The following is a 55,313-nucleotide window of genomic DNA, read 5'->3' as shown; positions in this document are numbered from 1 at the left end:
GTTCGCCGTCGTCGCCGACGTGGACGAGCCGCCCGTCGCCGCCGGAAAACCGACCGGAGACGGTGCGCCGCTCGCCGGGGAAGCGCGTCCCGTCGCCGGCGTGGCGCTTGTAGTCATCGAGCGCGTCGCGAAGCTGCATTACGCGGTTACACGCGGCCACCGCGTATGAAGCTTTGGTGTAATTATTTTTCATTCGTTACGGAGACGGAAACCCTCATACGCCGGCGCGACGAGAGACCGGGCGTGTACGAACCCGGCCCCCCGCGAACGACGAGCGTCGGCGAGTCGGTGGAACTGGCGCCGCGAGCCCCGGACCCCGAGGGAACGTACCGCTGGCGCGTCCGCGACGCCCCCGCCGAAAGCGCCCTGTCGGCCGGCGACGGTCCGGACCGGACCGCGAGCGGCCCGCCGAGTCCGGCGGTCGCGAGCGGCGCGGACGGGGCGATGGATGGCGTCGGAGCCGACGCGTCCGCGGACGCGACGGCCGCGTCGGCGGTGTTGCGGGCGAGCGAGACGAGCCGCGAGGACGACCCGGTCGTCCACCTCGTCCCCGACGTCCCCGGCACCTACGTCCTCGCGCTCGACGCCCCGGACGGCGGCCACCGCCAGCGCGTGCTGGCCTTCCCGGACGAGCGGCGCGAGGCCGAGATCCGCGTCCCGGCCGCCGACCTCGCCGTCGACGAGGACGTCGACCGCGTCTCCCTCCTGTGGGCGCACGGCGAGAACCGACTGGCGCGCCACCGACCCGAGCGCGACGGCGACGAGTGGGTCGCCTCGGTGCGCGTTCCACCCGGGAGGCACGGGTACGGCTTCGTCCCGAACGACGACCGATCGGCGGCGTCTCACGGCGTCTGCGAGGTGCCCGGTCCGGGCCGGCCGCGAGTCTCGCTCGACGCGACGGTCGTCGAGGCCGACGAGACGGACGCGGCCGACCGACTCCGGCTGACCGCCGCGGCCGAGCCGGCTCCCGCCATCGACGGCGTCGAGCGCGGCGGCGACCCGGACGCGATCGACGTGACGTTCCTCGTCGACGACCGCGACGCCGACCCCGAGACGGTCGCGGCGATCGAGTCCCTGGCGGACGGGCGGACGCTCTCGGTCCCGCTCGAGGACCTCCGGGGCGACGGCGTCGCCGACGCGGTTCGAGTACACGCGGTGCCCCGCGGAGAGCGCTACGGCGCCGCGGAGACGGTTCGGATCGAGCCGGGGCCCGACGCGGGCGGCGCGGACGCGGAGGCCGTCGCCGTCGACGACCCGCACGCGACGCCCGAGTGGGCCGCGTCGCCGACGATCTACGAGGTCTTCGTCCGATCGTTCGCGGGCGACACCCTGCCGACGACGTTCCGCGAGATCGAGCGACGGGTCGAGTACCTCGATTACCTCGGGGTCGACGCGCTCTGGCTCACGCCGGTCCTCGCCTCGCCGACGGACCACGGCTACCACGTCACCGACTACTACGACACCGCGAGCGACCTCGGCTCCCGCGAGTCGTTCGAGTCGCTCGTCGACGCGTGTCACGAGGCCGGGATCCGCGTCGTCTTCGACCTGGTGATCAACCACACCTCCCGCGACCACCCGGCGTTCCAACTCCACTCCGCGGGGGTCGACGCGTACGCCGACCACTACCGCCGGACCGACGGCGCGGCGGACGTGACCGGGATCGACTGGGCGGAACTCGGCGACGGCGACATGCCGGACTACTACTTCGAGTGGGGCCGGATCCCGAACCTCAACTACGACAGCCCGGCGGTGCGCGCGTGGCTGCTCGACGTGATAGACGAGTGGGCCGCCGTCGTCGACGGGTTCCGCGCCGACGTGGCGTGGGGGGTCCCCCACGGCTTCTGGAAGGAGGTCGCAGACCGCGTCCCCGAGGACGTGCTCCTCTTAGACGAGACCCTGCCCCACGACCCGTTCTACGGCGAGGGCGAGTTCCACCGCCACTACGACACCTCCCTGTACGAGACGCTCCGCGCTATCGGCGCCGGCGACGAACCGGCGGACGCGGTCGAGACCGCGCTCGCGCGCGGCGAGTGGCTCGGGTTCGGCGACGGGCGCTCGCAGATGCGGTACGTCGAGAACCACGACGAGGACCGCTACCTCGCGGAGTACGGTCGAGACGCGCTCCGGGCGGCCGCGGCGGTGACGTTCACGCTGCCGGGCGCGCCCATGATCTACGCCGGGCAGGAGCGCGGCAACGAGACGTACCGCGGCCCCGTTCGGTGGCACGACGGGGACAACGACCTCACCGGCTTCCACCGCGAGTTGGCCGCGTTACGCGAGGCCGAGCCGCTGCTCCGCGACGGGGCGGTCGAGTTCGGCGGGCGGGCGGCCGACGTGCGGGTGATCGAGGGCGACGCCGAGCGCGTCACCGCCTACGAGCGAACCGCGACCGAGCGCGCGGAGGCCGGTGACCCCGAGGAGGACGCGCTCCTCGTCGTCGTCAACTTCGCCGCCGAACCGGCGACCGTCGCGGTTCCGGACTCGGTCGACGCCGACCTGTTCGGCGACGGCTCGCTTCGGGGCGCGACCGAGGGAGCCGACGACGGCGAGACGCGGGTCGCGGTCGACGCGGTGGCGGTCCTCCGGTAGGTCGGGCGGAGCGGTGTCACGGGTCGATACGCGCGGCAGATTCGACGGACGCCGCCCCGGACCGACCCTTATAAGTGTCGCTCGGACGGGGCGTTCGTATGGACGACCGGACGCTGACCGACCTCCTCCGCCGCTTCGGACTCTCGGACAAGGAGGTCGACACCTATCTCAGTCTGCTCGAACACGGCGAGGCGAAGGCGAGTACCGTCGCCGACGCGGCGGGGGTCTCGAAGCGGTACGTCTACAGCGTGAGCGAGTCGCTGGCGGAGCGCGGCTTCGTCGAGGTGAACGACCACGTCGTGCCGACGACCATCCGCGCGAACCCGCCGGACGAGGTGATCGACCGACTCCGGTCCGACGTGGACGCGATGCGGCCCGGGCTCGCGGAGCGGTACTCGCGCGTGGAGCGGCAGGCCGAGCAGTTCGAGGTGATCAAGTCGCGCGTCACCGTCCTCAAGCGGATGCGCTCGCTGCTCGAGGACGCCGACTCCGAGGTGACGCTGTCGCTCACCGCCGGACAGCTCCCCGAGATCAGGGACGCGCTCGTCGACGCGGTCGACCGCGGCGTCTTAGTCCTGCTCGTCGTCTCCGACGCGGCGGCCGACCTCGGCGCGGACGACCCGGCGCTGTCGGGCGTCGCGAACGTCGTCCGGACCTGGAGCGAGGCGATGCCGACGCTGCTCACCGTCGACTCCGCGGCGGGCGTCGTCGCCCCGCCCGAACTGCTCCGCCGGTCGACGACCGACCGGCAGGCCATCGCCTTCGCGCAGGAACAGCTCGCGCCGGTGATCGTCGGCTCGTTCCTCGGGAACTACTGGCCCGCCGCGACCGAGGTCCTCGTCGCCGACCCGGCGCCGCTCCCGGCCGAGTACACGGACTTCAGACACACCGTCCTCCAGGCGACCTTACGGCTCCGCGCCGGCGACCCGCCGCGGGTGACCGTCGCCGGCAGGTGGACCGACGACGACGAGCCGGCCGAGGTCGTCGGGCGCGTCGTCGAGGCGAAACAGGGGATGGTGGAGCCGACGAACAACGAGTTCCCGGTCGAACACTCCCTCGTCGTCGAGACGGACGACGGCGAGGTCACAGTGGGGGGCCAGGGCGCGTTCGTCGAGGACGTCGAGGCCGACCTCGTGCGGATCGAGCCGGACGAGGAGTAGGGCGGCGACGCGGGCGCCGGTGTACGAGAGGCCGGCGCGCGGGGGACCGGACGCGGAGGGCCGAAGCGCGGAGAGCCGGAGCGGCGGCGGTCGGCGCGTCGCCACGGCGGCGGTCAGTTCCTCCCGGGAACCGACGCGGTCGACGGGCCGCCGTCGAGGGAGGGAGCTTGCGGGTCGACCCTGACCCACCAGTCCGAGCCGGTCGGGTCGCCGGCGGCTGCGAGGAGGGCGGTCCCGGCGATGCGTCCCCGCGGGTCCCGACGGCACACCTCCAAGGCGGCCGGGAGCGTCGCGACCCGTCCGTCCGTAGGCGACAGCGCGTACCCGCTGATCCGGACCGTCGCGTGGTCGGGGGCCCCGGCTTCCGGGGCCGGTCCCGCGTCGCCGGCGCGCTCGTAGCCCTCAACGAGGCCGACGGCCGCGAGGCGGTCGAACGCCGCGCTGACCGGATCGGCGGCGGACGGCTCCGGCGGGTCGGGGAGGCGCTCGGCGGCGTCGGCCACCACCGCCGCCTGCGCCGTCGGACCGAGGTGTCGGTTGAGGGCGGCCCCCATCGCTTCGAGCAGGCAGAGACAGAGCTCGTCGGGGTCGGAGACGCGCTCGGCAAGCGAGAAGTACGCGTCCATCACCGCCGACTCGGCGCGCTCGTGTCCGCCCGCGGAGAGCGCCTCGAACGTCGCCGCCGCCGCGGCGTGACAGAACTCGACGCGGTCGCGGCGCCGCCCCCGCTCGAGCGACTCGCGCGGTCGGGGGCGGTCCGCACGGTCCCCGTCGCGTTCGCCGTCGTCGCCCGCGCGCCGGCGATGGGCGGCGTCGTCCACGATCCGCTCCCGCAGCCGGTCCGGTACCGGCTCGGCTTCGTCGGGCGCGAACAGCGGTCCGCCGTCCTCGGGCACTGCCGGCGGGGATCCGTCGTCTCGCCCCGTCGGACGCGACTGGGGTTCGGCGAACTCCTGTCTGACGACGACGTCGTAGAAGGGGAGCTCCGGGTCGTACCGCCGGAGCGCGTCGCGGTACTGTTCCGTCGCGCGGGCGGCCGCACGGGCCGTCTCGCGGCTGTCGAACCGCAGCCCCGCGGCCGGAACCGGGCGGTCACCGTACCGGGCGCAGACGAGCGAGAACTCGCCGTCCGCGGCCGCGAGCGATTCGATGTGGTCCGCGATCTCGCGGAGAGTGGTTCCGATCACGGGTCGATTTCTGTCGTCGGGTCGGTCATTCCTCGAGGCTCGGGTGCGTCTCCTGCGGGTCCGGGTGCGGCTCGGCGAATCGGTCGCGGGTCGCGTCGAGCGCGGTCGACTCGCGCTCGCGGCGCTCGTCGGCGTCGATCTCCTCGCAGCCGGGCGGCACCTCGCGGCCGCGGTCGGTGAAGTACCCCTCCGGCGCCACCCAGTCGTGGTAGAAGGCGGCGTCGTCGTCCTCCAACAGCGTGACCGCGACCTCGGCGCCGTGGCCGGCGCACACCGCGGCCTGGTGGGGCTTCTCCGCGAGCCGCCCCGCCGCGTACAGGCCGTCGACGCCGGTCCGGCCGCGCTCGTCGACGTCGACGTACGACTTCCCGCGGTCGACGACCCCGACGCCGTCGATCCCCTCCAGGTAGCCGACCTCGTTCTTCGTGGCCGCGACGACGTACCGCGCCCGCACCGGGTCGGCGGTGTCGGTCTCGACGACGAACCGCGCGCCGTCGGCGGCGGCGTCGGACCGCGCGCTCGCCGCCGGGTCGGGGTCGGCCGCCGCGGGGTCGTCGACCGCGCCGACCGTCCCGACCCGGGTGGCCCGCGCGTCGAGTCGGTCCGCGCCGGCGGTCTCGGCCTGTTCGCCGAGGAGGTCGAGGAGCCGGCGCGGGTTCACCCCGAGCGGGAACCCGGGGAAGTTCTCGAGGCGCGCGTTGCGCCGGAGGATCGACTCGCCCGGGTCGACGACGAGGGTGTCGAGCCCCTGTCGGGCCGTGAAGACGGCCGCGGAGAGCCCGGCGACGCCCCCGCCGACGACGGCCACGTCGCGCGCTGCGGTCGCGTCGTCGGTCATCGGCCGAACACCCGGTGTGGGCGGCTGTCGACCGCCCGAATTTCGGTCTGGTCCATACCCGTCGGCACGGGCGCGCCGAAGTAGTGACTTCGGTCGCGGGAGGCGCTCGACCGCGGCGTCCGAACGGCCCGTCCCGCGCCGGTCACCGGCGCACCCGAACCGGTCGCTCGGCCGCGATGAACGGCTCGTCGCGGTCGGTCGCCGCGAACGCGAGGTCGCCGTTCCCGCCGCGCTCGACGCGCCACGTCGGCAGCGCGGGCACGTCGTAGTCGGTCGGGTCGCCGTACGTCGCCGCGACGGTCCACTCGCGGGCGCGCATCTACGGGCCCCCGTTGATGACGTCCGCGACCCGCTCGCGGTCGAACAGTTGCTCGTCCTCCGGGATCTCCGGGTACGGACCCTCCTCGTAGCGGGGCCACGCGCCGAACTCCTCGGGATACAGCTGCTTCGCCGTCATCTCCAGCTGAAAGAGGTTGAGGATCGGTCCCTGATATCGGGCGCCCTGCGGGTGGATGCGGTCGTTTTTCACCGCGGTGACCTCCGAGCCGACCGGGTCCTCCTCGAAGGCGGCCCGCCGGCCGGCCATGTCCGTTCCCGGTTCGAAGCCGCCGAGGTAGAGGATGACGTCGGGGTCGGCCTCGAGTATCGTCTCGAAGTCGACGACCGTGCCGGAGTCGACGCTCCCCTCGAAGGCGTCGCGCGGCCCGAGCGGACGCGTGTGCGACGTGAGGAATCCGGGGTTGCTCAGCGTGTACGCGTAGATCTGCTCGATGTCGGCGGCGGCGACCATGATCGCGGTCGGGCGCTCCGACTCCGGCGGGAGGCCGTCCTCGATAGTCGAGAGGAGTCCGTCTCGGACCTCGGCGAGCGCCTCGTAGCGCTCGCGCTCCCGGAACGCCTCGGCGACGATCTCGAACTGCTCCCACAGGCCGTAGTACTGGTAGCCGTCGGCCCACTCGCCCGTCGGCTCCTGACGGCGGTCGGACAGCGAGTTGCCGAACCACGGCGAGACGCGCTCGGCGATCTCGTCGATGTCCTCTCGGCTCCACGCGTCCTGCCGGGTGATCCACGCCGGGTCCGCGAGGTGGAGGTCGCTGTCGAGTTCGTACAGCTTCTCTTTGTCCGGCTGCCACGAGGAGTACAGGCCCGACCAGTCGAGCGAGACGCCCGGGAGCCGCTCGACGAACTGGTTCCAGAGCCCGTCGTAGTAGTCCGGCGCGTGGAGCGCGGTGACGTCGTCTCCCCGCCCCAGCGCGAACGCCATGCCCGCGTGGTGGGTGAGCCGCGTGAACACCGTCTCCGGCGGCGACTCGAACGTCACCTCGCCCGTCGGCGAGATGGACGCCGTGTAGCTCCCGTCGTCGGCGTCGTCCGACTCGTCCGACGATCCGGCCGAGCCGTCGTCGGTCGATCCGGAGCCGTCCGCGTCGCCGGCGGGCGAGTCGGACTCGGCGCCGCCGGTACAACCGGCGAGGAGGCCGCCGAGGGCGACCGCGCCGCCGTACTTCGCGAACGCTCTGCGAGTCGACTCCGGGGATGCTTCGTCGTTGGGCATATTTTTTGGCTAGCCTAAAACAACTTAACCGCTCCGATCTTTAGGCCCACCTAAAACAGTGGGCGGCGACCCGAGGCGCTCCGGGACGACGAGTCGGCTCACTCCTCGTGTCTGGCTCGCAGCGGCGTGACCCGGGGACCGCGGTCGGTGTCGACGACGTCGGCGTCGACGCGGAACACCTCCGAGAGCAGGTCCTCCGTGACGACCTCCTCCGGGGGGCCGCGCGCTCGGATCTCGCCGTCCTTGAGCGCGACCATCCGGTCGGCGAGGCGGGCGGCCTGTTCGATGTCGTGGAGCACGACGACGACGGTGACCTCGCTCTCCGAACGCAGCGTCTCGATTATCTCCATCACCTCCATCTGGTGGTGTAAATCGAGGAACGTCGTCGGCTCGTCGAGCAGGAGCACGTCGGTGTCCTGTGCCAACACCAGCGCGATCCAGGCCAACTGCTTTTGCCCGCCGCTCAGGCTCCCGACCTCGCGGTCCCGGAGGTGGCCACAGCCCGCCAGTTCGATCGCGCGCTCGACCGCGCGGGCGTCCGCCTCCGTCGTCCGCTCGAAGAACCCGCGGTGCGGGTAGCGCCCGTGGTACACCAGGTCCTCGACGGTGATGCTGTCCGGCGACGTGCTCTCCTGTGAGAGCAGCCCGAGCTTCCGGGCGAGCGCCTTCGTCTCCATCGAGTGAACGTCTCGGCCGTCGAGCAGCACGGAGCCGTCCTCCGGCGCGAGCTGGTTCGCGAGCCCCTTCAGGAGGGTGCTCTTGCCCGAGCCGTTCGGACCGACGAGCGCCGTCACCGCGCCGGGTTCGGCCGCGATCGACTCGCCGTCGATCACGGGTTCGGGGGCCGTCGGATAGCCCAGCACGAGGTCCTCGCCGTCGAGGTCGCTCGCGTCGGAGTCCGCGGCGTCGGTTCCGTGCCGTCCCTCGGTCTCGTTCGGGTCGCCCGATTCGTCCCGCTCCGTCGCGTTCGCGCGTTCGATGGACATTCAGAGGTCACCCACGTTCTGTCGTCGCCGCATCAGGTACAGGAAGTACGGCCCGCCGACCAGTCCGGTGACGATCCCCACCGGGATCTGCGAGTCCGCACCGGTCAGCACGCTCATCCCGAGCCGCGCCCCCACGTCGGCGCCGACCATCAGCGCCGGGCCGACGAACAGGCAGCCGACGATCACGCGCTTGTAGTCGCTGCCGACGAGGTTCCGGACCACGTGGGGGACGATGAGCCCGACGAAGCTGACGATGCCCGCCACCGCGATGCTGGCGGCCGCCGCCAGCACGGCGACGCCGGAGAGTCCGAACCGCACTCGCTCGATCGACATCCCCAGCGACTTCGCCGTCTGTTCGCCGAGGAGGAGGAGGTTCAGCTGCCGCGAGCCCGCGAGCGACAGCGTGAGCGCGACGAGCGTCCACGGGAGGGCCATCCGCACCTGCTCCCAGTCGGTCCCCGTCAGCGATCCGGTCGTCCACTGGATCGCCGACTGGACGACGCCGATGTCGTCGGCGAAGAAGAACAGCCCCGTCTGGAGGCTGCTGAAGACGGTGCCGACGATGACGCCAGCGAGGACGAGTCGGACCGGACTCGTCCCGTTCTTCCACGCGATGGCGTACACGATCAGGAACGCGACCGCGCCGCCCAGCGCCGCGATGACCGGGAGGAACGCCGAGAGCCCGCCGAAGACGACGAGCGTGAGGAGGATCATCAGCCCCGCCCCGGAGGAGACGCCGAGGATGAACGGGCTCGCCAGTTCGTTCCGCGTCACCGCCTGGAGGATGGCTCCGGAGACGGCGAGGTTCATCCCGACGATGACGCCGACGAGGACCCGCGGCAGGCGGATGCTCCAGACGACGAGCGTCTCGCGCCCGAGCTCCGGCAGCTCGCCCCGGAACCCCGTGATCGCCCGCATGAGCTCCTCGCCGGCGAGGAAGTTGAGCAGCCACCGCGGGTCGAGCAGCACCGCGGGGTCGAGGACCGCTCGCCACGCCTGCCCCACCGTCATCGAGTACGCCCCGAAGCTCACCTGAACGAGCCCCGCGAGGACGACGAGGGCGAGGCTCCCGGCCGCGACCGTCAGGAGGCGGGGATCGAACAGCCACCCGAGCCGGCCGTCGGCCGCCGCTCGGCCGCCCGCGACCCCACCGCCGATCGTCCGTCCGTCGCCGCCGGCCGTCGGTCCGTCGCGGCTCATCGCGTTCCCTCCTCGACCGGCCCGGCGTTCGGTCCGTCGCCGGCCGCGTACGTCGCCACCGCCTCGTCGTCCATCGCGTCGAGCAGCGCGTCGGTCCCGTGCGCGTCGACGACCGCTTCCGGGTCGAGGTGGGCGGCGAGCGCGCGGTGTCCCGCCGCCGCGCGGGCCTCCTCCTCGTCGGCGTCGACGTACGCGGAGCGCGCGGCGTCGACGGCGGCCTCGCGGACCCGCGCGAACCGCTCCGAGTCCGGGTCGACCGGTCCGTCCGCGTGCTCGGCGTCGAACCACTCGGCCCAGCGGTCGCGGTCCGCCCACTCGTCGTCGAGTTCCGCGTCGCGGCGGACCCAGTCGACGCGCTCGGCCGCCGCCGGCCACCAGCCGTCGTCGACCCGCGCGTCCGCGACGACCCGTTTGCCGACTCGGGCCCCTCGCCCCGCCGCGGTTATCGCCTGTCGGTCGGCGTCGGACGGCGAGGCGACGTAGAGCCCGTCCACCGGGGTCGTCCCGTCGCGGTCGGCGTACTCGCGGTCGAAGTGTTCGTGGGTCTCGCCGGCGTGGTCGTGGACCTCGAACATCGCGTCGTCGTCGCCGAGCCCGCGCAGGTACTCGCCGTCGTAGCGGGTCGCCGCGATCACCCGGCGGGCGGTGACCGGAGCCCCCTCCTGCGGCGTGACGACGAACCCCTCGGCCTCGCGTCCGTCGGTGTCGACGCCCGACCGCTCGCCGTCGGCCTCCGACCGCTCGACGGACTCGACGAGGTCCACGACGACCGCGCAGCCCGCGCGCTCGGCCTGCGCGCGCATGAGGTCGGCGAGCGTCCCGACGTCGATGCCGGCCGGGAAGCCCGGGTAGTTCTCTAAGTGCGCACAGCGCGCGAGCGACGACCGACCGCGGTCGAAGACGGCGACGTCGAGGCCGTCGCGGGCGGCGAACACCGCGGCCGCACAGCCGGCGGGGCCGCCGCCGACCACGACCACGTCGCGATCGGCGGCGTCGCTCATTCCGCCCCTCCGGTGACGATCGAAGCGACCGCGTCGCGGTCGAACAGGCGCTCGTCGGCCGGTATCTCGGGGTAGTCGTCGCCGTGTTCGTAGCCCGGCCACGCGCCGAACCGGTCGGGGAACAGCTGCTTCGCGGTCATCTCCAGCTGGAACAGGTTCATGATCGGCCCCTGAACGGGGTCCCCGGAGGGGTAGAAACGGTCGTTCGCGACCGCCGAAAGCTCGCCCGCGACCGGGTGGTCGGCCAGATCCTCGCGGGTCGCGCCCACGTCGTAGTAGGAGGCGATCCCGTACTGGTGGAGTACGACGTCGGGGTCGACTTCCAGTAGCTGCTCGTGGTCGTAGGCCGTCTCGTAGGTGACGTCGTCGCCCGCGAACGCGTCCGGAACGTCGAACGGCCGCACGTGCGCGTTCGCGAACCCCGGCCCGTCGGTCCGGGAGGGGTAGTAGGTCCCGTCCATGTAGATGAGCGCGGCTACCGTCGGGCGCTCCGACTCCGGCGGAAGATCGCTCCGGATCGTCTCGATCAGGTCCCGCCGAACGGCGTCGAGCTGCGCGAAGCGTTCCGACTCGCGGAACGCGGCGGCGACGCGTTCGCCGATCTCCGGGAGGGTGTAGTACGCGTAGTCGTCGCGACAGGCCTCGGGCGGCTCGGAGTGACGGCGGCTGTAGACGTTCCCGAACCACGGCGCGACGCGGTCGCGGACGTCGGCCACCTCGTCCTCGCTCCACCCGTCGAACGACGCGAACAGGCAGGGGTCGGCGAGGTGGAGGTCGGAGTCGAGTTCGTACAGCAGTTCGCGGTCGACGGAGATGCCGCCGCCGGACCCGGAGTTGAGCTGCGTCAGTCCCTCGCGGTCGAAGGAGACGCCGTCGAGGTCCGCGTAGTAGGCGTCCAGCGTGTTCCCGCCCGCCTCGGCGTCGAACCCGAGCGAGTTGACCGCGTCGCCGTGCCCGAGCGCCACCGCCAGGTCGGCGTACAGCAGACTGTACACCATGACGTCCTCCGGGACCGAATCGAAGGTGACCTCGCCGACCGGCGCCATCTCGGCCGTGTACGAGTCCGCGTCGCTCTCGCTCGGCGAGTCGTCTCCGCCTGAGCCGTCGTCCACGGAGCCGTCTCCCTCCGCGGAGTCGGAGCCGTCCGGCGCCGACTCGGTGCCGCTACATCCGGCGAGCAGTCCGGCGCCGGCGACGGCGCCGCAATATCTAATCGCGTCGCGTCGCGTGCCGGCGGGTCGGTCCGCGTCTCGTTCCATACGATTTAGGCCTGCCTAAAGAATTAAGACGGTTTCGAATGTTAGGCGACCCTAAAACCTGAGGGGAGGCCCAGAGCGGAGCGCGCGGCGCAGGCGCACCGCGACGGCGGCGAGAACCCTTCGTGACCGCAGCGAGGGAGAACCGCGGATCACGCCCGAGACGAGATTTCGTATCGCGCCATGTGATTTATTCCGCGCCGAACGACCGAACGCTCTCGAACGAGCCGTCGGCGATAGCGGCCGCGATTCCGTCGGTATCGACGTCTCTCGGCACTTCGTGGGGGTATTTTCGGCCGAAGTAGCGGAGGAGGTTCTCGACGTCGCGTTCGAGGAACTCCCGAGCGTTCTCGTGGTCGACGGGCACCGCCTGGGGCCAGTCGAATATCGTCACGCCGCTCTCGGCGACGGCGACGTTGTGCTCGGAGACGTCCGCGTGGACCCAGCCGAGGTCGTGGGCGGTCGCCAGCTCCCGGAGGATCAGGTCGAGGACGCCGACCGCCTGCTCCGGGTCGAGCTTCGCGCGCGCGAGTTCCACGCCGGCGAACTTCTCCATCACGATGGCGTGCCGGTTGTGATCGACCGGTCGCGGCACGCTCACGTCGGGGTACATCGCCTCCATCGCCTCGTACTCGCGTTCGGCCGCCTTGCGCGCGGTGTACAGCCACGAGACGTGGTCCCGGTCGGCGGTGTACTCGCGTTCGCGGTTCACCTCGCGGAAGTTGGTGTACCCCTCGCGGTGGTACTTCAAGGCGAGCGGTCTGAACGACTGCGCCTCGTACACGTCGCCCTCCTTGCCGAGCCCCAGGGGCGACCCGACGCCGTCTATCGTCTCGCGCTCGGCGAAGGTCCGGAGCGCGAGGGCGTCGTATCCCTCGAATGTGAGCTGGTACCCCTCGTACTGGATCGTCTTCCGCTCGATCAGCTCGCGGTCGAGACAGCGGTCGATCCGATAGTCGACCTCCTCCCGCGTCAGGTCGGCGTAGTCCGGGATCTTGTCGCGGCGGACCCACTCCGAGAACCGCATCCCCTGCTCGACGCCCGAGAGGAGGTAGAAGTCCTCGGGCTCGAGCGCCGCCATGTCGCTCGCCACGTTTCGAACCATACGCGCCCCTACTCCGGCGATTCCTAAAAGGGACGCGCGTTCGACGGAGCGTGCGTATAGTGGATACCGCGATATCAAATCCGAAACGTGGCGGGGACCGACGCCGAGCGCAACCGCTTTCGGCGAAGCGCCCGACCTGCCGGTATGACCGCGCCCGCCGTCGACTGGCGGCTGATTCGCGAAGAGCAGCGACCGGGACCGACGCAGATGGCGTTAGACGAGGCGGCCGCCGAGACCGCCGCGGACGGGGGCCCCGCGACGCTCCGGACCTATCGCTGGGACCCGAGCTGTCTGACCCTCGGCCGCCATCAGGACCCGGAGACCGTCGGATGGGAGTTTTGCGATCGCGAGGAGATCGACGTCACGCGCCGACAGACCGGCGGCGGCGGGATCTATCACGACGCGCACGGCGACATCGCGTACTCGATCGCGGTCCCCGCGGAGACGGTGCCGGGCGAACTGCTCGACTGTTACCACCTGCTGTGTGAACCGATCCTCGACGCGTTCGACCGACTCGGCGTCGACGCGGACTACGTCGAGGAGTCGGTCCCGGAGCTGTACCACCCGGCCTGCTACCTCCGCGAACTCCACCCGGCACACGACGTGGTCGCCGCGGGCCCCGGCGGCGAAAAGCGGCGGAAGATCGCCGGCAACGCGCAGTACCGCAAACGCGACGCGGTCGTTCAACACGGCTCGCTGACCTTCGCGGTCGACGCGGTGCGCCACCTCGCGACCTTCGCGGACCCGCCGGTGACAGCCGAGGCGTTCGGCGAGCGCGTCGTGGGGATCGACGAGCTCACCGACGTCGACCGCGCGGACGCGGTGGCGGCGCTGGAGTCCGCGCTGGCCGACTGGGCGGGCACCGCACCCGACGCGACCGTGGACCTCGACGGGTCGTGGACGGACGCGGAGCTGGACCGGGCCGAGGAGTTGGTCGAGACGAAGTACCGCGACGACGGCTGGGTGCGGACGCGGCCCGGGGACTCCAGAGCGTAGCGGCGGAGGTCGTCGGTGACGCGCCACCGCCCGCTTCCGAAGGGGCTTTTTCGACCGCACGCGTGTGAAGGGTATGAGCCTCAAGGTCGGAGCGCACGTCTCCATCGCCGGCGGCGTCGACAACGCCGTGGCGAACCAGGTGGATGTCGGCGGCAACTGCGGACAGATATTCACCCATTCGCCGCAGGTGTGGCAGGACCCGAACATCGGCGACGAGGAGGCCGAGCGATTCCGCGACGGCACCGAACGCGACCTGGAGGGCCCGTGGGTGATCCACACCTCCTACCTCGTGAACCTCTGTACGCCGAAGGAGGGGCTCCGCGAGAAGTCGCTCGACGCGATGCAAAAGGAGGTCGACGCGGCCGCGAAGCTGAACATCCCCTACGTGAACGTCCACCTCGGAGCCCACACCGGCGCGGGCGTCGAGGGCGGTCTCGACAACGCCGCCTCGGTGATCGACGACGTCGACGTCCCGGACGGCGTCACGATCCTCGTCGAGAGCGACGCGGGCGCGGGGACGAAGCTCGGCGGCGAGTTCGAACACCTCGCGGGCGTCATCGACCGCACCGAGACCGACATCGACGTCTGTCTCGACACGGCCCACGCCTTCGCCGCGGGCTACGACCTCTCGACGCCGGAAGCGGTCGACGAGACGATCGCCGAGTTCGACGACGTGATCGGCCTCGAACACCTCCGGTACGTTCACCTCAACGACTCGAAACACGCCTGCGGCACCAATAAGGACGAACACGCCCACATCGGCGAGGGCCACATCGGCGAGGCGGGGATGGAGCGCTTCCTCAACCACCCCGGGCTGGCGGACGTGCCGCTCGCGTTAGAGACGCCGACGGAGGACGGCAAGAGCTTCGCGTGGAACATCGACCGAGTGCGCGACCTCCGTCAGGACTGAGACGATCGAGACGAGAGGTGTCGAGGCGTGAGACGGGCGAATCGGCCGACGACCGCGGCGGAACGGCTGTCGTGCGTCCGACGCGGATTTAAGTATCGCGCTGAGCGATCCACGGTCATGCCCACCACGAAGGCGCTGCTGGTCGGACGCCGACGCGGGCTCGGGGTCTGGCTGGTGATCGGGTTCGCCGCCGTCGTGGCGCTCGGCCACCTCGTCGCGTTCGCCGCCGAGTCGGCCGACGTGACGGCGGCGACCGCGCTCACCGACCGACTGCTGCCGCTGCTCGTGTTCTACGCGCCGGCGCCGCTGGCGGCCGCCGGGGCCTACGCCCGCTGCGGGGGACCGGCGTGTCTGGCCGTCGGCGTCGTGCCGGCGGTGGTCCTCGGCGGGCTCGTTCTCGTCGGGACGGCGGTCGGCGTCCCCGGCGTCAACGGCGGCGACCCGGCCATCGGCGACGTGACGCTGAGCTTCGCCGCGGTGGGACTGACGAGCGCGTTCCTCGGCTACTGCGCCGGCGTGACCGCCGTCCTCGCCGCCGACCTGCTCGGCTTCGGGAGCGGCGACGACGACTGAGCCGGTCGTGACCGTCGGCGACCGATCTCCGGACGTTTATTTTCGCCCCCCGCGAAGCGGGCCCGTGCGACGCTTCTCCGCCGAGTACCTCGAGCACACCCGCCGCGGGATGTGGGATGACGGTCGCGACGCCCTCGCCGACCTCCGGCTGCCGAGCCGCGAGCGCGTCCTCGACGTCGGCTGCGGGACGGGCGAGCTGACCCGCGTGCTGGCCGCGGAGGCGAGCGGAGGGGAAAGCGGCTCCGACGCGTCGGTCGTCGGCGTCGACGCGGACCGCGACCTGCTGGCGGTCGCCCGCGAGGAGAGCGACGACCGGATCGGCTACCTCGCGGGGGACGCGACGCGGCTCCCCGTCGCGGACGGGGCGGTCGATCTGGCCGTCTGTCAGGCCCTCCTCATCAACCTCCCCGACCCGACCGCGGCGGTCCGAGAGCTCGGCCGGGTCTCCTCGGACCTCGTCGCCGCGGTCGAACCGGACAACGCCGACGTGCGGGTGGCCTCGACGGTCGTCGCCGAGGAGCGGTTAGAGCGCGAGGCCCGCGAGGCGTACGTCGACGGCGTCGGCACGGACGTGGCGCTCGGCGACCGCGTCCGCGAGGCGTTCGAGGCGGCGGGGGTCACGGACCTCCGCACTCGGCGCTACGTCCACGAGAAGCGGACCGAACCCCCGTACGACGAGCCGGCGCTCCGATCCGCGGCCCGGAAGGCGTCCGGCGCGGGACTGGCCGACCACCGGGCGGAGCTGGTGGCCGCGACCTCCGAGGCGGCCTACGACGACCTCCGCGGGCGCTGGCGCGAGATGGGCCGGGAGGTGGTCGACGCCATCGACGCCGGCGAGTACGAGCGCGTCGAGTACGTCCCGTTCGACGTGACGGTGGGGCGAGTCAGGGACGCGAGCGAGCGTCGCTGAACGGCGTGGGGGCTGCCGTCGCCGGCTTACACCATGTCGCCGCGGACGGACGCGCCCTCCTGCTCGGCCCGCTGCCGTTTGAGCACGTCCGCGGCCTCGTTCGCCGCGTCCTCGTCGGCGCCGAGCATTCCGAGCGCGGCGGGCAGCGTCGGCATCGCGAGGGAGGCCTCGCGGAGGCGCTCGAACGCCTCGTCGTCGCGCGTGCCGTCGACCCACAGGCAGACGCCGCGGGGGTCGAGCACCTCCTCGTAGGCGTCGCGGGCGAGCGCGCCCTTCAGCCGCTGGCGGACGTTGTCCTCGAAGCTCGCGTTACACACTTCGAGGTGGATCGGCTCGTCGTCGGCGACGAGCTCGGCCGCGAGACACTTCTCGGGGGCGGCGTACCCGTTGTCGCTCGTCCGGACCTGGTCCGGGTTCGCCGCCGCCCACTCGGCGTCGACCGTGGTGCCGACGCCTTGGACGCCGTACTCGGCCGCGAACTCGGCGGCCGCGTCGGCGTCGCCGCCCATGATCACGTCTTTGGTGAGGTAGACGTCGAGGCGCTCGACCGGGTCCAGCCCGAGCGCCACGTCGCCGAACGCCCACACCTCGCGGACGGGCACCGGCATCGGCTCGCCCGCGACGCGGTCGACGAGCGACTCTAATCGGTCGACTGCCCGTTCGCGTTCCATTGGCGAGGCGTAGGCGGCGGGCGGGCAAACCGGTTACGCTCGGCCCGGTTCAGACGCGGTCCAGCCGGGCCGCCACGTCGTCCCAGTGGCCGCCCTTCCAGAACCACTGCCCGCAGTCCGTACAGCGCCACCCAGGCCGGGCCGCTCCCACCTCGTCGGGGACGTAGTCGGGGCGGTCGGCGGGAGCGACGGGGTCGTCGTCGCTCTCGTTCGCGGTCGACGCGACGCGCTCGACGGGCCCGTTACACGCCCCGCACCGGGTCGGCTCGTCGGCGAGTTCGGCGGGGAAGCCGGCCGCGTCGAGCTCGCGGAGCTGATCGAGCACGTCGCGTTCGGCGAGGAGGACCGAGTCGACCGCGGGGTCGGCGGCGGGAGCCCGAGCCGCGAGGTCGCGGTCGCGGGTGACGAGCACTCGTCCCTCGGCGGCCGCGAGCGAGAGGAGCCGGTCGTCGGCCTCGACCCCGCGGTCGAGCGCGTACGCGGCGTCGTACCCGCACAGCCGGAGGTAGGTGGCGAGCTTGCCGCACATGACGTCGATCAGGACCGGCGGCCGCTCCCCGACGGAGGGCCCCGAGCCGTCGAGCGAATCGCCGCCGTCCCCCTCCGTCATTCGAGCAGGAACGACCGGAGGCCGTTGAGCGAGCGCGCGTTGAGCACGTCTGCTGCCTCGGCCCAGCCGCGCCGCGCTGTGTGGACGCCGTACCGGGCGTTATCGAGTTCGCGGGGGGCGTGCGCGTCGGTGTTCACGGCGATCGTCGCGCCCGCCTCGACGGCGGCCCGGACGAACTCGCCGTCCGCGTCGAGCCGGGCGGGGTTCGCGTTCACCTCGATCGCGACGCCGTTCGCCGCGGCGGCCTCGACGACCGCCTCGACGTCCGGGTCGAGGCCGGGTCGCTCGTTGATCAGGCGACCGGTCGGGTGGCCGAGAATGTCGACGTGCGGGTGTTCGACCGCCCGGACCAGCCGCTCCGTGGCCGCGTCGGCGTCCTGTCCGAGCGCGGCGTGGGGCGACGCCACGACCAGATCGAGGGCCGCGAGCGTCTCGGGATCGGTCGAGAGCGCCCCGTCGGCGTCGATGTTGGCCTCGATCCCGTGGAAGATCGGGATGTCGACGTCCTCGGCCGCCGCCGCGATCGCCGCCGCCTGCTCCTCGATGTCGTCCTCGTCGAGGCCGACCCCGCCGACCATCCCCGGCCCGGTCGCGTGGTCGGTGACGACGTGGTAGTCGTAGCCGCGGTCGGCGGCCGCCGTCGCCATCTCCGCGATCGAGAAGCCGCCGTCCGACCAGTCGGTGTGGGTGTGGAGGTCGCCGCGCAGGTCGCCCGGTTCGACGAGGACCGGGAGGCGCCCCTCGGCGGCGGCGTGGACCTCGCCGCGGTCCTCGCGCAGTTCGGGCGGGATCGGGTCCAGATCGAGCGCGCGGTAGACCCCGTCCTCCGTCTCCCCGGCGACGCGGTCGCCCGCCCGCGTCGCGGTGGCGTCCTCGGCGTCCGCGGTCTCGTCCTCGGCGTCACCTCCGCCCTCGGCGTCGGCACCGTCGGCGTCGTCGGCCGCCTCCTCGACGTCGCTCACGTCGAAGAGCCCGTACTCGTTCAGCTTCAGCCCGCGGTCGATCGCCCGGTTTCGGACGGTCACGTTGTGGGCGCGCGAGCCGGTGAAGTACTGGAGCGCGGCGCCGAACTCGTCGGGGTCGACGATCCGGAGGTCGACGCGGGTGCCGTTCGCGCGGACGCTCGCCTTCCCGGTGCCGGCCTCGATCGTCGCGTCCGCGGCCGGCCATTCGGTGAACGCCTCGACGATCGGCTCGCGCTCGTCGCTGGCGACGAGGACGTCGACGTCGCCGATGGTGGCCTTCCAGCGGCGGATCGACCCGCACACCTCGACCGACTGGACGTCGTCGCGGTCGCCGAGGTACGCGAGCGCGTCGTCCGCGACCGGGCGGGCGTCGCCGAGGCGGGTCCGCTCGCGGGACTCGCGGGCGAACGGAATGTTGTCGAGGATGTTCTGTTCCGTCTTGGCGCCGAACCCGGACACCTCCCGTATCTCGCCCGCCTCCGCGCCGGCCTCCAGTTCGTCGAGGTCGGCGATCCCGAGCGCGTCGTACAGCGTCCCGACCGTCTTCGGACCGACGCCCTCGACCGCGGTCAGGCCGGCCATGTCGACCGGCAGCTCCTCGCGGAGCTCCTCCAGCTCCTCGATCGTCCCCGTCTCGACGTACTCGACGATCTTCGCGGCGATGGCGTCGCCGACGCGGTCGATCTCGGCGACCGCCTCCTCGCCGTCGGCCGCGAGCCCCTCGATCGGCGCGGGGTGGTCGCGGACGTTCTCGGCCGCTCGGCGGTAGGCGGTCGGCTTGTACTCGACATCGGTCGCCTCCAGCAGGTCGGCGAACTCCTCCAACCGGGTCGCGACCTCGTCGTTCCGGCTCATCTGTCCGGAGTTCGGTCGCCCGCCGCTTATATCGTCCGGCGGCGTCCCGGCGGGCGACGGCGGTCCGACTTCGCCCGCGTCTCGGGAGAGGAGGTCGCGACCGCCGTCAGCCACAAGTCGCCTGCGGCCCGACGGATCGACGTGTCTCCCGACGACCCGAACCGCGGTCCCGGCGACCGCGACGACCGCGACGACCGCAACGTCCTCGGCGGCGACCTCGAACCCTGCGGCCGAGATCCGACCACCGGCTACCTCCGCGACGGCCACTGCCGCGACGTCGACGGCGACGTGGGCGAGCACACGCTCTGTGCGGTCGTCACGGCCGAGTTCCTCCGGTACAGCCGCGACCGCGGCAACGACCTGATCACGCCGCGTCCCGAGTTCGACTTCCCCGGCCTGACGCCCGGCGACCGCTGGTGTCTCTGCGTCGGCCGGTGGATCGAGGCGGCCGAGGCGGGCGTCGCGCCGCCGGTCGTCCTCGAGGCTACGGACGAGTCCGTGCTGCGGGCGGTCGACGCCGACCGGCTCCGAGACCACGAGTTCGACGCCGAGGCGTTCGAGCCGGAACCGCTCGACTGACGCGAGCCCGGTCGGGGGCTCCAGAGGCTTTTTGATCCCGGGCCGGGAGTCGGAGGCATGACCGGGCAAAGCGGGGCGCCGGACGACGGACTTCGCGAGCGCGCCGACCGCAACCGAGCGGTCCTGTGGCTCCTGCTCGACGCCGACAGGCGACTCGTCACGGCCGTGATCCTGTCGGTCGTCTTCCTCGGACTGCTCGCGGCCGGCGCGCTCCTTCCGGGCGCCGCCGAGGCCGTCAGCGGCGGCGACTCCGTGGACACGCTGTTCCAGGGGCTCCTCACGGCCACGATCACCGGCGTCACGCTCGTCCTCACCCTGAACCAGCTGGTGCTCTCACAGGAGCTCGGCGCCGTCGGGGACCAGCGCGAGCGCATGGACGGCGCGATGGAGTTCCGGCGGGACGCGGCCGCGATCCTCGGCGAGCCCGTCAGTCCGACGGATCCGGCGACGTTCCTCGGCGCGCTCGTCGAGACGACGAGCGAGCGAGCGACCGCCCTCCGCCAGGCCGTCTCCGGGCCGGCCGACGGGGAACTGGACGGGGCGGTCGAGGATCTGACGACCGCCGTCGTCGAGAACGCCTCCCGGACGACGGCGGAGCTCGACGGGGCCAGGTTCGGCGCGTTCGAGGTGATCGGAGCCGTCCTCGATTTCAACTACTCGTGGAAGCTGTTCGCCGCCCGGCGGCTCCGCGAGCGCCACGGCGACGAGTTGAACGAGCCCGCGACGGCGGCGCTCGACGACCTGATCGAGGCGCTGCGGCTGTTCGGGCCCGCCCGCGAGCACTTCAAGACGCTGTACTTCCAGTGGGAGCTGATCGATCTCTCGCGGCGGATGCTCGCGGCCGCGGTCCCGGCGCTACTGGTGGCGGCGGGGATGGTCGCCTTCTTCGACGCCGCCGCGCCCGCGACGACGGCCTTCGGGGTCGAGGCCGTCGTCGTCTGGGTCGCGGCCGCCGCCGCGGCCTCGCTCGTCCCGTTCGCGCTGCTTTTGGCCTACATCCTCCGTATCGCGACGGTGACGAAGCGGACCCTCTCGATCGGCCCCTTCATCCTGCGAGAGACGGACGAAGAGACCTGATCGACGGCCGCTCGGCGGCGCGACCGCCCCGGTCACTCCGTGACCCAGAGCCCGGCGGCGACGACCGCCGCGAGCCCCATCGACCCCGCGAGCAGCGCGAACGCCGGCCGGAACCCGGCCGCGTCGGCGACGATTCCGACCGCAGCGGGCGCGAGCGCGCCGCCGCCCATGAGGAGCGTCCGGACGACGCCGAGCCCGCCGCCGGCGAGCCGGTCGGGGAGGGCCTCGACGAGGTAGGCGCCGCGGACCGGGCGGAAGCCGTGAGACCCGAGCCCCAGCGCCACGACGAGGGCGCCGAGCGGGACCGCGCCGGCCCCCGCGAGCGCGACGAGGCCGGCGAGCGCCGCCGTCGCGAGCCCGAGGGCGGCGACCATGACCGGGAAGCGGCCGAGGCGGTCGGAGAGGTCGCCGGAGACGAGCTGGACGAACGTGACCGCGAACAGCGCGGAGTACAGCAGGCTCGCGGTCGTCGCGGGGAGCGCGGCCGCCTCCGAGAGGTACAGCGGCAGGAACGCGACCGTCCCGTTGTACGCGAACGAGAAGGCGACGGTTACCAGGACGAACGCCGAGAACCGGCGGTCCGCGAACAGCCGGAGGTACTCGCGCGCGCCGGGCGAGTCGCCGCCGTCGGCGTCGCTCGCGCCGCCCAGGCGCGTATCGCCGCGAAGTCGGAGCCCTGTCACGACCGCGAGCGAGACGGCGAGAACGCCCGTGAGCAGGAACGGCGCGCGCCAGTCGGCGCCGGGGAGCCGGGGGAGGACCGCCGCCAGCGCGGGCGGCGCCGAGAGGACCGCGGCGACGACCGCCGGCGCTGCGACCCCGCCGAGCGCGCCGAGCGTGTCGTGCGCGCCGAGCATCCGTCCGGTCCGCGCGGGGTAGACGCGGGCGATCAGCCGCACCGAGACGGTCTTGTGGACCCCCGTGCCCGCCCCGATGACGACCATCGCGGCGACGAGGGCGGCGAAGGGAGCGTCGAAGACGAGCGCGAGCGACCCCGTCCCGGCGACGAGCGCGCCGGCGACGATCACTCGGACCGGGCCGACCCGGTCCGCGACCGCGCCGCTCGGGAACTGTAAGAGCGCGTACACGATCATGAAGCCGGTGAACGCGGTTCCGACGGTCGCGTTGCTCACGTCGTAGGCGAACTGGATCGACTCGAACAGCGGCGGGAAGAGGTAGCGGACGAACTTCCCGAGGAACCAGACGAGCGAGACGAGGACTAAGGCGTCGTACTCGCGGATCCGTCGGGAGCCCATCGGGCGTGCTTGCCCGGTGGCCAACATAAAAGGTCTGAACCGTCGTCCACCCGTACCGCGCTGTCCGTCACCGCTGCCGTACGGCCCCGCCTCGACCCTGGTTCCGGGTCGCGGCGGTCGGCGCGGAGAGTCGGCGCGGAGAGTCGGCGGGGGTCGTCAGGCCGGCCGGCGAGACGTTAGAACGGCCCCTTGCCGCCGCCCATCATGTCGCCGAGGCCGCCGCCGCCCTCGCCGCCCATCTTCTTCATCATGCGCTGCATGTCGCCGTCGCCCATCCCCTGGAACTGACCGATGGTCTGTTCCATCATCGAGTGCTGTTCGAGCAGCTGCTGGACCGTCTCCTCGTCGGTGCCGGAGCCGCGGGCGATGCGCTCGACGCGGGACTGGCCGACGACGCGGGGGTTCTCCAGTTCCTCCTCCGTCATCGAGTCCATGATGCGCTCGAAGCGGCGCATCCGGTCTTGGGTGACGTCCATCGCGTCGTCGGGCAGCTCGTCCATCATCCCGCCGCCGAGCCCGGGGATCATGTCCATCACCTGGTCGAGCGGGCCCATCTTGTTCATCGCGTCCATCTGCCGTTTCATGTCCTTCAGGGTGAACTCCCCTTTCAGCATGTCCTCGGGGTCCCAGTCGTCGTCCTCGTCTTGGGTCTCCTGCATCGCGCGCTCGACGCGCTCGGAGAGCTGTTTGAGGTCGCCCATCCCGAGCAGCCGCGAGATGAACCCGGAGGGCTCGAACCGCTCGATGTCCTGAACGGTCTCGCCGGTGCCGAGGAAGGCGATAGAGGAGTCGGTCTCGTTGACCGCCGTGAGCGCGCCCCCGCCCTTCGCGGTCCCGTCGAGCTTGGTGATCATCACGCCCTCGATGCCGATCGACTCCTCGAACTGGCGGGCCTGCTCTTTCGCGCCCTGCCCGATCGCGGCGTCTAAGACGAGCAGCGAGCGGTCGGGGTCGACGACGCCCTCGATCTCTTCGATCTCGTCGATGAGGTCGTCTTCGAGGGCGTGGCGACCGGCCGTGTCGACGATGTGAACGTCGGCGTCCGCGGTCTCTTCGAGGCCGGTGCGCGCGATGTCGACCGGGTCGTCGTTGTCGGGGTCGCCGTAGAAGTCGACCTCGGCGCGCTCGCACATCTGTTTCGCCTGGTCGTACGCGCCGGGCCGGAAGGTGTCGGTCTGGACGACCGCGGGCCGGAGGCCCTTCTTCGAGAACCACCACGCCATCTTCGCGGCCGAGGTGGTCTTCCCCGACCCCTGAAGCCCGGCGAGGAGGATGGTCTGGTTCTCTAAGGGGAGTTCGGTGGAGTCGCCGACGAGCTCGACCATCTCCTCGTAGACGATCCGGAGGACGTGGTCGCGGGCGGTCGTGCCGCCCGGCGGCTCCTCTTCGAGCGCGCGGGACTTGATCGAGTCCGACAGCTCCATGACGAGGGAGACGTCGACGTCGGCCGAGAGGAGCGATCGCTGGATCTCCTTGACGATCTCCTCGACGTCGCTCTCGGAGAGTGTGGTCTTCCCCTGGAGCTTGTCGAGGCTGCTCCGCAGGGACGTACCGAGGTCGTCGAGTACCATTTGCCGGAGCTAGGCGGGCGACGCGGTAAAGCTTTGTTCGTCGGCGGGCGCGGGATACGTCGCTGATCACGGACCCTCGGCAGATGCCGCTATAGCTCCAGCCGCTTGGCGAGACGTGGCTGTTGCCGGGGAGAACACCTCCAAAGCCCCGGTCGCGAGGACTCGCGCGCCTCGTTGCGCGCCTCGCTCGTTCGCTCCGCTCACTCGCTGCGGTGCTTTCGTCGGCGTGCTTCGCCCTCGCGACTGCCCCTTTGAGTCCCATCCCGCACAGCACCGCAACCGCAGCCTCACGCCTCCCCAGCCTCGTCAGTCGCCTCCGCTTCGCTCCGGCGACTGACTCCCTCGCGCGTGCTCCTCGCGGCCGGAGGCCGCTCGGAGGCACGCGCCACCGGCAGGAGAGTTGCCGGTCGCTTACTGCTCGACGAGCCGCGCGCCCGCGGCGTCGATCCGACAGACTTCGGGCTCGTAACCGGCGTCCGAGAGCCCGGAGCCGAGCGCGAAGACGGTGCGACCGAGCATCGCCATCGCGGCCTCGCCGCCCGCCTCGTCGACCGCGTCGAGCGCGTCGGCGACCTCGGACACGAGCAGGTCGGCCTCCCGGGCGAACCGCCGCGCGGCGGCCATCACGGTCGGGAGCCGCGGGTCGGCGCGGAGCCGGTCGAGCGCGTCCTCGCCGGCCGCGGAGAGCGCGGCCGTGTCGCCGCCGAGGACCGCCTCCGTGGACAGCTCACCGAACGTGACGTACTCGACGCGCGCCGCCGCGGGCACGGCGTCCAGCTCGCCGACCCCCGGTGCGCCCGGCTCGAGGCGGATCGGGGCCCCGCCGCGCGCCTGCGCGACCACGTCGCCGAGGCCGGTGCCGCGCCCGACCTCCGCGGCGTGTGCGATCCCGACGAGTTCGTTCTCCGACCGGCCGCGGTCGAGGGCGGCGTTCGCCGCGAGCGCGGCCCCGAGCGCCGCGGCGCCGGAGACGCCGAAGCCGGCGCCGATCGGGAGGTCGGTCTCGACCGCGACGTCGGCGGCGACCGCGTCGAGTTCGGCCAGGACGTCCTCGGCCGCGCCGACCGACCCGGTCCGGCCGTCGATCGTCCGGGAGCCCGTCTCGTCGCTCGCGGCGTCGCTCGCGTCGCCCGCCGAGACGGTGACGGTCACGCCGTCGGTCAGCGTCACGCCCGCGCCGCGGGAGCCGGCGACCGAGGGATCGTCGGCGGGGTGGGCGCTGAAGAAGGCGGTGACGTGACCCGGGACGAACGCGGTCGCCCGCTGGCTGCTCATGTGGCCGCGGACGGGGGGGCCGCGATTAACGGTTGTTATCCGAGACGAGTCAGCCCCGCCGACGGGGGCGGGCACAACGAGCGGGCCGGACGACGGGACTCCGTCGCGACACCGCAGGCCTAAGTACCGCCCGAGCGAAACGCGGCCGTATGCGAAACCAGTTGCGTCCCGTCCTCGCCGCCGTGCTCGCGCTGGCGTTCCCGGGGCTCGGCCACCTCTCCCTGCGCCGGTGGGGGCGGGCGCTGCTGTGGCACCTGACCATCGTCGGCGGCGCGGTCGCGCTGCTCGCGCTGTACGACGTCGAACCGGTCGACCCGCTCGCGGACCCCATGGCGGTGTCGGCCGCGATCCCGACTGACGTGGCCCTGCCGATCACGGTGTTGGCCGCGCTGTCCGCGCTCGACGCGTATCTCGTCGGGCGGGCGGACGTCGCCGAACGCGAGCGCGCCGCCGCCGCCGAGGCGATGCGCCGACGGGTCGCGAGCACGGACGCCGACGACGCGACGGCCGGCACCGGGCGATCGCCGACCGCGGCGGTCGCGGGCGAGGACGGCGAGCCGCCGGACGTGACGTGTCCCAACTGCGGCAAGGAGGCCGACGCCGACCTCGACTTCTGTCACTGGTGTACCGAGCCGCTCCCGTGGGCCGAACCGGAGTGACCCGCTGACCGTGGGATTCGTCGTGACCGCCGGCGCGGTCGCCGGGCCGGCGCTGGTCGCGTTCGCGCTCGTCCTCCTCTTTTGCGTCGGTCGCGACCGGATCGGGACCGTCGTCGCGGACCGCGGACTGCTCCGCGATCGCGCGGTCGGGATCGCGCCGTACGTCGGCTCGCTCGCGCTCATCCTCCTGATCAACAAGGGGCTGTTACGGCGGCTGGAGGCGTTCTCGTTCGAGTACGGCTACCGCGCGACGACGGCGATATACGCGATCGAGGGCGACTTCGTGGCCGCGGTACAGGACGCGATCCCGCGGGTCGCGGTGTACTACTTCGGGCCGGCGTACGTCGTCGGCTACGTCGTGTTGGTGGCCGCGCCGGTCGCGGTGTACGCGTTCGCCGACGACCTCCGTCCGCTGAAGCGGCTGGTCGCGGCGTACGCCGTCAACTACGCGGTCGCGATCGTCTGTTACGGGGGGATCGTCGCCTACGGGCCGCGAAACTACCCGCGGGTCCCGGGCGCGGACCCGGACGCGGCGACGGTCGAGCCGCTGCTCCTCGACTGGTTCGGCGGCGTGACGACGCTCACCTCGCAGGTGAACGCCGCGACCAACGTCTTCCCGTCGCTTCACACCGCGCTGTCGGTGACGGTCCTGCTCGCGGCCGTCTCGACGCGCGACGAGTTCCCGCGGTGGACGCCCGTGGCCGCGGTGCTAGCGGCGAGTATCGTCGTCGCGACCCTGTTCCTCGGCATCCACTGGGCCGCCGACGTGGTCGCCGGCGCGGTCCTCGCGGCGGGCAGCGTCGCGGCCGCGAACCGGATCGTCGGGTGAGCCGATGGAATTCGTCGGGTGGGCCGATGGAAGCGGGGCGTAGTTTCTCATCGGTGATAACTGAGGGCCAACTATCATATGATCCCGCCGTGACGGTGAGGGTACGGACGCGAACGACGGACGGAACATGAGTCTGAATCCACGACGATACGACGTACGAGAACTGCGCCGGATCGCGGACGCGCCGCGAACCGACGGAGCGGGAGCGCCTCGGGAGCGGGCGCTCCGGCAGCCTAACCGGAACCGAGCCGAGCAAGCGGCGCGCTCGGCCGCGTTCACGGAGCTGCTCCAGCGTCAGCGTGGGGTGCGGCTGAACGGCGGCGACGCGGTCGATCGACCGTATCTGACGGCGATCCCGGCGTCGCCCGCCGCGGAACGCGAGATCGGCGAGTGGCTCGGCTACCTCGTCGACGTCGGCGGCCACGTGCGGGCCCGAGACGTGCTGTCTTACTACGGCGAACTCGACTGGGTCGGCGACGACGCGGTCGCGGCGCTGACGCGCCGCCTCGAGGGGTTCGACACGCCGGCGCGTGACCGGCCGTTCATCCCCGCGGACCACCGGATCAGTCTCGTCTCCATCGTCCGGATCGCTTCGTGTGCGAGTGACCAATGAGCGACGACGAATCCACGGACATCAACGAAACGGACGAATCGGCAGCGGTCGGCGTGAAACTCGGTAGCACTCGAACGGTGCTCGACATCCCCGACGGACGGGGCGGCCGCGAGCGCCACTCGGTGTTGACCTGCCTGGCGACCTACGAGGACGCCATCACCGGCGAAGAGAAGGTGCTGTTCGGCGAGGAGGCCGCGGTGGAGTACCCGGACCGGGTGCGCTTCATGCTCCGGTCGGGACTCCCCGAGGACGACGACAGCGTCGCGGACGCCGAGCGCTTCTTCGAGGCGGTCGTGGACGCCCACGACGTGCCCGAGGACAGCGCGGTCGTCTACGCGGTACCGACCATCGACAACGAGGCGGGCGTCGAGAACCTCAAATCGGTGATCGAGGGCTCGTCGATCGGTCAGGTCGAGACGCGGAGCTACCCCGAGTCCCTGTGCGGGGCGATCCCCGCCTACGGCGACGGGCTCGACGCGATAGACGAGGTGTTCATCTCCGTGAACCTCGGCTCGACGACGATGGAGGCGTGCGCCTACCGGCGCGGCGAGCAGCTCTCGCCGTTCTCGACCGGCTCGGTGACGGGCAACGAGGTCGACCGCCGCATCGTCGCCGCCGTCGAGGAGGAGACCCAAGGGCGGGTCCACATCGACCGGACGACCGCGCGGGAGTACAAAGAGCAGCACGGCGACGTGTACGACTTCGAGCCGTTCACGGACGTGGTTCAACAGCCCGGCGGCGGGAGCCACGAGTTCACCGTCGACCGCGGCGTTCAGGAGCCGATCGACCGCTACATCGACGAGGCCGTCGACGTGGTCGCCAACGAGTTCCTCCCCGAGCTCGCGAACGATCACATGAAGCCGTACCAGCTGGCGCTCGGCCGCCCCCTCGCCGCCACCGGCGGGATGGCGTGTATTCCCGGCCTCACCGAGGAGTTCGAGAAGCGCCTGAGCGAGGAGCTCGACCGCGACGTCGAGGTCGTCTCCCCGGACGACCCCGCGACCGCGGCCGCGGACGGCGCGGCGCGGATCGCCCAGCGACTCGTCTGAGCGCGTCGACCACCCGTTTTTACCGCCCGCCTACACGCCGAAGAGCCGCTCGGCGTCCTCGGCCTGCCGACGGTAGATGCCTCGTCCCTTCAGCCGCGGCACGTCGTGGCGGTGGAGCCGCTCGGCCTCGCAGTCGTATACGAGCGGGAACACGTTCGTGCGTCGTCGCGCGACGGTGAACCCGGACATCGCGTCGAGCAGCGACGCGTCCGGGTCCGAGACCGCGAACGTCACGTACCCGATCGGCGTCGGGCTCTTGCCGCCGTCGGCCCGCTGCGGGCTGGCGTCCACCCGGTCGGCGAGCACGTCGCGGAACGACTCGGCGGTCGCGACGAGCGCCTCCGCGTCGACGTCCGGCTCCGCGACGAGGGTCGCGAACACCGCGACCGAGCCGATCGTGTCGTCTTCGTCCCGCGCTACCCACAGTTGCTCGAAGCCGTTTGCCCCCTCTTCGACCGTGTCGAAGCCGTGCTTACGTCCGTTGGCGGCGACCGCATCTCGGTATCGGGTCGGGTCCATACACCCCGTAACGAGGGACGTGATAAAAAATGACACACCCGGATCGTCGGCCACAGATCATGCTACCAATCAACAAGGATATCCGCCGCGGCGTCCTGGACGAGGCATGAGTCCGACGCGACGGCGCTATCTCCGCGGTGTGGGCGGGGTCAGCGGAGCGGCCTGTCTCGCCGGCTGTGCGTCCGACGATCCCGGAGAGGGCGACGACGACGCCGACGACGGCGACGACGACGCCGACGGCGACGACGAACTGCCGGGATCGGACGACGGCGGAGACGGCACCGGAGACGACGCCGGCGGCACCCGTCCCGAGGGCACCGGCGGCCCGGGCGTCAGCCTCGTCTCGACCGACGGCGACGTCGGGCTCCCGGTCGACCTCGACGTGGAGGTAGTCAGGGAGGCCGCGACGACCGACTACCCTCCCCGGCTCCGGACGACGGTCACGAACACGAGCGATGGGCAAGTCAGGGTCGGCGAGGGGCGGGCCGTCCACTTCGAGTACGTCAGCGACGGCTCGGGGGCGCTCACCTTCCTTCCACCCGAGGTCGAGGCGCCGGCCGAGCCCGACTGCTGGCGGCTCACCGACACCGTCGCCGTGACCGAGGAGTACCGGACCTTCGAACTCGGCCCCGGCGAGTCGCGGAGCCGACCGATCGACCTGTACGCGACGCACGACCAGACCGACGCCTGTCTCCCGGTCGGCGAGTACCGCTTCGAGACGACCGCCTCCGTCGTCTCCGACGACGCGGAGCCGCAGTCGTCGGCGCAGTGGGGGTTCGCCGTCACGTTGGAGTGATGTCGTGACGTTTCTCGTCGGCTACGTCTGAACTCCGGTTCCTGCGGCTCGGAAGGCTGGTTTCACAGAATAGTCCCGGGCGGATTCGAACCGCGAGGACTCGCTGTACTCGTCCTCTGGGTTCGAACCACTGAGGATATTTACGCCTCAAGAGATTGTTCGGCGCAAAATAGTCCCGGGCGGATTCGAACCGCGAGGACTCGCTGCACTCGTCCTCTGGGTTCGAACCACTGAGGATATTTACGCCTCACGAGATTGTTCGGCGCGAAATAGTCCCGGGCGGATTCGAACCGCCGTCAATGGCTCCAAAGGCCATTATGATTGGCCACTACACCACGGGACTGCGAGTTCGGCTAACCGGCGGGGACTCAAGTACGTTACTCTCTCCGACGCGCGGGGCGCCGCGTCGCAGCTAGGCACCCTCCTCGATCCGGTCGAACCGCGCCTCGAAGTTCTCCCGACAGGAGCCGCAACAGAAGTGGTACAGCGTCCCGTCGACGCGGGCGGACTCGCCCTCGGCGGTGACGGTGTTACCGCACTCGACGCACTCGACCGCGAGGTCCGCGTCGCCGACGGCGGGCGACCACTCGTGGGCGTCGATCGGTCGCACCGACAGCTCGCGGACCGCGTCCAGTCCGACCGCGTCGTCGACGAGGCCGCGGGCCGTCCCCGTCTCGACCCGCGCGGAGACCGTCACCTCGCCGTCGGCGGTGAGGAACGCGTGTTCGACGCGCTCGTGGCTCGCGACCGCCTCGTGGACGCGGTCCGCGTCCCCGGGGGCGACCGAGAGCGTCGCGAGGACGGTCCGCCCGTTCGAGAGCGCGTCCCCGTCGATACGGAGCGTGAACCCCTCGATCACGCCCACCTCGCGGAGGCGGTCGACCCGGTCCGACACGGCGGGCGCCGACAGGTCGACCCGCTCGGCGATGTCGCTGTACGGCCGCCTCGCGTCCGCCATGAGGAGCCGGATGATCTCGCGGTCCGTCTCGTCGAGGGTGCGCATGGCCGCCCGTTCGGCCGGCGCGGGCAAAAGGAGACCGGGGAACCGGTCGGCGACGGGGGCGACGGAAAGGCAGTTGTGCCCGCGGCGCCAACCGGCGAGTATGACGACGATAGACGTCGACGGCATGTCGTGTACGGGCTGTGAGGACAACGTGACCGACGCGCTCGGGGAGCTCCCGGGCGTCGAGTCGGCGAGCGCGGACCACGAGGCGGGCACCGCGACCGTCGAGGGCGACGTCGACGTGGACGCCGTCGTGGCCGCCATCGAGGACGCCGGCTACGAGGCGTCCGCGTAGGAATCGAAACACGCAGACGACGGCGCACGCGTCCCGCGCGTTCGAACCGTTGGACCCTTTTCACCCGAACGCGCTCGCCGACGCAGGGCGGCGAGATCAGGCGCGGTCGTCGCCCCGTTCGTCCGGCTCTGCCGCGCTGCCTTCCGTCGATTGAGAACCGATCTCTCGGCCGTCCGCTTCCTCGGCCACGTCGACGTCCGCGGCACCGGTCTCGTCGTCCGGCGAATCGCCGTCCGCCGAGGGAGTCGAGTCGGTCGCGGTCGAGTCCGCCGTCGGAGCCGGCGGGCGATACGTGTAGACGAACTCTCCGGCGACCGCGTGGAAGGCGCCGGTCGTCGGGTCCTCCACGACGCCGGTGTCGTTGTCGATCGCGAAGTCGACGAGGTCGCGGAGCGACTCCGCCTCGGCGGTCGGGCGGTCGTGGACCGACGGCGGGAGCCGGAACGCCGTGATCCACTCGTCGAACTCCGAGCGGTCGTCGCGGTACGAGAGGTACTCGCGCTCCGTCGGCGTGAGCGCGAGGTCGAGCTCCCGCGTCGCGTACCCCGTCCCCGCGGCACCGAGCAGGCCGACGAGCAGGAGCAGCGGGCCGCCGAACGACCGGAGCGTCCCGTAGCTTCGCCGGACGCTCACCTGCTCGGTGCGGCTGGCGGTGTCGGACCGGACGCCGGGCTCGCTGACGGAGTAGGTGTCGCCGCCGTGCGTGACCGTCATGTCCAGCGTCTGCGTCGACGCCGTGGGAACGCCGCCGACGGACCCGTCGACCGCGACCGACGTCGTGACGAACGTCTCCGTCTGCCCGGGCGAGGCGCCGAGCTGCTCTTCGATCGACGCCACTCGCCCGTCGATCGCCGTGCTGTTGAGCGCGAACGAGGCGTTCACCGTCTCGCCCGGGTCGACGCCCGAGACCGACTGCGACGCGAGCGGCTCCGTCTCGCGCCAGTAGACGGTGCCGCCCTCGCCGACGTTGCGGATCACGAGCGTCGAGGCGATCTCGACGGTCACGTCCTCCGCGCTCGACGCGGTGTAGCTCGTCGCCACGTCGACGTCGAGCTCCGGGGCGATCCGCGTGAAGTACGTGTCGCGCCCGTCGAGGACGGCGCCGGTGTCGAAGACCGCGTTCGGCTCCGTCACCGTCGCGCTGTGCCGGTACTCGCTCTCGACGGTCAGCGACGAGACCGTCCGGCTCTCCGTCTCCGTGCCGGGGTCGACGTGCGTGGTGTACACGAGGCCGGCCCCGACCGCGACGAGGAGCAGGCAGGCGATCAGGATCGCGGTGGATTGTGCGTTCAGGACGGCGCGGAGCCGAAGGCGGCTTTCGGAAGGAGCTGAAGACATGGGTGTCACCTGTAGAGTTCGCGGAGGATGCGTTTGTACAGCGGCGGGCGCTCGCGGGAACCTCGCGACCGGAGCCGGGCGGGCTCGCCGCGTAACATCACCACTCCGGCGGCGACGATGCCGCCCCCGAGCAGACCGTTTATCGCGACCAGCGGCGCCCAGGGATGGACCCCGTACAGCTCGTCGACGACGCCGGGCGGCAACACGGCGAGGTAGCGGTGTTCGACGACGAACAGCCGGTAGTACCCCGTCTCGTCGGGCGCGGACAGCGTCACCGTCGTCGACGCCTCGCCGCGGCTGCCGACGGAGAGGCGCTGCGGTTCGACGTCGACGCCCGGGCTCGCGGGTTCGACGTACGCGTACACGGGGACGAGCCCGGCGTTGGGGACGACGTACTCGATCTCCTGGCTCGTGCCGCTCTCGATGACGGTCGGGTTCTCCGACTCGAACTCGGCGCTCACGACGCCGTACTCCTGTGTGCCGCCCGGGACGACCATCGCCGCCGTCGCCGTCGCCATCAACACGAGGGCAAGCACGCCGAGGATCGCCATCACGGAGGTTCCGTCGTCGCGGGACCGGTCGCGCGCCTCCCGGTCTCTGCCGCCGGCGTTGCGGTACCAGTCGACTGCGTACGCGACCACCGACAGCCCGAAGATGATGTACGCGAGCCCCTGCGTCCCCTGGAGCGACCGGACGCCGAACGTCACCGCGAGCCAGGTCTGGACGGACTGCAGCGCGGACTGGAACCCCATCGCGGCGGTGCCCAAGTGCGGGATCACGACGACGCTACCGCCGACTTGGAGCGCCTTCGCGACGACCTCGGCGTCCTGAACGACCGGCTCGCCCCCGTCCTGATCGGTGAAGGGGTTGTTGTCCCCGCGGGTGACGTACCCGCGTTCGGTCTCCTCGACGACGCGGTGGGTCGTCAGCCCGCCGCCCTGAATCTCTTGGGCCTCGAACGTCACGACGTCGCCCGGACCGATCCCGCCGGCGATCTGCGCGGGGATCGCCACGAACCCGTCGCCGGGAGAGAGCGTCGGCTGCATGCTTCCGGTTTCGACGTAGCTGAGGAGGATCGGCTGTCCGAGGAACTGGCCGACGACGAGCGAGACGACGACCAGCACCGCGGCCGCCTGGATGGCCACGGACAGCGTTCGTTTGATGGACATGGTGTCGGTCTCGGTCGAAGGCGGTCTCGAAGCGGCCACCGCGGCGAAGCGATTCCTGTCGCCCGAGCGTCAGGTAGCCGTCGATCGCTGAACGGCGGCGGGCCCTAATAAGTTCGTGGGTGGAGGCGAATCCGGGGGGTCGCCGGCGGAATCACTCGTCGAAGGCGCCGCCCGCCAACAGCGCGAAGGGGCCGATGAATCCGAGACAGAAGCCCAGGAGGTGGACGTACAGGTTCACGACGCTCCCGCCGCCGGCGGGGTCCGCCGGGAAGCCGACGACGGGGTAGCCCACTGCCACCACCGCGCCGACGGCGAGCAGATCACCGTAGCCGGGACGCGAGGCGACCGATTTCGCTTTTTTACGGAGCGACCGCGGGAGGCGCACTTCGCTGCTGGCCGCGTACAGCAGCGCGAGGAAAGCGCCCGCGATCCCGATCGACAGCCCCGCCAACCCGACCCCCTCGGTCGAGACCGGCAGCGCGAGAAGCGCGATCCACCCGACGAGCGCGAAGAAGACCGCGGGCAGCGCGGCGACCGAGGCCCCGGGCGCGAACCGGTCTTGCGCGTAACAGTACCACAGGATCGGGAGCAGTCCGGCAAGCGCCATGTTGATCCCGGAGAAGCCGAACCCGATCGCGTTCCGCGGGACCGCGAGGTTCAGCGCGGAGAGCGCGAAGGGGAACGCGCCGAGGTAGGTGACGAACGCGGTGAAGAAGAGGCGCCGCCGCCCGCTCAGGACCGCGAGCGCGTAGCCTACCCCGGCGAGGAGCCCGTACCCGGCGAGGTTACCGAGGAGGTGGTTCGTCCCGAGGTGGACGTAGTGGGACGAGAAGGCCGACAGCAGCGTCGGCTCGGTGTACGCGAACGCGAGCGAGCGGCGGGTCGCCTCCGGCAGCGCGAAGACCGCGACGAGGACCGCCGGCGGAACCGCGAGCCCGAGCAGGTCGACGGCGCGGACGCGGGCCGACAGCTCCTCGACGAACGCGGCGTATCCCGGGCTGCCGTCTGCGTCCCGGTCCGCGACGGACCCCCCGCTCTCGCCGGCGCCGGGGATCGACCGGTCCGTCTCCGACGAGCGGTCGCTCACGAGGGTCGATTCAACGGCGCTCGGTTAATCGCTGTCGGCTCTCGCTCCGGTCGTGATGCCCGTCGCGCGAGCGGAGCGCGGACCGACCGCGTCGGGAGGAGACGGCCGTCACGACCGCGGCATCCGCCGGACGAGGGCGACGCTCACGAGAACGATGACGAGGAACGCGGCGAGGCCGCCGAGGTTCGACGGGTCGATCCCGCTCGGCTCCTCGGTCGGGGAGTCGGCGGCGTCGCTCGCGTCGTTCGAACCGGCGTCGCCCGCGTCGGATCCGCCTCCCGCGGACGCCGCGCCGTCCCCGTCGCTCTCGTCGCCGCCGGGGTCGCCGACGACGAGCGTCCCCGCCGCGGCGTCGCCGACCGCGACCTCGTACGTGCCGGGGTCGTCGAAGGCCGGCTCGAACGCGAGGGCGGTCGACTCGTCCGGGTCGAGGTCGACCAGCCGCGTCGCGACCGGGTCGCCGTCGGCGGTGACCGTCACCTCGCGGGAGCCGTCCGCGCCGCCCTCGTTCGCGACCGTCGCGCGGACGACGACCGACTCGCCCGGAGCGACCGCCGTCCGGTCGAGCGAGGCCCCCGTCGCGCGCACCACCGGGCGCTCGGTCGCCACGGCGAACACCGAGAAGTCGTCGGTCGTCGCCTCGACGTGGACGCGGTCCTCGGGGAGGTCCAGGAACTGGCGGACGGACGGGTCGACGCGCTCGGTCTCCAGTCGCTCCCAGCCGTCGGGTTCCGACTCGGACCGGCGGAACAGGGCGAGGTCCTCGGGGTCGCCGCCGGTGTCGTTCAGGTACTCGCGGTCGACGCTGACCGAAAAGCGGACGCCCGACACCTCCTCGGCGGTGAACGTGTGGTTGAATTCGAAGTAGCCGTTCGGCGCCGCGCCGCGGGAGTCGGCCAGCGGTCCGGCCGAGGCGAACGGCCCGGGCCGACCGACGGTCCGGAAGCCCACGTCGCCGCCGGGCGTGTCCGCGATTCGCACGCGGTCGAGGGTGACGTTGCCGCCCGCGAGTTCCATCCGACCCGCGTCGAAGGTGACCGCTTGGCCGGGCGAGAGGCCGCCGGCGTCGAACTCTCGGGTGTCGGCCGCGAGGGCTCGGACCGTGGTGGTCGCGCCGCCGTCCTCGGCGTCGTCGGCGTCGTCGCTGTTCAGCGCCGTCGTTCCCGCGTCCTCCGGCTCGGCGATCTCGGCGCGGATGTCGAAGTCGTCGCCGCCGAGCGCCGTGCCCGCCGCCGCGCCGCGCGCGTCGATCCGGAGGCCGACCGCGACCGTCTCGTTCGGGGCGAGGGTGACGTTGCTCGACCGGCCCTCGATCGAGGTCCCGTCCGCGACGAAGGTGACGTTCTCGTCGGGGTGGTCGATCCAGACGCGAGCGTACTGGTCGGCGGTGTACGTAATCTCGAACACGTCGTCGATCCTCCCGGTCGTCCCGATGTTCACGCCCTCGAAAGAGGGATCCCGGACGTTCGGGTTCGACGCGGAGACGTCGATCGCGATCTCGTCGTCGCTATCGAAGTATGCGTACCGCCCGCTCGGGCCGTCGGCCCGCTCGATCGCGAGGTCGCCGTCGGCGACGGTGTCGGCCGGGCCGTCGATCACCGCCGCGCCCGTGGCGAACGCGAGCGACCCTGCGGCTACGAGGAGCAGCGTGAGGGTCAGGGTGCGGCGGGTGGTAGACATAAATGAGACTATGCTCCGATCAGTGGTGGTTATGCGGTACCAGACGCAGTTGAAGGGAGTGCTTGTTGGTCCGCCGTACGGCTATCAGCCACCGTATTTGAAAATCTAGAACCAAACTCTACGTCTTCGTTCCTTGTGGGTTCTCGCGGTTGGGTTCTACCGGTATCCAGGTTGGAGCTCCGGTTCGTCTGGTTCGACTGGGTTAGACTTTGGTTTTCGGTGTTGTTCGTCTCGCTCTGCTGTGTCGAGTTCGACTCCGATTGCGTTCCGTTTTCGGGTTCTGAAGGAGAGTCGGTCTCTACGGAGGAGTCGGTGGTATTCGCTGAACCGGATGAATTCACGGACTCGTTCCCGCCTGCTCCAGCCTGCTGTGTCGAGTTCGATTCCGATTGAGTTCCGTTACTGGTTTCGGAAGAAGAGCCAGTCACTACGGAGGAGTCGGTGGTGTTCGCTGAGTCGGACGAATTCACGGACTCGTTCCCGCCTGATCCAGTCTGCTGTGTCGAGTTCCCTGCCGGCGCAGATCCGTTTGTCGCCGGAGGGCTCGCGTTCGAGTCCGCTGACGAGTTATCCTTCGTGAGGTTGTTTCCATCTGGCTGCGTGCTCGACGAGTTGTTGGACGTAGACGTGGTAGAATTGCGGCCCGGATCGTCTTGAGAGGACTCCGTGGTCGTATTTGCTACACTATCGGACCCGTTTGTGCTGGTGTTTCCGCTCTGCGAGCGAGTTGTCGAATCGTTGGACTGGGAAGACGACGTGTCTGAGACCTCAATGCCGACATCGACTGATTCGGAATCAGACAGGCCGGCATCGGTCGCGTTCCACCCGAAGCCACCACCGATCACCGTCGCTGTCATGAGGAGGACAACCGACACGACGACCCGAAGTAATTCGCCCGTCATTCTCCACCACCACCTTCCACGGAGGCCGCAGTGGCGTCTTTGTAGAGGTCATATAGTTCGGATATCACGAGACCGACGGCAGGCACGATCACGAAGAACACAATCCCGAGGTCTGACCCGGCAAACGATATCGCGTGGCCGAGAAGCGGAAGGTGGAACATAACTACCCCGATGACGTTGCCGGCGGGGATCGGATTCGGGTCCGGTTCCTCGTTCGCGTCTCCTTGGGTCCGGAACGTAGTCTCACCCCCTTCGCTTTGGACCTCTATCACTCTGTGAGTGATTAATTGGGATTCATCAGGCCGCTCGTACGTGATCACGTCGCCTTCCTCGATCTCATTTGGCGAAGTATCGCCGACAAAAACAACGTCTCCGGCATTAATCGACGGAGACATACTGTCGGAAAGGACGACGTACGAGTTGCTCGCTCCGACTGCCTGAGGCACTGCGAAAATAACGAAGGGGATGACAACAAGGACGAGAAGGATCGCTCCACCCTTGCGAATCAAACTCTGGTTCATTCCAAACCACCCGTAACCGCTGCGGTTGTGATCTGCTGAAGTATCACGTTCATGTTTGTAATTCAGGTCGTAGTTCGATCGCAATACGGTCATCTCCGTTCGCCTGTTCGAGCTCGTCACTCGCTTCCCAAGCGACGTACAGGAAGGTTGAGGCTCGGCCGGTATCGTCGTCGACGGGCGTGAGCGTTCGATCGGATTCGACGGTTCGACCGGTCCGGATCTCGTCGAGCCGGGACGGACCGAAGAGCGCAGAACCGGTCTGGGCCGGATCATCGGTGAACCCGATTTCGGCGGTGATGGCACTGAGGAGGTCCTCGCTCGAACCGGGATGTTCGTCCGGCTGAGCGCACGGAGACGGGTTCCGCCATGTGCGTTCGCCGATGGTCACTCGAACGAGCTTTCCTCCCTTGGGATTGATCGAGGCCCGGTCGTCCTGTCTATTTGATCCGCCCGATCGTTTCAAACCGCCGGCCTCGATGGTGTGATCGCTCTCTCTGAGGTCACCGCCACGCCGAACTGTGGCAGTCACCTCGATGGGAAGGCTCGCGTTCTCAGCGATCACCAGGTCAGCCTTCCCGCAACCGATAAACTCGACAGCAGTAACGCTGCCCGAAGAGGTATCACTGCCGTCCCTTCCCTCTGAAGCGTTATCTTTAGACTCCGCTCGTCCGCCAGACGGAGCGACGCCTCCGATAGCGAGGCGCAGGTTTCCGGGAACGGACCCCTCGTTCGCCAGTTCGACGGTTTCGATGCCCTCATTTCCGGACGAAACGGGGCCGATCGAGATCGACGCCGCCGATTTGTCCGCCGTGGAGAGTTCGAGTGTTCCGGCTCGGATCTCTCCTCTCGTTTTCGACTCGTCGGCGAACAGCGACCACGTTCCGACGCCGGCCGCGCCGCTCGACGCACCGATGACCGCAACGCTCGAGAGGAACTTTCGTCGGCCGATTCCGGTCTCGTCTGAAGCCATCTCGTTGTCGTGAAGTCTGTTTGAGCCCTGCCGCGCCGGTATCGTCCGTCGCCTGCGTGCCGTGTGTACCCGTCGTCGGGCGAAGACCCACCGGCGGAATCGAACCGCCGCGAGGCACCACCGTGGGTCGGTTTCCTCGCAGTCGCCTCAGTCGGGCGTCATCACGAGGGGGACGAACGTATCGGTTCCGTCCGCGAGCGTCACGTCCAGCGTGACGGAGACGCGGTTTCCGGACATCTCCTCTTTGTTTCCGGACCCGTTCCGGAACGCGTAGAGATTTATGATGGCCGTGCCGTCCGCGGACAGGACGGCCTCTTGATCCGCAGCGTCGTTGTAGCCGTCTGAATCGAGATCGATCCAGCCGGGAACCTGGAACTGATCGGAGCCGCCGTCGACCCAGCCGTTTGCGTCACCGCTGGGCGTCTCGACGTGAAGATCGGCGTTGAAAGTGAACGACTCGTAGTCCGTTCCACCGTTCCGATCGCTCACGAGAGTCAGGTCGGTGTCGTCCGGCTGGACGTGGACGTTGTTGATCGTCAGCGATTGGTCGAACGAGTTCGCGTACTCGAACTCGACGCCGGCGTTCTTTTGATCATCGCTCGCACCGACAGCGGTCGCCGGCACGTCACGCTGCTCCGGGAGCGTGATCTGATCCGGCTCCTGCGTGAGTCCGAACTCGGCCTCGATCTCGACGCTGTCACTCTGGATCTCGTTGCCGGCGTTAAGCACGCGGTAGTCGGTGACGAAGTCGACCGACTGCCCCGGCGAGAGTTCGAGTTCGTCGATGTCGTACGGACCGAGCGAGAGATTCGACGCCAGAACGAATCCGTCGTCGCCGTCAACCGGCTCGTGACCGACGAGATACTGATGCGTCTCGCCACCGACGACCAGCTCGGTCCGGAGTTCGAGACTCTGTGCGAGTTCGCCCGTATGCGAACCGCCGGAACTCGACCCCTCCGGATCGTCTTCGTGTGGCGACTCGCTTTCGGGATCGTTGACGCCGTTTTCCGGGGTTCGGAACCCCGTGATTCCGAACGCGAGGTATCCCGGAAGCGTGCCAGCGTTGGTTAGCGTGGTCGAATCCTCACCGCTCTCGTCCGGAACGACGTTCGAGACGTCGATGACGGCGTTCGAACCATCACCGTTGACGCTCAGGTCCAGCGTTCCGGCCTGGACCGTGTTGTTCCCGCTCGTTTCCTCGTCGCTGAACAGTGCCATCGTTCCCGCACCTGCGGCTGACGACGCCGCGCCGATCATCGCGATCCCGCCGAGCGCCCGACGCCGGGTGAGCTCGACCGGGCTACTGGAATCGTCGCTCATGGATGGTCACCTCAGTTACAGCACGCTCTGACCGCTCTCCTGTGCCAGTCCGAATGTGAAGGAGATATCAACGCCGTCGCCCTGGAAGTCGTTGCCTGCGAGCCGATCAAGTTCGAACTCGGCTTCGAACGTCCTCGTTCCAGAAATAGGAACGAGTGAGTCGAACACCCCACGGCTAGCGATGTCGTCTAGGGAGACAGGGCGGAATTTGTAGTTCGTTCCGTCCACAACTAGGTTGTCGTAGTACGTTTCAATGGTGTCACCGCCGCCGGTCGTACCACGGCCGAATCCGACTGCCTCAATTGTCGCACTGGGGAGGTCAGAATAGAGTCCACCATTACTGGGTTTCGAATAAGTGGTATTGTTCGGAGCTATCTCTTTCCAGACATAATTAGCTCCGGGGCTATCATCTGCACCCGCGATCTCTCCGCCCACATCACGGGTCTCCCACTGTTCCGTCGCGTCTGGTGAGTTCTTGTTACCAGTGTGACTCACAAGACGGTTCGTGCCCGAATCGTTCAGCAACACAAACACCTCATCTGGTGCATTCGTGTTCTCTGTTCCAGCGTAATAGTCGAACGTGATATCTCCGGCAGCGATATTAGTGATTGAGATACTACCCACATCTCTTATGGAAAGAGCATAGTCATTAGTCGCAGTCCCATTAGACGTTGCACGCACAACGTCCTGTCGGGACCCATCTGCGGCGGGGTCCGGAACCCGAGAGAGTTCTACATCCGAACTCCCGTCACCGCCGATATCGACAACTGCCGCTCCCTCCGGGTTGGAAGTGAATGTTTGGAACGCACTGGGACCGAGCCCGATTCCGCTTCCGGCATAGTCAAGCGTCGAAGCGAATAGCCGTTCGGCGAACGCCTGAGCAGTAACGTTCGCTGAAAGATCGTCATCGGACGGCTCGGATCCGTCATTTTGACTGTAATCGACGGAGAGTTCCACGTGGTCAGCACTAACTGAACCGACGTTGTTGAGTTCGACTTGAACGGTGTTAGTGGAACCACCCGGTGAGAGGTTGGTAGCTGAGGCGTTGAAGCTCTGGGTAGTATCAGCAGTCAGATCTAGCGTCCCTGCCTGCACGCTGTTCCCAGTACTACTCTCGGTGTCGCTGAACAGGGCGAACGTTCCCGCACCCGCGCCCGCGGAGGCGACACCGACTGTGCCGAGCGCACCGAGCACCCGGCGGCGATTCAGTTCGATCGAGCTGCTGTTGTCGTCAGACATCGGTTTGAACACCGCGCGGCATCGCACCGCGCTCACTCATTCATACTGACTAAGGGGTATTATTCATAAGGCATCTGAAGTGTCTTCACGCTGTAGTTGAGGTTTGTCAATCAGTTCGATACGAGCAGCAGACCCCTCCAGAAGTGCTTCAAGCAGTGCCTGAAGCGCACATACGCTGCCTCTGGTGCGGCTTATATCCACTCCGGTAACACGACCACCGACGAGCGTTGCGGAACTTGGGTAGGGGACGGGATCGACCGATCCGAGTGTCGGACTGGTGCCGAGCGTGTCCGATACCGAGAGAAGCCGCTGCGAACGATATCGGTCCGGCGGAGAAAGAGTCGAACTGTGGCGGGCGCTTAGAGCTGGTCCGCGTTGATGGTGAGCGTCCCGCCGCTGACGCTGTTCCCATTCTGCTCGACGACCGCGACATCGACCGTGGTGTACTGACCTGGAGCGAGAGTCCCGTTCTCCTCGTCCGCGAGCTCGAAGTAGACGCCCTCGGACCACTCGAGGTCAGCGTTGTCGACGTCGGAGACGACTCTCCCCTTGCCCGAGTACTCGATTGAGAGCTCGATGTCGTCTTCGCCTTGGTTCGTTATCGCGAACACTTCCGGAATGACCGACGCGGCGTTTCGATTGAAGCCCCGTCCACCTTCGCTGTTCGAGGGACCGCCGAGGTCGACCGTGAGTTGGTTCCAGTTATTGCTCGTGACGAAGTCGTTACCACTCGAGAATTTGAGGTTCGCGTTCGCGTCGCCCGCCGTGTTGACGGAGACGCTGCGTTCGGCTTCGACACTTGTGAACGCCCCCATACTAATTTCTGCCACACTACAGAAGCTAATACACCTAGTCTGCCCCGAGACAGACCACGGCCGGAACGTTGACGAGGCGATATCTACCTTATCGATGGGTATCAAGACCGGCGCTCAAGTGCTTCGCCGAGATAGAGATACATGCTCGCCGGGGCCGCCCCACTATTGGTCCTCGCCGGTCTGTTCTCACTCGGGGTTAGTTGTCTGACCGGATGAACGAGCGACTGGAGCCGGCGATCAACCCACTGTTTCTTTTGTCAATCCCGAACCTTCTGCTAAACGGCAGAAGTAAAATTATTGAATATGAATAAACCGGCCCAGTATTTGCTGTGCGATGGTATTTATTGAGATTCAGAAGTCTTGGAAAAAGATGGTGGGTGTCGATAGTCAGCTCTGGTACATCTGGAACGCGTAGATAGTCAAGCCATTATTTAAATCCGCACCAGTACTATTGACCGTCGGGTCCGTCGTCGAACGGGCGGTCGTGCGCGTAGATAGTCAGTTCATCATCCGAACCGCCATCACCATCAGCATCATCAGTCGTATCGACTCTCGCATTAATTTTCATGCTATCACCAGGAGATAGGAATGAGGCCACACCCTTGCTATTTGTTGGAATCATAAACATCACTTTAGCGTTTGGAAGGTCAACAGTTTGCTCCGAATCAAACTTATCTCCGTCAGGAGCAAAGTCAGGCCGAACATCTTTCGTTCCCTGATTAGTTACGGTGATGATTCCTTCGAGAGTCGTGATTGCTGAGTTGTTGAACCCATCTCCCTCGGTTTCAGCGTCACCGCTTCCAGTCGGGCCTGCCCCGAGGTTATCGGGGGAGCCAAGATCAATCGTTAATTCACCACCAGCAGAATCGTCGCTAACGTATTCATCGTCCCCAGAAAGGCCGAGGTACGCATTTGCGTCGCCTGCGGTGTTGACAGACACCTGGCGGTTTGCCTGTACGCTCGTGAACGCGCCCGTGCCCATCGCAGCCGCGCTACCTGAAGCCAATGCGCCCAGTCCGGCGAGGAACTTGCGTCGGTTTGCCATAGTTGTGTAACCTCGTTGTCCGCACACGACCCGCGGGCCGCCGACGCGAGACATCCCGCGTCGCCCGAGGTCGCTCTACGACACCCATGGGACCTATCCCATATTGTAATGAATTTCCAGAAGTACTTCTGGAGGTCACTGAACGAGCGAAGATAGGGTTCTGCTCCGCCCTGAAACCGACCCGACCCGCGTCCAGGGGGTCCTTGAACCGGGACTATTGTGCTTCTGACATAATTTTCTCGGAGAGTGATAGTCAAAAATACTCTTTACTATTCTGATATTACGGGCCATGATCGGCTCAAATCAAAATGGAGCGATCGTTGTGTCGCGTTTATTGCCGCGTCTTCGGTCGATTTTACGTGTTTCTTCACATCCGGTCCGGTCAATTCCCGCAGTACCGAAGTGTTCGGAACTTATCACAACCGGAGCGTTTATGTTGATTGGATCATATGTGTCTGACAAGAAATGGCGTCGGTACAACAGGTCGGACAGGGGGGGACCGAACCGGCGACTGACATCTCGGAGGACGAGCTGTACACGGTGTTAGCGAACCAGCGACGGCGGTTCGCGGTCCACCTGCTGAAACGCGAGTCGGACGGCGCGCTCGAGATCGGGGAGATGGCCGAACAGATCGCGGCCTGGGAGAACGACGTCGAGGTCGCGGAGATCACCGGGAGCGACCGCAAGCGCGTGTACACCGCGCTCCAGCAGTCGCACCTGCCGAAGATGGACGACGCGGGCGTCGTCGAGTTCAACAAGGACCGCGGGATCGTCGAGCCCACGCCCGCGCTGGCGGACATGGACGTGTACATGGACGTGGTCGAGGGCCGCGAGATCCCGTGGAGCCAGTACTACCTCGGGCTCTCGGGCGTCGCGAGCGCGCTCACCGCCGCGGTGTGGCTCGGCGCGTGGCCGTTCGTGCTCTTACCCGAGATGGCGTGGACGGTCGCCATCGTCGTCGCCTTCGCGTTCTCGGCGGCCACCCACTACTACTACACCGCCGAGATGAAGGTCGGGCAAGAGGACGAGCCGCCGGAGCTGTAGCGCGCGGTGAGCGACCCAACTGGGCGCGACCCGGGATCGACGGCAGAACGACAGGTTATGCTCAGGATAAGTCGTTTCCGCGTCTTTCAGGGGGTTCCAGAACCGGTTCCGTCACCGCATAATTATACCGGCGTTCCGCGTAGTGCCGAGCAGAGAGCGACCCCGACCGCTATCGAGTCCCAGACATGAAACGACGACAACTCATCCTCCTGTTCGGCGGCGGTAGTGCCGCGGCGGCGAGCGCGGGGACCGGCGCGTTCTCCAGCGTCGGCGCCGATCGGGACGTGAGCGTGAACGTCGTCGAAGACGAGAACGCGTATCTCGGGCTCGAGGATCTGACGAAGAGAGAGGACGGAGCGGACGAAGTCGTCCGTGAGGACGAGGAGACGAGAGTCGTGAAGGTCAAAAACCAGTTCGCACGGCCGTTGAGCCTCTCAGTGACCGAACTGGGGAGAAACAGCGTCGTCGAGACGATCGGCAGCGACGGCCCGATAGAAATAGGAAGTACGAACACTCTCGGAGTCGGTGCTGAAGCGTTCGTCACCGTCAAGTGCGAGACTGATGAGACGAAGGAGGCGGAGTTCTCCCTTCGTTTCAGTGGTGGCGCCGGCGGGACCACGGTCGATAAAAGTCGAGCCTTCACGTTCACGTGTGAAAGTGTCGAGACGGAGAGTTCCGACATCAGCGTGGAGTTCCTCAGTAACGGGAGGGTGAAGATCCGCTCGTCCGACACTAGTAACGTCACCGCGACGGCCTACATTCGTGGCCCCGGCGGGAGTGGAAACGGGGACATCAGGTCGACGGATCCCGTCTCTGTGCCCGTTGGAAAAGAGCTCAAACAGAAACGGTTCGGCTGGGAGAACAACGGAGACGAGATCGTCGGAATCGAGATCGAGGGAGTAGGCCTGTTCACCCGTCAGTCGGCAGATAGTGACGGCATTGCGTCGGACGCGACGAGTTCGAGTGCGGAAGACGTGTTCGGCGACGATTACGTGCCCGAAAACTGAGATCGGTTCAGGTGCGTTTTTGTATCCGGCAGTCGCACACGACGGTATGGACGACCACTCTCACGAGCCGGACCCGGAGAAGCGCGTGACCGCCCCGATGCAGGAGTTCGGTGGCCGCGAGGTCGGCATCGGCGCGGCCGTCACCCTGATCGGCCTGCTGCTCGCGTACGCCGTGCCGTTCCTCGTCACGTTCTGAGCGTTCAGTACAGATACCGTGATTTCGAGCGCTGATACTCAAGTAGTCGCGCCGCTATTTTTGAGCGCTAATTGAGAGGTCGTCCAGAAGGAGGAAATCAGTCGTCAACGTCGCGTTCGTCCGACCTCTGAAGCTCTGCGTCCGCGAACGCCCGGACCCGCTTCCGGTCTTCTGCCGACACGTCGGCTACCCGCGCGCTGTCGACCTGTCCGTTCACGACCGCGTTCTGCTGTGGTCCCCACACCGCGGCCGGCGTGTCCTTGACGTACTCGGCCCAGCGGACGACCTGTTCGTAGCGCGGCGCTCGCGCCGGGGCTTCGTCCGCGGCGGTCGGGTCCGAGTCAGATGGATTTGAGTCGTTCATACCGGTCTTCGACGTCAAGTCGTTCTACCCACGATTCGAGTCGGGCGGTGGAAAGGCTTTCTCCGAAGACGGTGTAGAGGTGTGCGGCGTCTTCGAGATCCGTTCGTCCGCCGAGGGAGAGTTTATACGCGATTTGGAGCTCTAAGGGCCCGATCGGAACGGTCTCGTCACCGACGTGTGCGTCGATAGCGTTCCGGAGCGACGCCTCGTCGAACTCGTCGCCCGGAAACTTCACCTCCACGTGTGGAGCCATTTCGCCGTCCGGTGCCACCCAGATGTTCGTTCCGTTCGCGAGGTTGTCGTACATCTCCGAGAGCGGCATGGCCGGACCCCAGTATCCCGACGCCTCGAGTTCGGTAACGAGGTCATCGATCTGCTCGGCCGAACATCGCTCGATGAACACGTCGATGTCCTCCGTCGACCGCGACCGTCCGGCGAGGATCGCGACGTAGCCGGCGACGAAGACGTGTTCGATGTCGAATCTGGAGAGAGTTTCGGAGAATCCGGCAGCGAGTTCGTCGAGTCGATTCGGCACGCGATCGACGATCAGGCCTCGATCGGTGAGTTCGATACCACCCATAGGGGATCGTCTTCACCAGTCCGAATAAACGTCTCCCGTCACCGCGGGTACCACGCGAGCGGGTGGTCGGCAGTGAGCTCCAAGGAGACGGGCTCGTCGAGGTCGAACTCCTCGACGTGGTTGTGGAGGCAGTGGACGGCCTCGCCGGAGTCGAGTTCGACCCGGTAGACGAACGAGGGACCGACGTACTGTCGCGAGGTGACGACGCCGTCGGCGAGTTCGCTTGCGGCGGGCGTCGCGCGGAGGTCGTCGGGGCGGACGAGCACGTCGACGGGCGCGCCGTCGTAAACGGTGTCGTACCCCTCCAGCGTCACGGCGTCGAAGCGGCCGACACCGGTGTCGACCTTCCCGTCGCGGAGCTCGCCCTCGAGGAACGACGCCCGGCCGAGGAAAGAGGCGACGAACTTCGACTCGGGGCGCTCGAAGACGGACTCCGGGCGACCGACCTGCTCGATGTTCCCGTCGTTCATCACGGCGACGCGGTCGGAGATGGAGAGCGCCTCCTCCTGATCGTGGGTGACCGAGACGGCGGTGACTCCCGCTTCCTTCAGGATGCGGCGGACCTCCTCGCGCATCTCCACGCGGAGGCGCACGTCGAGGTTCGAGAACGGTTCGTCTAAGAGGAGCACGTCGGGTTCGGGCGCGAGCGAGCGAGCGAGCGCGACGCGCTGCTTCTGCCCGCCGGAGAGCTGGTCGGGCGTCTTCTCGCCGTGGTCGGTCATCTCGACGAGTTCGAGCAGCTCGTCGACGCGGGCCTCGCTCTCGGCCGCGTCGGCGTCGGTCAGCCCGAACGCGATGTTCTCGCGGACGCTGAGGTGCGGGAACAGCGCGAAGTTCTGAAAGACGATACCGACGTCGCGCTGCTCGGGCGGGACGAACGAGTCGTCGTCCGCGACCACGTCGCCGCCGAGGGTGATCCGCCCCTCGGTCGGCTCCTCGAGGCCCGCGATGGTGCGCAGCGTGGTCGTCTTGCCGCAGCCGGAGGGGCCGAGGAACGTCAGCAGTTCGCCGGGCCGGACCTCGAGCGAGACGTCGTCGACGGCGGTCTCGGGGCCGAACGCCTTCGTGACGCCCGACAGCGACAGGACCGACTCGGCGGTCGGCGCGTTCGCGTCGTCAGAAGCGGCTCCCGTTCGAGCGGAAGCGTCGCCGTCCGTTCGGTCGGCCGTCGTGTCGTCCGACTCGGTCGAGCGCGTCGTCCCGACGTGTTCCGTTGATGCCATCGATGAGAGGCGGGCGCCGGATCGATCGGCGTCCCGCGGTTGCGGCCACATACTTTAGGAGGGCCTAAAAGCGTATCGCTCCCTCTCGCGCCGTCGAAATCGGCGGAACGCGCGGATGCGCCGGTCCGGAGAGGCGCTCACCTGCCGCGTCGAGACGGCTCAGTCCAGTTCGCGGTCGATCACGTCGCGGTGGTCGCGGACCGCGTCCGCGGTGAGCGCGACCGACTCGTCGCCGACCGCGAGCGAGAGCGTGCCGTCCGTCGTCACGTCGCCGAGCCGGAACACGGGGAGGTCGCCGGCCGCGGCGGCCACCGCCTCGGGATCGGTGGTCTGGACGAGCAGGCGGCCGGGCGTCTCGTCGAAGGCCGCGACGCGGTCGGGCAGCGTCACGTCGACGCCGGCGGCGTCGGTCACCAGCTCGGCGAGCGCGACCGCGAGCCCCCCCTCGCTCACGTCGTGGGCCGCGAGCGTCGACTCGTGGCGGGCGGCCGCGGCCAGCGACGCGACGAGGCCGCCGAGGTCGTCCGCGGCGCCGGAGTCGTCGGGCAGCGTCGGGAACCGGTCGCTCCCGCCGGCGTGCGCGAGGTACTCGGAGCCGCCGAGCGCGTCGCCGCCGGCGCCGACGAGCAGCAGTTCGGAGTCGTCAGCGCGGTCGGCGTCGAGGGCGGCCGGCGGGGCCGAATACCCCCGGGTCGTGCCGAGCATCGCGAGCGTCGGCGTCGGCGGGATCGGTCCCTCGACGCTGTCGTTGTACAGCGAGACGTTGCCGCCGACCACGGGCGCGTCGAGCGCCGAGCAGCCGTCGGCGAGCCCGTCGACGACCGCCTTGAACGCGCCGTACACCTCGGGCTTCTCCGGGTTGCCGCCGTTGAGACAGTCGACCGCGGCGAGCGGCACCGCGCCGGCGGCGGCGAGGTTCGTCGCGTTCTCCAAGGCGACGGCGCGGGCGCCCTCGTACGGCGCGACCGCGGTCCACTTCGGGTTCGCGCCGGAGGCGAGCGCGAGGCCGACGCCGTCCGCGTCGGCGGGGTCGGCGTCGGCGGAGTCGGCGCCGTCGCTCGACTCGGTCTCGCGGATCGCGAGCAGCGCCGCGTCGTCGCCCGGCTTCACCGCGGTCCGCGCGCCGACCTCGTGGTCGTACTGGCGGTACACCCAGCGCTTGCTCGCGGTCGAGGGCGCCGAGAGGACGGCCGCGACCGCCTCGTCGAGCGGCGGGGCGTCGGCCCGGAGGTCGCGGTCGGGCTGGCTCGGCGGCTCGCTCGCGAGGTCGTTCATCGGGGCGCCGTCGGCGAGGAACTCGGCGGGGGCGTCGACGACGGTCTCGGACTCGCCGTCGGCGTCGGCGAACTCGCAGACGTAGTTGCCGTCGGTCACCTCGCCGATCACCGAACAGCCGAGGTCGAACCGCTCGGCGAGTTCGCGCACGCGGTCGACGTCGTTGGGGTCGACCTCGTAGCACATCCGCTCTTGGCTCTCGGCGAGCAGGATCTCCGTCGCGTTCATCTTCGGCTCGCGCTGGTGGACGCGGTCGAGGTCGATCCGGGCGCCGAGCCCGCCCTTCGCGACCAGTTCGGAGGAGGCGCCGCCGAGGCCGGCCGCGCCGAGGTCTCGGGCGGACAGGACGAGGTCCTCGTCCACGAGGGCCTCGTTACACTCGATCAGCCGCTTCTCGGCGTAGGGGTCGCCGACCTGGACCGCGGGGCGGTCCTCGGTCTCGGCGTCCTCGGCGAGGTCCTCGCTCGCGAAGGAGGCGCCGCCGAGCCCGTCGCGACCGGTGCCGTTGCCGACGAGGACCAGCTTGTTGCCGGGCTCCTGTGCGGTCGCGGTCACGAGCCGGCCCTCGTTCGTCAGGCCGACGCAGGCGACGTTGACGAGGGGGTTCCCCTCGTAGCCGCCGTGGAAGGCGACGCTGCCGCCGACCGTGGGGACGCCGATACAGTTGCCGTAGTGGGAGATGCCCTCGACGACGCCCTCGAAGAGGTAGCGCGAGCGCTCGCGGTCGAAGCCGCCGAAGTACAGCGAGTCGAGGAGCCCGATCGGGTACGCGCCCATGCTCATCGTGTCGCGGACGATGCCGCCGACGCCGGTCGCCGCGCCGTCGAACGGGTCGACGAAGGAGGGGTGGTTGTGGCTCTCGACGCCGAAGGTGACGTACTGGTCGCCGTAGTCGCCGGCGTCGCGCTCGGCCGCGGGGGTGTCCGCGGCGTCGGGGTCGGGCAGGGCGAGGACCGCGGCGTCGTCGCCCGGGCCGACGACGACCTGGTCGCCGTCGCTGTCGAACGCCGACAGCAGGGGCCGCGAGGAGCGGTACGCGCAGTGCTCGCTCCAGAGGTTCTCGAACAGCGCGGCCTCGGCCGCCGTGGGCTCCCGACCGAGCTCCGCGGTCACGAGCTCGTGGTCCGGGTCGGACAGGCTCATTCACTTACGTGGACACCGAGGTGGTTTGAATGCTTTTCTATACGCACGTTCGTGGATACTCATTCGCCGGTCGCGGACGCTGACGCCGGGGTCGAAGCGTTTCCCCGCTCAGTCGAAGCGGTCTCCCGTTCAGTCGAAGCGGTCTCCCGTTCAGTCGAAGCGGTCTCCCGTTCAGTCGAAGCGGTCTCCCGTTCAGTCGAAGCGGTCTCCCGTTCAGTCGAAGCGGTCTCCCGTTCAGTCGAAGCGTTTCCCCGCTCAAAGCAGCGCGGAGGCGGCCGCGTACACGACGACCGCACCGGCGCCGCCGATGGCCATCGCCTTCGCGTTGAGCCAGACCGCCTTCTTCCGGTCCGCGGCGAGGGCCGCCTCGTCTCGGACCTCGCTCGCTCCGTCGCCGACGTCGAAGACGCCCATGCCGGCGAAGCCGATACAGAAGCGCTCGCGGTACTGTAAGGCGCCCATCGCCGCGCCGTACAGCGGGAACACCGAGAGCGCGAGCGTCCAGCGCGGCCACGCGAGGGCGACCGAGACGGCGACGTAGACGGCCGCGAGCAGCAGCGATCCCACGCCGAGGAGGAGTCGCCGCCGCTGTTGGGTCGGTCCGATGTTACACACGCCGGGTTGGTACTCCATGGGTTCGGTACGGGAGCGGGAACAAAAGCACGCACGGATCCGAACGACGCGCGGCCGCGAACGGCGCAGCGATGGTTTATTATCCGACGCGTGGAACTGAGAGATGGACTTCCATGGAGGATAGCGACGACGAGCAGCGGGAGAAGATTCTGCGCCGGTACGAGACGATATTGGAGTCGCTCGACGACGGCGTCTACGCGATCCGCAACGACGGCACGATCGTCTGCGTCAACGAGCGGTACGCGGAGATGAAGGGGGTCGACCGCGAGGACCTGCTCGGTACCGACATCTACGACTGGGTGAGCGACGAGACCGCGGAGCGAGCGCTCGCGGAGCGGGCGGCGATGCGCGAGGAGGGCCGCGACGTCGGCACGATAGAGTACGAGTTCGAGGGGGCCGACGGGGCCAGTTTCCCCGCGGAGATGCGGTTCGGACAGGTCGACCCCGACCGGGAGGAGGAGGTCGGCCGGGTCGGCGTCATCCGGGACGTGAGCGAGCGGAAGCGACGCGAGCGCGAGTTGGAGCGCCAGAACGAACGGCTGAACGAGTTCGCGTCGATCGTCTCCCACGACCTCCGGAACCCCCTGAACGTCGCGCAGGGGCGACTGGAACTGGCCCGTGAGGAGCGCGACTCCCCGCACCTCGAAGACGTGGCTCGCGCCCACGACCGGATGGAGGCGCTGATCGAAGACCTGCTGGCGCTGGCGCGAGACGGCACGAGCACCGACGGCTGGGAGCCGGTCGAACTCGCGGGCCTCGTCCGCGAGTGCTGGGACGGGGTCGACACCGCGGACGCGTCGCTGCGCGTCGAGACCGGCCGGACGGTCCGCGCCGACCGCAGCCGGCTCAGGCAGCTGTTCGAGAACCTCCTGCGCAACGCCGTCGACCACGCCGGCGCGGGCGTGAGCGTCACGCTCGGCGACCTCGACGACGGCTTCTCCGTCGAGGACGACGGCCCGGGCGTGCCGGGAGACGAGCGCGAGCGCGTCTTCGAGACCGGCTACACCACCGACCCGGAGGGCACGGGGTACGGGCTGAGCATCGTCGAGAGCGTCGCCGAGGCGCACGGCTGGTCGGTCCGGGTGACGGACGGAACCGACGGCGGCGCGCGGTTCGAGTTCGCGGGCGTCGACGATCCGGAGGGACAACCGTGATATGCCCGGCCGGAGACGGGACCGTGTGAAGCGGATTCAGCTCGGGAACACCGTCTTCGAGGGCGAAAACGACGTGTACGTACTCGACGGGGAGACGACCGGACTCGTCGACACCGGCGTGGCGCTGCCGGAGGTGCGCGAGGAACTGGCCGACGGGCTCGCCGACCACGGGCTCTCCTTCGCCGACATCGACGCCGTCGCGCTCACCCACTGGCACCCGGACCACGCGGGCCTCGCCGGCGAGATCCAGTCCGAGAGCGGCGCCGACGTGTACGTCCACGAGGCGGACGCGAGCCTCGTCGACGGCAGCGAGACGCCGCTGTTCGCCGACCGCGACCTCCAGCGCGAGACGTTCGAGCGCTGGGGGATGCCGACAGCCGACCGCGAGCGGCTGGTCGAGTTCTTCGAGGCCGTCAGCACCGGTCTGTCCGGTCGCCCCGCGGACGTGACGGCGTTCGGTGACGGCGACGCGATATCGGTCGGCGGCGTCGACCTCGAAGCGCTCCACCTCCCCGGCCACACCGCCGGCCTCTCCGGGTTCGCCTTCGACCCGCGAACGGTCCCCGACCACGAGCCGGTCGCGGGCGCCGACGCGACCGAGGAGGCGTTCACGGGCGACGCGCTGCTCCCGAAGTACACGCCCAACGTCGGCGGCGCGGACGTGCGCGTCGACGGGGCGCTCGCGGCCTACGCCGAGAGCCTCGCGCGGATCGTCGACCGCGACTTCGACGCGGCTCACCCCGGCCACCGGTGGCGGATCGACGAGCCGAGCCGGCGCGCGGCGACGATACTCGACCACCACCGCCACCGGACCCGCCGCGTGATCGAGGTCCTCGGCGAGTCCGGGCCCGCGACCGCGTGGGAGGTCTCGGCGGCGCTGTTCGGCGACCTCGACGGGATCCACGTCCTCCACGGCCCCGGCGAGGCGTTCTCCCACCTCGACCACCTCGCGGACGCGGGCGTCGTCGAGCGTGACGGGCACGCCTATCGCCTCGTCGATCCCGACCCGGACGTCGACGCGCTGTTCCCGACGACGCCGCTCGACGGTCTCGTCGACGGAAGCGAAGACGCGTGACCGATCCGGTCGCCGAAAGGTATTCCTCGCCGCCGTCGTATTCGGGGACGTGAATCGGGACGCCCTCGCCGCGGTCGTCGTCGCCCTCCTCGCTCTCGTCGCGCTCGGCGTCGCAGCCGGAACGCTCGACTCGGCCGTCGACACCGGTAGCGGCGGATTCGGCGGGGCCGCCGGCGACGCTCCGAGCGTCGGCGAAGGCGGGGGCGACCCCGGAATCTTAACCTCGTCGGACGACTCGGGGTCGGTGGGCGCGTCGGGCCTCTGCTACCCGATATTCAGACAGCCGCCGGCGTTGGCGGCGCTGCTCGTCGGACTGGCGCTGATCGCCGGGCTGACCTACTACGACACCGCGTCGCCGCTGGCGAGCGCCGCCGTCGCCGGGGCGGTCGGCACCCCGATCGGGCTCCTGTTCTGGGTGTTGTCGGCGTGCCGCTCGACCGGCGAAGAGTTCTCGGTGTCGCTCGGCCTCGGCGGCAACGGGACGAGGCTGTTGCCGTCCGGCGCCGTGGGCGGCGGCGGGTTCGGCGGGGGCGAGGGGGCGGCGTCGGCGCCGCAGCTCCTGTTCGGGCTGGTCGTCGCGGTCGCTATCGTCGCGAGCGTCGCGACCCTCCTCTTCGCCGGCGGCGACGACGAGGAGGCGGGCGACGCGGCCGCCGACCCGGAGGCGGCCGACGAGGACTCGCCGGAACTCGACGCGATCGGGCGAACGGCCGGCGAGGCCGCGGACCGGATCGAGTCGTCGGACGCGGACAACGAGGTGTACCGGGCGTGGCGCGACATGACCGACGTGCTCGACGTCGACCGGCCCGCGTCGTCGACGCCCGCGGAGTTCGCGACCGCCGCGGTCGACGCCGGGGTCGACGAGGAGCCCGTGACCGCGCTCACCGAGGTGTTCGAGCGCGTGCGGTACGGCGGCGAGGACGCGACCGACGACCGGGAGCGGCGGGCGGTCGAGGCGCTGCGCCGGATCGAGGAGCGGCACGGAGGCGACTCGTGACCCGCGACTCAGTGGTGCGGCCGCTGGTCCTCGCGGGCGTGGTCGCGGTCGGCGTCGGCCTCCTCGCGGCGCTCGACCGCGGCGTGGCGGCCGCTATCTCTCCGAGTTCGGTCGTCGTCGCGCTGATCGGCGTCCTCGGCGTCGTCCAGGGGCTGCGGTACGCGAACGCGCGCCGCGACCGCCGACGGCTGGCGACGGACCCCGGGGAGCCGGAGCGGCGCGCGCAGGCGGCGGTGCCGGGCGCGGACCTCGACGAGCGGATCGCGACGGTGATCGCTTCGTCGCCGCGCAGCTACCGGGACCGACGGGACTTTCGGGACCGCGTCCGGGAGGTGGCGCTCGCAGCCGTCGCCCGCGAGCGCAACTGCTCGGAGGAGGCGGCCGCGGCCGCCCTCGACGACGGGACGTGGACGGACGACCGCGTCGCCGCCGCGTTCTTCGACGCCCGGACGGAGTACCCGGTCCGGCTGCGACTGTCGGCCGGGCTCCGGGGGCGCTCGAACTACTGGTACGGGCTGCGGGCCGCGATCGACGAGATCGACCGGATCGAGTCGGGGGGGAACGCGTGAGCGATCCCGAGGGGGCCGCGGTCGCGTCCGGCGCGGGCGACTCCGCGCTCGACGAGGCCGAGGCGACCGACACGGACCGGGACGAAGCGGCCGAATCGAGCGCGAACGACCGCGACGCCGTAGGACGGGAAGGCGAGGCGGCAGGTGGAGAAGACGGCGCGACCGCGACGGACGCCGCCGACGCTCCGACGACCCGCATCCACGAACGCGAAGTCGAGACGGAGCGCTGGCTGGGGGTCGCGGGCGCGGCGCTGGCGCTGGTCGGTCTCGGCGTGCTCGTCCGAGAGGCGTCGCTGGTGCTCGTCGGCGCGGTCGGCGTCGGCTACGCCGTGTACGCACGGGCTGGCGACGCGCCGACGCCGACGCTGGCGGTGACGCGGTCGGTGAGCGACGCGACGCCGGCCCCGGGCGACGAGGTCGAGGTGACGGTCCGCGCCGAGAACGTCGGGGGCGCGACGCTACCGGACCTCCGGCTCGTCGACGGCGTGCCGCCCGGGCTGGCGGTCGTCGGCGGTCCCGCCCGGGTCGCGACGGCGCTCCGGCCCGGGACCGCGGTCGAGTTCCGCTACACCGTGCGCGCGGCGCGCGGCGAACACGAGTGGGAGCCGGTGACCGCGATCACGCGCGACGCGGCCGGCGGCCGCGAGCGGAGGACGACCCTCGACGCGCCGACGGGGATCGCCTGTACGCCGGAGCTGTCCGCCGGCGGAGACCTCCCGCTTCGCGGGCTGACGACCGTCCACCACGGCCGGGTCCCGACCGACGTGGGCGGCGCGGGCGTCGAGTTCCACGCGACCCGGGAGTACCGCCGGGGCGACCCGCTCAAGCGGATCGACTGGAACCGGCGCGCGCGGACGGGAGAGCTGTCGACGGTCGAACTGCGCGAGGAGCGCTCCGCCACCGTCGTGCTGTTGATAGACGCCCGCGAGTCGGCCTACGTCGCCCCCGACCCCGACGCCGAGACGGCGGTGGAGGCGAGCGTCGCGGCCGCGGGGCAGGCGTTCTCCGCCCTCCTCGCCGGCGGCGACCGGGTCGGGATCGGGGCGCTGTCGCCGCTCGACTGCTGGCTCCCGCCGGGC

The 55,313-nt window shown here is 69.7% G+C and carries 55 protein-coding genes and 1 tRNA gene (2 of these 56 only partly in view); 22 read left to right on the top strand and 34 right to left on the bottom strand.

What is annotated here, in order from left to right; all coding sequences use genetic code 11:
* Positions 1-139, bottom strand: partial view of a DUF7997 domain-containing protein gene (locus ABDZ89_RS04960; RefSeq protein WP_343777140.1) — the 5' portion only. 1,982 nt of this gene lie to the left of the window's left edge; only the first 139 of its 2,121 coding nucleotides appear in the window; its start codon is at positions 137-139; its stop codon lies off the left edge, out of view.
* A 104-nt stretch (positions 140-243) separates the two neighbouring features.
* Here ABDZ89_RS04960 and ABDZ89_RS04955 point away from each other — a divergent pair, with 104 nt between their 5' ends.
* Positions 244-2,589 carry an alpha-amylase family glycosyl hydrolase gene (locus tag ABDZ89_RS04955; RefSeq protein ID WP_343777139.1) on the top strand — a complete coding sequence of 782 codons (2,346 nt, stop codon included), beginning with the start codon at positions 244-246 and terminating at the stop codon, positions 2,587-2,589.
* A 98-nt stretch (positions 2,590-2,687) separates the two neighbouring features.
* Entirely contained in the window at positions 2,688-3,749 is a 1,062-nt protein-coding gene (locus ABDZ89_RS04950; protein WP_343777138.1) for a TrmB family transcriptional regulator, read from the top strand.
* 113 nt (positions 3,750-3,862) lie between these two features.
* On the opposite strand, the gene ABDZ89_RS04945 is transcribed toward ABDZ89_RS04950, so the two are convergent.
* The 9 genes from ABDZ89_RS04945 to ABDZ89_RS04905 all read right to left on the bottom strand — a co-directional run bounded on the left by ABDZ89_RS04945 (position 3,863) and on the right by ABDZ89_RS04905 (position 12,877).
* Positions 3,863-4,936: a DUF7551 domain-containing protein gene (locus ABDZ89_RS04945; RefSeq protein WP_343777137.1), complete on the bottom strand. Its 1,074-nt coding sequence runs from the start codon at positions 4,934-4,936 to the stop codon at positions 3,863-3,865.
* A gap of 25 nt (positions 4,937-4,961) precedes the next feature.
* Entirely contained in the window at positions 4,962-5,774 is an 813-nt protein-coding gene (locus tag ABDZ89_RS04940; RefSeq protein WP_343777135.1) for an FAD-dependent oxidoreductase, read from the bottom strand.
* 142 nt (positions 5,775-5,916) lie between these two features.
* Positions 5,917-6,093 (bottom strand): hypothetical protein, encoded by a 177-nt coding sequence (locus ABDZ89_RS04935; protein WP_198945714.1) that lies wholly within the window; start codon positions 6,091-6,093, stop codon positions 5,917-5,919.
* Entirely contained in the window at positions 6,094-7,329 is a 1,236-nt protein-coding gene (locus ABDZ89_RS04930; protein ID WP_343777133.1) for an ABC transporter substrate-binding protein, read from the bottom strand. It abuts the gene before it with no gap.
* 98 nt (positions 7,330-7,427) lie between these two features.
* Positions 7,428-8,315 (bottom strand): ABC transporter ATP-binding protein, encoded by an 888-nt coding sequence (locus ABDZ89_RS04925; protein ID WP_343777131.1) that lies wholly within the window; start codon positions 8,313-8,315, stop codon positions 7,428-7,430.
* On the bottom strand, positions 8,316-9,515 hold the full coding sequence (locus tag ABDZ89_RS04920; protein ID WP_343777129.1) for a FecCD family ABC transporter permease: 1,200 nt from the start codon (positions 9,513-9,515) through the stop codon (positions 8,316-8,318).
* Positions 9,512-10,516 (bottom strand): FAD-dependent oxidoreductase, encoded by a 1,005-nt coding sequence (locus tag ABDZ89_RS04915; RefSeq protein WP_343777128.1) that lies wholly within the window; start codon positions 10,514-10,516, stop codon positions 9,512-9,514. The genes ABDZ89_RS04920 and ABDZ89_RS04915 overlap by 4 nt, the downstream gene beginning before the upstream one ends.
* A complete protein-coding gene (locus ABDZ89_RS04910; RefSeq protein ID WP_343777127.1) occupies positions 10,513-11,775 on the bottom strand; it encodes an ABC transporter substrate-binding protein in 1,263 nt (420 codons plus the stop codon). Before ABDZ89_RS04910 ends, ABDZ89_RS04915 begins: the two co-directional genes overlap by 4 nt.
* A 187-nt stretch (positions 11,776-11,962) precedes the next feature.
* Positions 11,963-12,877, bottom strand: coding sequence for an RIO1 family regulatory kinase/ATPase domain-containing protein (locus tag ABDZ89_RS04905; protein WP_343777126.1), 915 nt, complete (start codon positions 12,875-12,877; stop codon positions 11,963-11,965).
* Between the two features lie 144 nt (positions 12,878-13,021).
* On the opposite strand from ABDZ89_RS04905, the gene ABDZ89_RS04900 reads away from it, so the two are divergent.
* From ABDZ89_RS04900 to ABDZ89_RS04885, 4 genes are all read left to right on the top strand, one after another.
* Positions 13,022-13,873 carry a lipoate--protein ligase family protein gene (locus ABDZ89_RS04900; RefSeq protein WP_343777124.1) on the top strand — a complete coding sequence of 284 codons (852 nt, stop codon included), beginning with the start codon at positions 13,022-13,024 and terminating at the stop codon, positions 13,871-13,873.
* 73 nt (positions 13,874-13,946) lie between these two features.
* On the top strand, positions 13,947-14,783 hold the full coding sequence (locus tag ABDZ89_RS04895; protein WP_343777122.1) for a deoxyribonuclease IV: 837 nt from the start codon (positions 13,947-13,949) through the stop codon (positions 14,781-14,783).
* 117 nt (positions 14,784-14,900) lie between these two features.
* Complete coding sequence (locus tag ABDZ89_RS04890) at positions 14,901-15,356, top strand: hypothetical protein (protein WP_343777120.1); 456 nt, start codon at positions 14,901-14,903, stop codon at positions 15,354-15,356.
* Between the two features lie 64 nt (positions 15,357-15,420).
* Positions 15,421-16,266 carry a class I SAM-dependent methyltransferase gene (locus ABDZ89_RS04885; protein ID WP_343777118.1) on the top strand — a complete coding sequence of 282 codons (846 nt, stop codon included), beginning with the start codon at positions 15,421-15,423 and terminating at the stop codon, positions 16,264-16,266.
* 26 nt (positions 16,267-16,292) lie between these two features.
* Here the strand turns inward: ABDZ89_RS04885 and ABDZ89_RS04880 are convergent, their stop codons facing one another.
* From ABDZ89_RS04880 to ABDZ89_RS04870, 3 genes are read right to left on the bottom strand one after another with little or no spacing between them, the layout of a single operon-like run.
* Positions 16,293-16,937, bottom strand: coding sequence for a DUF7095 family protein (locus tag ABDZ89_RS04880; protein ID WP_343777117.1), 645 nt, complete (start codon positions 16,935-16,937; stop codon positions 16,293-16,295).
* 49 nt (positions 16,938-16,986) lie between these two features.
* Positions 16,987-17,547: a Mut7-C RNAse domain-containing protein gene (locus tag ABDZ89_RS04875; protein ID WP_343777115.1), complete on the bottom strand. Its 561-nt coding sequence runs from the start codon at positions 17,545-17,547 to the stop codon at positions 16,987-16,989.
* A complete protein-coding gene (locus tag ABDZ89_RS04870) occupies positions 17,544-19,367 on the bottom strand; it encodes a DNA polymerase/3'-5' exonuclease PolX (protein WP_343777113.1) in 1,824 nt (607 codons plus the stop codon). The genes ABDZ89_RS04875 and ABDZ89_RS04870 overlap by 4 nt, the downstream gene beginning before the upstream one ends.
* Before the next feature lie 141 nt (positions 19,368-19,508).
* Between ABDZ89_RS04870 and ABDZ89_RS04865 the strand changes: the two genes are divergently transcribed.
* Both ABDZ89_RS04865 and ABDZ89_RS04860 read left to right on the top strand, forming a co-directional pair.
* On the top strand, positions 19,509-19,946 hold the full coding sequence (locus ABDZ89_RS04865) for a DUF2237 family protein (protein WP_343777111.1): 438 nt from the start codon (positions 19,509-19,511) through the stop codon (positions 19,944-19,946).
* 57 nt (positions 19,947-20,003) lie between these two features.
* Positions 20,004-21,023, top strand: a complete 1,020-nt coding sequence (locus ABDZ89_RS04860) for a DUF7972 family membrane protein (protein WP_343777110.1) — start codon at positions 20,004-20,006, stop codon at positions 21,021-21,023.
* Between the two features lie 32 nt (positions 21,024-21,055).
* Here ABDZ89_RS04860 and ABDZ89_RS04855 read toward each other — a convergent pair whose 3' ends face one another.
* The 3 genes from ABDZ89_RS04855 to ABDZ89_RS04845 form a co-directional block, all read right to left on the bottom strand.
* Positions 21,056-22,279 (bottom strand): MFS transporter, encoded by a 1,224-nt coding sequence (locus ABDZ89_RS04855; protein ID WP_343777109.1) that lies wholly within the window; start codon positions 22,277-22,279, stop codon positions 21,056-21,058.
* A gap of 176 nt (positions 22,280-22,455) precedes the next feature.
* Entirely contained in the window at positions 22,456-23,850 is a 1,395-nt protein-coding gene (locus ABDZ89_RS04850; RefSeq protein ID WP_343777108.1) for a signal recognition particle protein Srp54, read from the bottom strand.
* A 411-nt stretch (positions 23,851-24,261) separates the two neighbouring features.
* Positions 24,262-25,125, bottom strand: a complete 864-nt coding sequence (locus tag ABDZ89_RS04845) for a pantoate kinase (protein ID WP_343777106.1) — start codon at positions 25,123-25,125, stop codon at positions 24,262-24,264.
* Between the two features lie 149 nt (positions 25,126-25,274).
* Here ABDZ89_RS04845 and ABDZ89_RS04840 point away from each other — a divergent pair, with 149 nt between their 5' ends.
* The 4 genes from ABDZ89_RS04840 to ABDZ89_RS04825 all read left to right on the top strand — a co-directional run bounded on the left by ABDZ89_RS04840 (position 25,275) and on the right by ABDZ89_RS04825 (position 28,275).
* Positions 25,275-25,784, top strand: coding sequence for a DUF7575 domain-containing protein (locus tag ABDZ89_RS04840; RefSeq protein ID WP_343777104.1), 510 nt, complete (start codon positions 25,275-25,277; stop codon positions 25,782-25,784).
* 10 nt (positions 25,785-25,794) lie between these two features.
* Positions 25,795-26,613, top strand: a complete 819-nt coding sequence (locus ABDZ89_RS04835; RefSeq protein WP_343777103.1) for a phosphatase PAP2 family protein — start codon at positions 25,795-25,797, stop codon at positions 26,611-26,613.
* A 127-nt stretch (positions 26,614-26,740) separates the two neighbouring features.
* A complete protein-coding gene (locus tag ABDZ89_RS04830) occupies positions 26,741-27,226 on the top strand; it encodes a FlaD/FlaE family flagellar protein (protein ID WP_343777102.1) in 486 nt (161 codons plus the stop codon).
* Positions 27,223-28,275, top strand: a complete 1,053-nt coding sequence (locus ABDZ89_RS04825) for an actin-like salactin (RefSeq protein ID WP_343777100.1) — start codon at positions 27,223-27,225, stop codon at positions 28,273-28,275. The genes ABDZ89_RS04830 and ABDZ89_RS04825 overlap by 4 nt, the downstream gene beginning before the upstream one ends.
* Positions 28,276-28,305: 30 nt before the next feature.
* Here ABDZ89_RS04825 and ABDZ89_RS04820 read toward each other — a convergent pair whose 3' ends face one another.
* Positions 28,306-28,794, bottom strand: a complete 489-nt coding sequence (locus tag ABDZ89_RS04820) for a hypothetical protein (RefSeq protein ID WP_343777099.1) — start codon at positions 28,792-28,794, stop codon at positions 28,306-28,308.
* Between the two features lie 106 nt (positions 28,795-28,900).
* Between ABDZ89_RS04820 and ABDZ89_RS04815 the strand changes: the two genes are divergently transcribed.
* Positions 28,901-29,590 (top strand): hypothetical protein, encoded by a 690-nt coding sequence (locus tag ABDZ89_RS04815; RefSeq protein ID WP_343777097.1) that lies wholly within the window; start codon positions 28,901-28,903, stop codon positions 29,588-29,590.
* Positions 29,591-29,860: 270 nt separating this feature from the next.
* On the opposite strand, the gene ABDZ89_RS04810 is transcribed toward ABDZ89_RS04815, so the two are convergent.
* Both ABDZ89_RS04810 and ABDZ89_RS04805 read right to left on the bottom strand, forming a co-directional pair.
* Positions 29,861-29,933: transfer RNA gene (locus ABDZ89_RS04810), tRNA-Gln, on the bottom strand.
* A 69-nt stretch (positions 29,934-30,002) separates the two neighbouring features.
* A complete protein-coding gene (locus tag ABDZ89_RS04805; RefSeq protein WP_343777096.1) occupies positions 30,003-30,593 on the bottom strand; it encodes an AsnC family transcriptional regulator in 591 nt (196 codons plus the stop codon).
* 100 nt (positions 30,594-30,693) lie between these two features.
* Between ABDZ89_RS04805 and ABDZ89_RS04800 the strand changes: the two genes are divergently transcribed.
* The gene (locus ABDZ89_RS04800) at positions 30,694-30,888 is read left to right on the top strand and encodes a heavy-metal-associated domain-containing protein (RefSeq protein ID WP_007344879.1); all 195 of its coding nucleotides are present in this window, start codon (positions 30,694-30,696) and stop codon (positions 30,886-30,888) included.
* Positions 30,889-30,984: 96 nt separating this feature from the next.
* Here ABDZ89_RS04800 and ABDZ89_RS04795 read toward each other — a convergent pair whose 3' ends face one another.
* The 10 genes from ABDZ89_RS04795 to ABDZ89_RS04750 all read right to left on the bottom strand — a co-directional run bounded on the left by ABDZ89_RS04795 (position 30,985) and on the right by ABDZ89_RS04750 (position 42,974).
* Positions 30,985-32,226, bottom strand: a complete 1,242-nt coding sequence (locus tag ABDZ89_RS04795) for a DUF5305 domain-containing protein (protein WP_343777095.1) — start codon at positions 32,224-32,226, stop codon at positions 30,985-30,987.
* 5 nt (positions 32,227-32,231) lie between these two features.
* Entirely contained in the window at positions 32,232-33,395 is a 1,164-nt protein-coding gene (locus ABDZ89_RS04790; RefSeq protein ID WP_343777094.1) for a signal peptidase I, read from the bottom strand.
* Between the two features lie 151 nt (positions 33,396-33,546).
* Positions 33,547-34,482 (bottom strand): hypothetical protein, encoded by a 936-nt coding sequence (locus tag ABDZ89_RS04785; RefSeq protein WP_343777093.1) that lies wholly within the window; start codon positions 34,480-34,482, stop codon positions 33,547-33,549.
* Between the two features lie 108 nt (positions 34,483-34,590).
* Positions 34,591-36,162: a DUF1102 domain-containing protein gene (locus tag ABDZ89_RS04780; protein ID WP_343777091.1), complete on the bottom strand. Its 1,572-nt coding sequence runs from the start codon at positions 36,160-36,162 to the stop codon at positions 34,591-34,593.
* A gap of 898 nt (positions 36,163-37,060) precedes the next feature.
* A complete protein-coding gene (locus tag ABDZ89_RS04775; RefSeq protein WP_343777090.1) occupies positions 37,061-37,585 on the bottom strand; it encodes a signal peptidase I in 525 nt (174 codons plus the stop codon).
* A gap of 49 nt (positions 37,586-37,634) precedes the next feature.
* A complete protein-coding gene (locus ABDZ89_RS04770) occupies positions 37,635-38,555 on the bottom strand; it encodes a hypothetical protein (RefSeq protein ID WP_343777089.1) in 921 nt (306 codons plus the stop codon).
* Between the two features lie 147 nt (positions 38,556-38,702).
* A complete protein-coding gene (locus ABDZ89_RS04765; protein WP_343777087.1) occupies positions 38,703-39,875 on the bottom strand; it encodes a TasA family protein in 1,173 nt (390 codons plus the stop codon).
* Between the two features lie 15 nt (positions 39,876-39,890).
* Positions 39,891-41,114, bottom strand: coding sequence for a TasA family protein (locus tag ABDZ89_RS04760; RefSeq protein WP_343777086.1), 1,224 nt, complete (start codon positions 41,112-41,114; stop codon positions 39,891-39,893).
* Between the two features lie 359 nt (positions 41,115-41,473).
* A complete protein-coding gene (locus ABDZ89_RS04755; RefSeq protein ID WP_343777085.1) occupies positions 41,474-41,929 on the bottom strand; it encodes a hypothetical protein in 456 nt (151 codons plus the stop codon).
* A 448-nt stretch (positions 41,930-42,377) separates the two neighbouring features.
* Complete coding sequence (locus ABDZ89_RS04750) at positions 42,378-42,974, bottom strand: hypothetical protein (protein WP_343777084.1); 597 nt, start codon at positions 42,972-42,974, stop codon at positions 42,378-42,380.
* 465 nt (positions 42,975-43,439) lie between these two features.
* Here ABDZ89_RS04750 and ABDZ89_RS04745 point away from each other — a divergent pair, with 465 nt between their 5' ends.
* The 3 genes from ABDZ89_RS04745 to ABDZ89_RS04735 all read left to right on the top strand — a co-directional run bounded on the left by ABDZ89_RS04745 (position 43,440) and on the right by ABDZ89_RS04735 (position 45,221).
* Positions 43,440-44,018 (top strand): DUF7344 domain-containing protein, encoded by a 579-nt coding sequence (locus tag ABDZ89_RS04745; RefSeq protein ID WP_343777082.1) that lies wholly within the window; start codon positions 43,440-43,442, stop codon positions 44,016-44,018.
* A 290-nt stretch (positions 44,019-44,308) separates the two neighbouring features.
* Positions 44,309-45,025, top strand: coding sequence for a hypothetical protein (locus ABDZ89_RS04740; RefSeq protein ID WP_343777080.1), 717 nt, complete (start codon positions 44,309-44,311; stop codon positions 45,023-45,025).
* A gap of 46 nt (positions 45,026-45,071) precedes the next feature.
* Positions 45,072-45,221, top strand: coding sequence for a DUF7550 family protein (locus ABDZ89_RS04735; protein WP_343777078.1), 150 nt, complete (start codon positions 45,072-45,074; stop codon positions 45,219-45,221).
* A 97-nt stretch (positions 45,222-45,318) separates the two neighbouring features.
* Here ABDZ89_RS04735 and ABDZ89_RS04730 read toward each other — a convergent pair whose 3' ends face one another.
* From ABDZ89_RS04730 to ABDZ89_RS04710, 5 genes are all read right to left on the bottom strand, one after another.
* The gene (locus tag ABDZ89_RS04730; RefSeq protein WP_343777077.1) at positions 45,319-45,585 is read right to left on the bottom strand and encodes a DUF8150 family protein; all 267 of its coding nucleotides are present in this window, start codon (positions 45,583-45,585) and stop codon (positions 45,319-45,321) included.
* Positions 45,563-46,165: a hypothetical protein gene (locus ABDZ89_RS04725; protein WP_343777076.1), complete on the bottom strand. Its 603-nt coding sequence runs from the start codon at positions 46,163-46,165 to the stop codon at positions 45,563-45,565. Before ABDZ89_RS04725 ends, ABDZ89_RS04730 begins: the two co-directional genes overlap by 23 nt.
* A 38-nt stretch (positions 46,166-46,203) precedes the next feature.
* A complete protein-coding gene (locus tag ABDZ89_RS04720; RefSeq protein ID WP_343777075.1) occupies positions 46,204-47,388 on the bottom strand; it encodes an ABC transporter ATP-binding protein in 1,185 nt (394 codons plus the stop codon).
* A gap of 159 nt (positions 47,389-47,547) precedes the next feature.
* A complete protein-coding gene (gene purL, locus ABDZ89_RS04715) occupies positions 47,548-49,806 on the bottom strand; it encodes a phosphoribosylformylglycinamidine synthase subunit PurL (RefSeq protein ID WP_343777073.1) in 2,259 nt (752 codons plus the stop codon).
* A 255-nt stretch (positions 49,807-50,061) separates the two neighbouring features.
* The gene (locus ABDZ89_RS04710; protein WP_343777071.1) at positions 50,062-50,439 is read right to left on the bottom strand and encodes a hypothetical protein; all 378 of its coding nucleotides are present in this window, start codon (positions 50,437-50,439) and stop codon (positions 50,062-50,064) included.
* Positions 50,440-50,552: 113 nt separating this feature from the next.
* Between ABDZ89_RS04710 and ABDZ89_RS04705 the strand changes: the two genes are divergently transcribed.
* The 5 genes in view from ABDZ89_RS04705 to ABDZ89_RS04685 are tightly spaced (at most 49 nt apart) and all read left to right on the top strand, a layout consistent with a single transcriptional unit that may run on beyond the window.
* Positions 50,553-51,593 carry a PAS domain-containing sensor histidine kinase gene (locus ABDZ89_RS04705; protein WP_343777070.1) on the top strand — a complete coding sequence of 347 codons (1,041 nt, stop codon included), beginning with the start codon at positions 50,553-50,555 and terminating at the stop codon, positions 51,591-51,593.
* A gap of 25 nt (positions 51,594-51,618) precedes the next feature.
* The gene (locus tag ABDZ89_RS04700) at positions 51,619-52,668 is read left to right on the top strand and encodes an MBL fold metallo-hydrolase (RefSeq protein ID WP_343777069.1); all 1,050 of its coding nucleotides are present in this window, start codon (positions 51,619-51,621) and stop codon (positions 52,666-52,668) included.
* A 49-nt stretch (positions 52,669-52,717) separates the two neighbouring features.
* The gene (locus ABDZ89_RS04695) at positions 52,718-53,665 is read left to right on the top strand and encodes a DUF4129 domain-containing protein (RefSeq protein ID WP_343777068.1); all 948 of its coding nucleotides are present in this window, start codon (positions 52,718-52,720) and stop codon (positions 53,663-53,665) included.
* Positions 53,666-53,679: 14 nt separating this feature from the next.
* The gene (locus ABDZ89_RS04690; protein WP_343777383.1) at positions 53,680-54,234 is read left to right on the top strand and encodes a DUF7269 family protein; all 555 of its coding nucleotides are present in this window, start codon (positions 53,680-53,682) and stop codon (positions 54,232-54,234) included.
* Positions 54,231-55,313, top strand: the 5' portion of a protein-coding gene (locus ABDZ89_RS04685; RefSeq protein WP_343777066.1) for a DUF58 domain-containing protein. Its footprint extends 390 nt past the window's final position; 1,083 of the gene's 1,473 nt are visible here — the first part of the coding sequence; the start codon lies at positions 54,231-54,233; the stop codon falls past the right edge of the window. The genes ABDZ89_RS04690 and ABDZ89_RS04685 overlap by 4 nt, the downstream gene beginning before the upstream one ends.

It is taken from the genome of Halorubrum ejinorense (assembly GCF_039522565.1).
GTDB lineage: Archaea > Halobacteriota > Halobacteria > Halobacteriales > Haloferacaceae > Halorubrum > Halorubrum ejinorense.
Note: the sequence above shows the minus strand (reverse complement) of the source record. Positions and strands in the feature narration are given on the sequence as shown.

What these genes read in the sequence shown, in the direction of transcription:
- ABDZ89_RS04950 (WP_343777138.1), top strand. Translation starts at nt 2,688, where the DNA reads ATGGACGACCGGACGCTGACCGACCTCCTCCGCCGCTTCGGACTCTCG.
- ABDZ89_RS04940 (WP_343777135.1), bottom strand. Translation starts at nt 5,774, where the DNA reads ATGACCGACGACGCGACCGCAGCGCGCGACGTGGCCGTCGTCGGCGGG.
- ABDZ89_RS04935 (WP_198945714.1), bottom strand. Translation starts at nt 6,093, where the DNA reads ATGCGCGCCCGCGAGTGGACCGTCGCGGCGACGTACGGCGACCCGACC.
- ABDZ89_RS04930 (WP_343777133.1), bottom strand. Translation starts at nt 7,329, where the DNA reads ATGCCCAACGACGAAGCATCCCCGGAGTCGACTCGCAGAGCGTTCGCG.
- ABDZ89_RS04925 (WP_343777131.1), bottom strand. Translation starts at nt 8,315, where the DNA reads ATGTCCATCGAACGCGCGAACGCGACGGAGCGGGACGAATCGGGCGAC.
- ABDZ89_RS04920 (WP_343777129.1), bottom strand. Translation starts at nt 9,515, where the DNA reads ATGAGCCGCGACGGACCGACGGCCGGCGGCGACGGACGGACGATCGGC.
- ABDZ89_RS04915 (WP_343777128.1), bottom strand. Translation starts at nt 10,516, where the DNA reads ATGAGCGACGCCGCCGATCGCGACGTGGTCGTGGTCGGCGGCGGCCCC.
- ABDZ89_RS04910 (WP_343777127.1), bottom strand. Translation starts at nt 11,775, where the DNA reads ATGGAACGAGACGCGGACCGACCCGCCGGCACGCGACGCGACGCGATT.
- ABDZ89_RS04905 (WP_343777126.1), bottom strand. Translation starts at nt 12,877, where the DNA reads ATGGTTCGAAACGTGGCGAGCGACATGGCGGCGCTCGAGCCCGAGGAC.
- ABDZ89_RS04900 (WP_343777124.1), top strand. Translation starts at nt 13,022, where the DNA reads ATGACCGCGCCCGCCGTCGACTGGCGGCTGATTCGCGAAGAGCAGCGA.
- ABDZ89_RS04895 (WP_343777122.1), top strand. Translation starts at nt 13,947, where the DNA reads ATGAGCCTCAAGGTCGGAGCGCACGTCTCCATCGCCGGCGGCGTCGAC.
- ABDZ89_RS04890 (WP_343777120.1), top strand. Translation starts at nt 14,901, where the DNA reads ATGCCCACCACGAAGGCGCTGCTGGTCGGACGCCGACGCGGGCTCGGG.
- ABDZ89_RS04880 (WP_343777117.1), bottom strand. Translation starts at nt 16,937, where the DNA reads ATGGAACGCGAACGGGCAGTCGACCGATTAGAGTCGCTCGTCGACCGC.
- ABDZ89_RS04875 (WP_343777115.1), bottom strand. Translation starts at nt 17,547, where the DNA reads ATGACGGAGGGGGACGGCGGCGATTCGCTCGACGGCTCGGGGCCCTCC.
- ABDZ89_RS04870 (WP_343777113.1), bottom strand. Translation starts at nt 19,367, where the DNA reads ATGAGCCGGAACGACGAGGTCGCGACCCGGTTGGAGGAGTTCGCCGAC.
- ABDZ89_RS04860 (WP_343777110.1), top strand. Translation starts at nt 20,004, where the DNA reads ATGACCGGGCAAAGCGGGGCGCCGGACGACGGACTTCGCGAGCGCGCC.
- ABDZ89_RS04855 (WP_343777109.1), bottom strand. Translation starts at nt 22,279, where the DNA reads ATGGGCTCCCGACGGATCCGCGAGTACGACGCCTTAGTCCTCGTCTCG.
- ABDZ89_RS04850 (WP_343777108.1), bottom strand. Translation starts at nt 23,850, where the DNA reads ATGGTACTCGACGACCTCGGTACGTCCCTGCGGAGCAGCCTCGACAAG.
- ABDZ89_RS04845 (WP_343777106.1), bottom strand. Translation starts at nt 25,125, where the DNA reads ATGAGCAGCCAGCGGGCGACCGCGTTCGTCCCGGGTCACGTCACCGCC.
- ABDZ89_RS04840 (WP_343777104.1), top strand. Translation starts at nt 25,275, where the DNA reads ATGCGAAACCAGTTGCGTCCCGTCCTCGCCGCCGTGCTCGCGCTGGCG.
- ABDZ89_RS04830 (WP_343777102.1), top strand. Translation starts at nt 26,741, where the DNA reads ATGAGTCTGAATCCACGACGATACGACGTACGAGAACTGCGCCGGATC.
- ABDZ89_RS04825 (WP_343777100.1), top strand. Translation starts at nt 27,223, where the DNA reads ATGAGCGACGACGAATCCACGGACATCAACGAAACGGACGAATCGGCA.
- ABDZ89_RS04820 (WP_343777099.1), bottom strand. Translation starts at nt 28,794, where the DNA reads ATGGACCCGACCCGATACCGAGATGCGGTCGCCGCCAACGGACGTAAG.
- ABDZ89_RS04815 (WP_343777097.1), top strand. Translation starts at nt 28,901, where the DNA reads ATGAGTCCGACGCGACGGCGCTATCTCCGCGGTGTGGGCGGGGTCAGC.
- ABDZ89_RS04805 (WP_343777096.1), bottom strand. Translation starts at nt 30,593, where the DNA reads ATGCGCACCCTCGACGAGACGGACCGCGAGATCATCCGGCTCCTCATG.
- ABDZ89_RS04800 (WP_007344879.1), top strand. Translation starts at nt 30,694, where the DNA reads ATGACGACGATAGACGTCGACGGCATGTCGTGTACGGGCTGTGAGGAC.
- ABDZ89_RS04795 (WP_343777095.1), bottom strand. Translation starts at nt 32,226, where the DNA reads ATGTCTTCAGCTCCTTCCGAAAGCCGCCTTCGGCTCCGCGCCGTCCTG.
- ABDZ89_RS04790 (WP_343777094.1), bottom strand. Translation starts at nt 33,395, where the DNA reads ATGTCCATCAAACGAACGCTGTCCGTGGCCATCCAGGCGGCCGCGGTG.
- ABDZ89_RS04780 (WP_343777091.1), bottom strand. Translation starts at nt 36,162, where the DNA reads ATGTCTACCACCCGCCGCACCCTGACCCTCACGCTGCTCCTCGTAGCC.
- ABDZ89_RS04775 (WP_343777090.1), bottom strand. Translation starts at nt 37,585, where the DNA reads ATGAACCAGAGTTTGATTCGCAAGGGTGGAGCGATCCTTCTCGTCCTT.
- ABDZ89_RS04770 (WP_343777089.1), bottom strand. Translation starts at nt 38,555, where the DNA reads ATGGCTTCAGACGAGACCGGAATCGGCCGACGAAAGTTCCTCTCGAGC.
- ABDZ89_RS04765 (WP_343777087.1), bottom strand. Translation starts at nt 39,875, where the DNA reads ATGAGCGACGATTCCAGTAGCCCGGTCGAGCTCACCCGGCGTCGGGCG.
- ABDZ89_RS04760 (WP_343777086.1), bottom strand. Translation starts at nt 41,114, where the DNA reads ATGTCTGACGACAACAGCAGCTCGATCGAACTGAATCGCCGCCGGGTG.
- ABDZ89_RS04755 (WP_343777085.1), bottom strand. Translation starts at nt 41,929, where the DNA reads ATGGGGGCGTTCACAAGTGTCGAAGCCGAACGCAGCGTCTCCGTCAAC.
- ABDZ89_RS04750 (WP_343777084.1), bottom strand. Translation starts at nt 42,974, where the DNA reads ATGGCAAACCGACGCAAGTTCCTCGCCGGACTGGGCGCATTGGCTTCA.
- ABDZ89_RS04745 (WP_343777082.1), top strand. Translation starts at nt 43,440, where the DNA reads ATGGCGTCGGTACAACAGGTCGGACAGGGGGGGACCGAACCGGCGACT.
- ABDZ89_RS04735 (WP_343777078.1), top strand. Translation starts at nt 45,072, where the DNA reads ATGGACGACCACTCTCACGAGCCGGACCCGGAGAAGCGCGTGACCGCC.
- ABDZ89_RS04730 (WP_343777077.1), bottom strand. Translation starts at nt 45,585, where the DNA reads ATGAACGACTCAAATCCATCTGACTCGGACCCGACCGCCGCGGACGAA.
- ABDZ89_RS04725 (WP_343777076.1), bottom strand. Translation starts at nt 46,165, where the DNA reads ATGGGTGGTATCGAACTCACCGATCGAGGCCTGATCGTCGATCGCGTG.
- ABDZ89_RS04720 (WP_343777075.1), bottom strand. Translation starts at nt 47,388, where the DNA reads ATGGCATCAACGGAACACGTCGGGACGACGCGCTCGACCGAGTCGGAC.
- purL (WP_343777073.1), bottom strand. Translation starts at nt 49,806, where the DNA reads ATGAGCCTGTCCGACCCGGACCACGAGCTCGTGACCGCGGAGCTCGGT.
- ABDZ89_RS04710 (WP_343777071.1), bottom strand. Translation starts at nt 50,439, where the DNA reads ATGGAGTACCAACCCGGCGTGTGTAACATCGGACCGACCCAACAGCGG.
- ABDZ89_RS04705 (WP_343777070.1), top strand. Translation starts at nt 50,553, where the DNA reads ATGGAGGATAGCGACGACGAGCAGCGGGAGAAGATTCTGCGCCGGTAC.